General features: G+C 38.8%; 45 protein-coding genes and 3 pseudogenes. 36 read left to right on the forward strand and 12 right to left on the reverse strand.

Translation table 11 applies throughout. The features are described from left to right. Window positions 1–216: 216 nt before the first annotated feature. A complete protein-coding gene (locus tag ACH8E3_RS13120; RefSeq protein ID WP_458633090.1) occupies window positions 217–1056 on the forward strand; it encodes a divergent polysaccharide deacetylase family protein in 840 nt (279 codons plus the stop codon). Here ACH8E3_RS13120 and ACH8E3_RS13125 read toward each other — a convergent pair. Further along, on the reverse strand, window positions 1034–1747 hold the full coding sequence (locus tag ACH8E3_RS13125; RefSeq protein WP_458633091.1) for an N-acetylmuramoyl-L-alanine amidase family protein: 714 nt from the start codon (window positions 1745–1747) through the stop codon (window positions 1034–1036). The two genes, ACH8E3_RS13120 and ACH8E3_RS13125, sit on opposite strands and share 23 nt — an antisense overlap. 178 nt (window positions 1748–1925) lie before the next feature. Between ACH8E3_RS13125 and hflK the strand changes: the two genes are divergently transcribed. The 3 genes from hflK to ACH8E3_RS13140 all read left to right on the forward strand — a co-directional run bounded on the left by hflK (window position 1926) and on the right by ACH8E3_RS13140 (window position 4196). Beyond that, window positions 1926–2978, forward strand: a complete 1053-nt coding sequence (hflK, locus tag ACH8E3_RS13130; protein ID WP_458633092.1) for an FtsH protease activity modulator HflK — start codon at window positions 1926–1928, stop codon at window positions 2976–2978. Continuing rightward, entirely contained in the window at window positions 2975–3838 is an 864-nt protein-coding gene (gene hflC, locus ACH8E3_RS13135) for a protease modulator HflC (protein ID WP_458633093.1), read from the forward strand. The genes hflK and hflC overlap by 4 nt, the downstream gene beginning before the upstream one ends. 148 nt (window positions 3839–3986) lie before the next feature. Further along, window positions 3987–4196, forward strand: a complete 210-nt coding sequence (locus ACH8E3_RS13140) for a YqzE family protein (protein WP_458633094.1) — start codon at window positions 3987–3989, stop codon at window positions 4194–4196. A 1-nt stretch (window position 4197) separates the two neighbouring features. Here ACH8E3_RS13140 and ACH8E3_RS13145 read toward each other — a convergent pair whose 3' ends face one another. From ACH8E3_RS13145 to ACH8E3_RS13155, 3 genes are all read right to left on the reverse strand, one after another. Next, window positions 4198–5154 (reverse strand): hypothetical protein, encoded by a 957-nt coding sequence (locus ACH8E3_RS13145; protein ID WP_458633095.1) that lies wholly within the window; start codon window positions 5152–5154, stop codon window positions 4198–4200. A 137-nt stretch (window positions 5155–5291) separates the two neighbouring features. Next, window positions 5292–6227, reverse strand: a complete 936-nt coding sequence (locus ACH8E3_RS13150) for a YqhG family protein (protein ID WP_458633096.1) — start codon at window positions 6225–6227, stop codon at window positions 5292–5294. Between the two features lies 1 nt (window position 6228). Further along, window positions 6229–7986: a DEAD/DEAH box helicase gene (locus ACH8E3_RS13155; RefSeq protein ID WP_458633097.1), complete on the reverse strand. Its 1758-nt coding sequence runs from the start codon at window positions 7984–7986 to the stop codon at window positions 6229–6231. 272 nt (window positions 7987–8258) lie between these two features. On the opposite strand from ACH8E3_RS13155, the gene ACH8E3_RS13160 reads away from it, so the two are divergent. The 6 genes from ACH8E3_RS13160 (at window position 8259) to ACH8E3_RS13185 (ending at window position 15322) form a co-directional block, all read left to right on the forward strand. Beyond that, window positions 8259–10826, forward strand: a complete 2568-nt coding sequence (locus ACH8E3_RS13160; RefSeq protein ID WP_458633098.1) for an adenosylcobalamin-dependent ribonucleoside-diphosphate reductase — start codon at window positions 8259–8261, stop codon at window positions 10824–10826. Between the two features lie 306 nt (window positions 10827–11132). Then, complete coding sequence (locus tag ACH8E3_RS13165) at window positions 11133–11756, forward strand: PspA/IM30 family protein (RefSeq protein WP_458633099.1); 624 nt, start codon at window positions 11133–11135, stop codon at window positions 11754–11756. A gap of 34 nt (window positions 11757–11790) precedes the next feature. Next, a complete protein-coding gene (locus tag ACH8E3_RS13170) occupies window positions 11791–12822 on the forward strand; it encodes a TFIIB-type zinc ribbon-containing protein (protein WP_458633100.1) in 1032 nt (343 codons plus the stop codon). A 2-nt stretch (window positions 12823–12824) separates the two neighbouring features. Then, on the forward strand, window positions 12825–13604 hold the full coding sequence (locus ACH8E3_RS13175) for a TPM domain-containing protein (protein ID WP_458633101.1): 780 nt from the start codon (window positions 12825–12827) through the stop codon (window positions 13602–13604). An 18-nt stretch (window positions 13605–13622) separates the two neighbouring features. After that, window positions 13623–14615, forward strand: coding sequence for an SPFH domain-containing protein (locus tag ACH8E3_RS13180; protein WP_458633102.1), 993 nt, complete (start codon window positions 13623–13625; stop codon window positions 14613–14615). Continuing rightward, window positions 14612–15322: a hypothetical protein gene (locus ACH8E3_RS13185; protein WP_458633103.1), complete on the forward strand. Its 711-nt coding sequence runs from the start codon at window positions 14612–14614 to the stop codon at window positions 15320–15322. The genes ACH8E3_RS13180 and ACH8E3_RS13185 overlap by 4 nt, the downstream gene beginning before the upstream one ends. Window positions 15323–15423: 101 nt before the next feature. Here the strand turns inward: ACH8E3_RS13185 and thiD are convergent, their stop codons facing one another. Further along, entirely contained in the window at window positions 15424–16236 is an 813-nt protein-coding gene (gene thiD / locus ACH8E3_RS13190) for a bifunctional hydroxymethylpyrimidine kinase/phosphomethylpyrimidine kinase (protein WP_458633104.1), read from the reverse strand. Between the two features lie 103 nt (window positions 16237–16339). On the opposite strand from thiD, the gene ACH8E3_RS13195 reads away from it, so the two are divergent. The 6 genes from ACH8E3_RS13195 (at window position 16340) to ACH8E3_RS13220 (ending at window position 20665) form a co-directional block, all read left to right on the forward strand. Then, complete coding sequence (locus tag ACH8E3_RS13195) at window positions 16340–16738, forward strand: CidA/LrgA family protein (RefSeq protein WP_458633105.1); 399 nt, start codon at window positions 16340–16342, stop codon at window positions 16736–16738. Beyond that, window positions 16735–17421: an LrgB family protein gene (locus ACH8E3_RS13200; protein WP_458633106.1), complete on the forward strand. Its 687-nt coding sequence runs from the start codon at window positions 16735–16737 to the stop codon at window positions 17419–17421. Before ACH8E3_RS13195 ends, ACH8E3_RS13200 begins: the two co-directional genes overlap by 4 nt. Before the next feature lie 93 nt (window positions 17422–17514). Further along, the gene (locus tag ACH8E3_RS13205) at window positions 17515–18543 is read left to right on the forward strand and encodes a TIR domain-containing protein (RefSeq protein WP_458633107.1); all 1029 of its coding nucleotides are present in this window, start codon (window positions 17515–17517) and stop codon (window positions 18541–18543) included. Then, entirely contained in the window at window positions 18536–18799 is a 264-nt protein-coding gene (locus ACH8E3_RS13210) for a hypothetical protein (RefSeq protein ID WP_458633108.1), read from the forward strand. Before ACH8E3_RS13205 ends, ACH8E3_RS13210 begins: the two co-directional genes overlap by 8 nt. 163 nt (window positions 18800–18962) lie before the next feature. After that, a complete protein-coding gene (locus tag ACH8E3_RS13215; RefSeq protein WP_458633109.1) occupies window positions 18963–19589 on the forward strand; it encodes an SGNH/GDSL hydrolase family protein in 627 nt (208 codons plus the stop codon). 47 nt (window positions 19590–19636) lie between these two features. Further along, window positions 19637–20665 carry a Gfo/Idh/MocA family protein gene (locus ACH8E3_RS13220; RefSeq protein WP_458633110.1) on the forward strand — a complete coding sequence of 343 codons (1029 nt, stop codon included), beginning with the start codon at window positions 19637–19639 and terminating at the stop codon, window positions 20663–20665. 107 nt (window positions 20666–20772) lie between these two features. Here ACH8E3_RS13220 and ACH8E3_RS13225 read toward each other — a convergent pair whose 3' ends face one another. Then, window positions 20773–21606: an AraC family transcriptional regulator gene (locus ACH8E3_RS13225; RefSeq protein ID WP_458633111.1), complete on the reverse strand. Its 834-nt coding sequence runs from the start codon at window positions 21604–21606 to the stop codon at window positions 20773–20775. A gap of 125 nt (window positions 21607–21731) precedes the next feature. Here ACH8E3_RS13225 and lacZ point away from each other — a divergent pair, with 125 nt between their 5' ends. Continuing rightward, window positions 21732–24851: a beta-galactosidase, LacZ type gene (gene lacZ, locus ACH8E3_RS13230; protein ID WP_458633112.1), complete on the forward strand. Its 3120-nt coding sequence runs from the start codon at window positions 21732–21734 to the stop codon at window positions 24849–24851. 163 nt (window positions 24852–25014) lie between these two features. Here the strand turns inward: lacZ and ACH8E3_RS13235 are convergent. After that, a pseudogene (locus ACH8E3_RS13235) lies at window positions 25015–25219 on the reverse strand (helix-turn-helix domain-containing protein); the annotation flags it as partial. Between the two features lie 260 nt (window positions 25220–25479). Between ACH8E3_RS13235 and ACH8E3_RS13240 the strand changes: the two are divergent. The 14 genes from ACH8E3_RS13240 to tdh all read left to right on the forward strand — a co-directional run bounded on the left by ACH8E3_RS13240 (window position 25480) and on the right by tdh (window position 43189). Beyond that, window positions 25480–26226: a YveK family protein gene (locus ACH8E3_RS13240; RefSeq protein WP_458633113.1), complete on the forward strand. Its 747-nt coding sequence runs from the start codon at window positions 25480–25482 to the stop codon at window positions 26224–26226. After that, window positions 26210–26899 (forward strand): CpsD/CapB family tyrosine-protein kinase, encoded by a 690-nt coding sequence (locus ACH8E3_RS13245; protein WP_458633114.1) that lies wholly within the window; start codon window positions 26210–26212, stop codon window positions 26897–26899. The genes ACH8E3_RS13240 and ACH8E3_RS13245 overlap by 17 nt, the downstream gene beginning before the upstream one ends. Before the next feature lie 189 nt (window positions 26900–27088). Beyond that, complete coding sequence (gene wecC / locus ACH8E3_RS13250) at window positions 27089–28333, forward strand: UDP-N-acetyl-D-mannosamine dehydrogenase (protein WP_458633115.1); 1245 nt, start codon at window positions 27089–27091, stop codon at window positions 28331–28333. Between the two features lie 30 nt (window positions 28334–28363). After that, window positions 28364–30406: a heparinase II/III family protein gene (locus ACH8E3_RS13255; RefSeq protein WP_458633116.1), complete on the forward strand. Its 2043-nt coding sequence runs from the start codon at window positions 28364–28366 to the stop codon at window positions 30404–30406. Window positions 30407–30424: 18 nt separating this feature from the next. Beyond that, window positions 30425–31771 carry a hypothetical protein gene (locus tag ACH8E3_RS13260; RefSeq protein WP_458633117.1) on the forward strand — a complete coding sequence of 449 codons (1347 nt, stop codon included), beginning with the start codon at window positions 30425–30427 and terminating at the stop codon, window positions 31769–31771. Then, window positions 31768–32886: a glycosyltransferase family 4 protein gene (locus tag ACH8E3_RS13265; RefSeq protein WP_458633118.1), complete on the forward strand. Its 1119-nt coding sequence runs from the start codon at window positions 31768–31770 to the stop codon at window positions 32884–32886. The genes ACH8E3_RS13260 and ACH8E3_RS13265 overlap by 4 nt, the downstream gene beginning before the upstream one ends. Next, complete coding sequence (locus ACH8E3_RS13270; protein ID WP_458633119.1) at window positions 32870–34375, forward strand: lipopolysaccharide biosynthesis protein; 1506 nt, start codon at window positions 32870–32872, stop codon at window positions 34373–34375. Before ACH8E3_RS13265 ends, ACH8E3_RS13270 begins: the two co-directional genes overlap by 17 nt. Before the next feature lie 46 nt (window positions 34376–34421). After that, complete coding sequence (locus ACH8E3_RS13275; RefSeq protein WP_458633120.1) at window positions 34422–35546, forward strand: GNAT family N-acetyltransferase; 1125 nt, start codon at window positions 34422–34424, stop codon at window positions 35544–35546. Then, complete coding sequence (locus ACH8E3_RS13280; RefSeq protein ID WP_458633121.1) at window positions 35536–36741, forward strand: polysaccharide deacetylase family protein; 1206 nt, start codon at window positions 35536–35538, stop codon at window positions 36739–36741. The genes ACH8E3_RS13275 and ACH8E3_RS13280 overlap by 11 nt, the downstream gene beginning before the upstream one ends. 9 nt (window positions 36742–36750) lie before the next feature. After that, window positions 36751–37998 carry a glycosyltransferase family protein gene (locus ACH8E3_RS13285; protein ID WP_458633122.1) on the forward strand — a complete coding sequence of 416 codons (1248 nt, stop codon included), beginning with the start codon at window positions 36751–36753 and terminating at the stop codon, window positions 37996–37998. A gap of 2 nt (window positions 37999–38000) precedes the next feature. Further along, a complete protein-coding gene (locus tag ACH8E3_RS13290; RefSeq protein WP_458633123.1) occupies window positions 38001–39323 on the forward strand; it encodes an O-antigen ligase family protein in 1323 nt (440 codons plus the stop codon). A 50-nt stretch (window positions 39324–39373) separates the two neighbouring features. Further along, window positions 39374–40894 (forward strand): glycosyl hydrolase family 28-related protein, encoded by a 1521-nt coding sequence (locus ACH8E3_RS13295; protein WP_458633124.1) that lies wholly within the window; start codon window positions 39374–39376, stop codon window positions 40892–40894. Window positions 40895–40968: 74 nt separating this feature from the next. Then, window positions 40969–42057 (forward strand): GNAT family N-acetyltransferase, encoded by a 1089-nt coding sequence (locus ACH8E3_RS13300; RefSeq protein WP_458633125.1) that lies wholly within the window; start codon window positions 40969–40971, stop codon window positions 42055–42057. A 31-nt stretch (window positions 42058–42088) separates the two neighbouring features. Continuing rightward, window positions 42089–43189: an L-threonine 3-dehydrogenase gene (gene tdh, locus ACH8E3_RS13305; RefSeq protein WP_458633126.1), complete on the forward strand. Its 1101-nt coding sequence runs from the start codon at window positions 42089–42091 to the stop codon at window positions 43187–43189. 68 nt (window positions 43190–43257) lie between these two features. Here tdh and ACH8E3_RS13310 read toward each other — a convergent pair whose 3' ends face one another. The 3 genes from ACH8E3_RS13310 to ACH8E3_RS13320 form a co-directional block, all read right to left on the reverse strand. Next, window positions 43258–44241 (reverse strand): aldo/keto reductase, encoded by a 984-nt coding sequence (locus ACH8E3_RS13310; RefSeq protein WP_458633127.1) that lies wholly within the window; start codon window positions 44239–44241, stop codon window positions 43258–43260. 56 nt (window positions 44242–44297) lie between these two features. Next, a complete protein-coding gene (locus tag ACH8E3_RS13315) occupies window positions 44298–44945 on the reverse strand; it encodes a metal-dependent hydrolase (RefSeq protein WP_458633128.1) in 648 nt (215 codons plus the stop codon). 198 nt (window positions 44946–45143) lie between these two features. Next, window positions 45144–46394 (reverse strand): methyl-accepting chemotaxis protein, encoded by a 1251-nt coding sequence (locus ACH8E3_RS13320; RefSeq protein ID WP_458633129.1) that lies wholly within the window; start codon window positions 46392–46394, stop codon window positions 45144–45146. Window positions 46395–46614: 220 nt separating this feature from the next. On the opposite strand from ACH8E3_RS13320, the gene ACH8E3_RS13325 reads away from it, so the two are divergent. Both ACH8E3_RS13325 and ACH8E3_RS13330 read left to right on the forward strand, forming a co-directional pair. After that, window positions 46615–48153 (forward strand): gluconokinase, encoded by a 1539-nt coding sequence (locus ACH8E3_RS13325; RefSeq protein WP_458633130.1) that lies wholly within the window; start codon window positions 46615–46617, stop codon window positions 48151–48153. A gap of 153 nt (window positions 48154–48306) precedes the next feature. After that, window positions 48307–49902: an IS1634 family transposase gene (locus ACH8E3_RS13330; RefSeq protein WP_458633131.1), complete on the forward strand. Its 1596-nt coding sequence runs from the start codon at window positions 48307–48309 to the stop codon at window positions 49900–49902. A 167-nt stretch (window positions 49903–50069) separates the two neighbouring features. Here the strand turns inward: ACH8E3_RS13330 and ACH8E3_RS13335 are convergent, their stop codons facing one another. Continuing rightward, window positions 50070–50270: a hypothetical protein gene (locus tag ACH8E3_RS13335; protein WP_458633132.1), complete on the reverse strand. Its 201-nt coding sequence runs from the start codon at window positions 50268–50270 to the stop codon at window positions 50070–50072. A 371-nt stretch (window positions 50271–50641) separates the two neighbouring features. Here ACH8E3_RS13335 and ACH8E3_RS13340 point away from each other — a divergent pair. The 3 genes and pseudogenes from ACH8E3_RS13340 to ACH8E3_RS13350 all read left to right on the forward strand — a co-directional run. Continuing rightward, window positions 50642–51440 (forward strand): annotated as a pseudogene (locus ACH8E3_RS13340) (IS1595 family transposase); the annotation flags it as partial. A gap of 16 nt (window positions 51441–51456) precedes the next feature. After that, the gene (locus ACH8E3_RS13345; RefSeq protein ID WP_458633133.1) at window positions 51457–52602 is read left to right on the forward strand and encodes a hypothetical protein; all 1146 of its coding nucleotides are present in this window, start codon (window positions 51457–51459) and stop codon (window positions 52600–52602) included. Between the two features lie 69 nt (window positions 52603–52671). Next, entirely contained in the window at window positions 52672–53526 is an 855-nt protein-coding gene (locus tag ACH8E3_RS13350) for a copper amine oxidase N-terminal domain-containing protein (RefSeq protein ID WP_458633134.1), read from the forward strand. Between the two features lie 115 nt (window positions 53527–53641). Here ACH8E3_RS13350 and ACH8E3_RS13355 read toward each other — a convergent pair. Then, a pseudogene (locus tag ACH8E3_RS13355) lies at window positions 53642–54253 on the reverse strand (IS66 family transposase); the annotation flags it as partial.

Here is a 54253-nt window from a genome sequence, read left to right on the forward strand (position 1 = left end):
TGATCAAAAACGCAGAACAGCGATCCTCCAATAACAGGAGAATCGCTGCTCTTTTGACTTTTATTGTTTTGAGAATGAAGAGAATCCATCATCGCTTGTAGATAATCTACTTATGGGACAGCCCCATAAGTAGAAATACACCATTTTTAGTTCTTGATACATAATTAAGCTTCCTTATTCAAACAATGATAGCAGAAATAAGAAGGGGTGAACTTAATGTGTCTTATCAGTTGTCGGATTGTTCAAAATTGTAATTGGGTAATTATTTGTCTTGGCTTAAGCTTGGTTATAAACATTGGAAGTGCAAAAGCAGAGGGTGAGGGTGCTGTACAAAATCAAAGTAAGCCGAAGGTAGCTATAATCATTGATGATTTCGGTAATGGACAAAATGGAACAGAAGAGATCTTCAATATGCCCATTAAATTAACAATAGCTATCATGCCATTTCTACCGACAAGTCGGCGGGATGCAGAATTAGCACATCAGAAGGGCTTCGATGTGATTGTTCATATGCCAATGCAGCCCAAGCATGGCAAGGCTAGCTGGCTCGGTCCAGGAGCTATTACATCAGAACTTAGCGATACAGAGGTTCGTAAACGGGTGAATGCTGCGATCGATGACATTCCGTATGCCATTGGAATGAATAATCACATGGGTTCACTAATAACTGGTGATGAAAGAATTATGTCTGTTGTGATGCAGGTCTGTCTAGAGAGAGGATTATTCTATGTTGATAGCAGTACCAATTATCGTTCAATTGTTGGTAAACTTGCAAGACAGATGGGCATGCCACCTGTAGTAAATCATTTATTCTTAGATGATATTCATACCAACAGTCATATTAACAAGCAATTACAAGCTGTCGAATCATGGGGAAAAGAACATCAGTATTGTGTAACTATTGGTCACGTTAGTTCAAATGGTGACATCACTGCTAAAGTACTTAGAACTCGAATTCCACAAATGAAGAATAATGTGGAATTCGTAGGTATAAGTGATCTAGTGAAAGAAGTATGGGGCTGGGGGCCTTCCTCTATTGCACCATTAAATAACTGATAATACCATCAACAATAGCCTCTGCAATAAAAAGTTGTTTACGTGCGTTACAGAGCATGACTCTGTCCTCAGCATTACTTAAGAAACCCATTTCAACAATAACGGCAGGGTCTTTGACGTAGTTAAGAATATAATAAGGTTTACCATGTACAGGCTGTTGGTGAGTGGCATATAGCGGGTTCAAATGTTGTTGAATCATATTTGCAAGAAGGTAGCTTCTGCCCTCATCCTGGAATAACACAAGCGGCCCTCTCTTATCGGTTTTCTTGCCCCAATTCACATGGAGGCTAACGACGATCTGAGTTGGAATGGATCGGCTTAACTCTTTCCGCTGAGCCAAATCACGAATATGACGTGAAGAATGATGCAGCCAGTGATTATCATCGCTAAGTGCATAATCCCCGGAACGATTCAGCACAGCATTATATCCCTTACTACGAAGGAGTAAGAACACTTTTTTTGCAATGATGAGATTGATGTCCTTCTCTAAAATATCCTGAAAGGATGTCCCACCGTCAATTCCGCCATGACCTGCATCTATCAGAATGACTTTACTTGAAAATGGAATGTTTAAAGGGTCATCAGGGTCTGCATATAATAGGTTAGTGTTGAACAATGAGCTAAATAATAGAACGGAAACGATCATGATAAACACAATCCATTGAGAACGTTTTTTGGTTGTTTTAATCATTATTGTGAAGTACCTCCCAAATTGTGTGATGATCATGTCAAAGTATCTAAAAGTTAGAATGTGCAATTGATGATAGAAAATTCATAAAAATGTTATTTTGCAGAAATAAGCAACCAATGACTACCAGTTACGTACTACTCCCTATAGATACCAATTGTCTAGAAGGGGAGAGATGATATTGAGTTTCACGAATCAAGATCAGAACCAGAATGGAAATCATAGTCCCAAGATGCCAGATATTAAGCCGGCAACCATTAAAAAATTAGTGATTGGTGTTGGTGCTGCACTCATCATTCTATTCGTAGGATCATCTTCGTACTATACGGTACAAGAGCAAGAGCGTGCAGCCATTCTAACATTTGGTAAGTATACGACGGAGACATCAGCAGGATTACATTTCAAATGGCCATATCCTATTCAGCAAGTGATCACTGTTCCTGCGGAATTGACACAACGCATTCATATCGGGTATCGGCAAGAGGATGGTAAATCGATAGAAGTGGAAGATGAAGCAATGATGATTACAGGTGATGAGAATATTGTATCTGCGGACGCTGTTGTACAATGGAAAATAAGCAATATTCGAGATTATTTATTTAATATTGATGATCCTGAGCTGTTTTTACGTAATGCGGCAAGTTCTTCGATTCGAGCAGTCATCGGCTCTGAGAAATTAGATTATGCGATAACGGATGGTAAGACGGTTATTCAAGATAAAGTAAGAGAGAAATTGGTGGAATTACAGAGTAAGTATAATACTGGCATTCAAATTATCGATATTAAATTCCAAGATATAGAACCGCCAAGTGGTCAGGTTGCTGAAGCTTTCCGTGAAGTAACCAATGCACGAGAAGAGAAGAGTACGAAGATTAACAATGCAGCGAAGTACGAGAATGATCTCATTCCAAAAGCACGAGGAGAGGCTCAAGCACTAATCGAGAATGCAGAGGGCGAGAAAAAGTCTAGAATTCTAAATGCAGAAGGAGACGTCGCGCAATTCAATGCTATATTTGCGGAGTATAAGAATAGTTCATCGGTTACAGAGAGTCGATTGATTATTGAGACGTTAGAGAAGATTATGCCTAATGCTCAAATCTTTATTACGAATTCTAACAGTGATACGGTGAATTACTTACCACTTAACGAGCTTATGCGTAATGGGGCTAATAGTTCTGCGACGACAACCAGTCCACAAGCTCCAACTGTTCCACAAGGAGGAGATACACCATGAAGAATAAATGGATATTAATTGTTTCTGCACTTCTTCTAATTATTCTAGCATCAGGATCGATGTATGTCGTAAAGGAAGGAGAATATAAAATCGTTCTTCGATTCGGAGAAGCCGTTCGAGCGGTGCCCGAACCGGGATTGAAATTCAAATTACCTTTTGTTGAGAATGTATCAACACTCCCGAAGTATCAAATGACTTACGATAGTTCTCCAACGACGATATTAACGAAGGATCAGAAGCCGATTGTCGTTGATAACTACACCGTATGGCGTATTAATAACGCATCGAAGTTCTTGAGAACCGTTCAATCTGTTAGTGGTGGTGTTCAACGAATAGATGAGGCAGTCTATAACTCTGTTCGTCGTAAGCTATCCGAAGTGAACTATGAGAATATTATTAGTGAGAATACGGAACGTGGTAATATCAATGATGAGATCACGAAAGATGTGATTGCTGCTTTAACAAGAGATGATTATGGGATTGAGATTATCGATGTTCGCATCAAGCGTACAGATTTGCCAGAGGAGAATAAACAAAGTGTATATAATCGGATGATTTCAGATCGTCAGTCCATTGCAGCACGATATTTATCTGAAGGTGATGAACAATCAAGAAAAATCACGTCAAAAGCAGACCGTACATCTACAGAATTGCTTGCCCAAGCACAGGCCGACGCGAAGAAGATCATTGCGGAGGGTGAAGGAGAAGCGGCCAAAATCTATAACCTTGCCTATGGTAAAGATCCAAAGTTCTATAATTTCTATCGAACATTACAGAGTTACGTTACAACATTAAAGAATGAACCCGTCATTATGCTACCTATCGATTCACCTTATGCCCAAATATTATTAGGTAAATAATTAGAATAGACCGTATTCATACCGAGATATCGGATGGAATACGGTCTTTTAACTTCAATTGAAGTTTAATATAGATACATTATGCACAACCTAGTAGTGAAGTGATTTAACGATTCACTTGACTATAATGTAAAGGAGTTGCGTAGTGATGGGAGACGAATTGAAATTAGTGAAATACATCACGGAGCAAGTAGTAACATATATCGAAACACCCAAGGAAGAGCGGAAGATTAAGCAAAAAGAACCTTGGTCCATGAAATGGTTCGGTATGATTCCTATTGGTGTGACGCTATGGGGGAAGAATACACTTACATCATCGAAAAAGTCTATTCAGAAAGTCTTGAAAGATTCGCAGTAGACTAAGGGAGCGAGTGGAATTGTCCTTTGCTTCTCAAAAGGGTTAAAGGAAGATATCGGTGCCCGATAGATCCAGTATCGACATAATAGATATGTTGTTGGGGGTCTAGATTGGCAGTCCATTTATGAAAGCCCGATAATATAAATGGCGCACCCAAATCATCATTGTGATATGGTGCTGAGAATATCAATGGTTTATGCTTATGGATATAAGAGACGACCTCTTGATCCGAGAACAAGGCTAGACGAGGTTGTGTGATCCATTGGAGATTAGCCATTGGGTCTCTTTGCTTTTGTTGAGATACACCAGACTTAGATATGAATGCTTTTTCTTTTATTAAAAATTGCTTTGGTTGTAGTGTAGACGATTGTGATTTAAGTTGATTCCAATGCGTATCATCCCATGGAAGAACATCCATCGTTATGGCATTTAGATACAATGTGGTCTGCTCCCCAAATGATAATCTCCATATGGGAAGCATGGGTGAATAGAGTGACTGAATGCTAGTAGGGTATAGATATTTGGGATTTGTCGATATGAATGCTGGATCTTCTAAAAACTCACTTAATGCGGACGATTGATAAGGTAAGGAAGGACTAAGCCCATATTCACTAAGAACATATTTTGTTGACTTTTGATCTTCGGCTGTGAAGATTAGATAGCCAATCTCTTCTTGATCCATGGTTACCGTAACAAGCCAGCTATGTGTACCAGGTCCTAAAGGAAAGTATTCGAGTGTGGATTTCTTCCAAGACGTAAATATAGGTTGTTCAGATAGTTCTTGGACAATCATCTTTGTGTAGGATTGTAACGCTAATGGTGCCGGAATAGAAGTGTGAACGGTAGATCTATTGTCAGCAAATATCGAGGTTGAGGGTTGGTTCAGAGATATCAACATGACCAAGCTGAACAGTCCGATCATGAATTTAAGTGTGGGAATTTTCGGCATAGATTTCATATAATCCACCTTTCTTGAATGGGAGCTTACACCAGTGTATAGGACAAGCTGTAAAAAGGGTGTTAGAAACTGTCAGTAGTTAAAAAGAAAAAGAGGGTCTTTTTTTGCCCTCTTTTAGCGATGGGAGTCATACTTACCTATTGCATAGGTCGAAGGTGAAATAGACCGCATGTTATGGCAGATATCTTAACTTTGGGCTCATACTGCCAAGCCATTTCGCTACGTCTAGCTTCATATTGCACTTGAATGGCATTGTTCTTCTCTTCATCCGTATCATTCATCATATGTTCATAATAGGAATCGATAATCATAAGTTCATCCTTTAGACGTTCCTGTGCCTGATCCGCCCATTGATAATCAAGTTCACCTAAGGAGGATATCAGATTAGATTGTAACTTTTCCGCAGCTTCACGTATGGATAGTTCGGCAGGATTAATGTGGACATTCTCAGGAAGTCTTGGACTTAGTGTCTTATTCGCTAATTGTTGACGGAAGTCTTGTGATATTGTGCCACTTAACATAGATATTCCCATGAAATGAAGCTGTTCTCTCTTTACATCACAAGTCATTTCAACTTTGAAACAGACAGCTAACCAAGGTTCATATGCAGCGGAGAATAGAGCTCGTCGCTGCATATTCCCAGGATGTTCAAATAGATAGACCGATGATCCTTCACGTCTAGCCACATCCCAGATTTGTTGTAGTCTTTGACTTCCATAAGGAACATCTTCACGAAGAATTCGTCCAGGACCGATGCGTGGCATCGTTGGTGAAACGTCGAAATAGCGAGATAATATACTATCTTGTCCAGTTCCATTATTTATAGGTACAGGTTTAACATCGGGTATATTGTAGTTCTCCGGGTCAAATACAAAGGTATAAGATAATGTCTCTGGGTCTACACCTGTTCGTTCAACGAATCCCCAATAATACGGCCGATTGGTAAGTTGTTTATCAGCTTCGGGCGAGAGCTTTACGGTGACATGATAGGGCGATTTCTCAATAATTTGACATTCGGTTGCCTCTAAATAAGTCATCATATGCTGTTGTACTTGTTCGGAAGACATCTTCATGTCATGCTTCTTCCCTTCTTAAGTCATTTACAGAACGAACGGATTCATCCTCAACCTGTCGCTTCACATCATCTAATGTTTGACCAAGAGAGCTGAATTTTTGGCGAATTTCCTCATCGGATTGGGATTCTAATACGATTTTATAGAGGCTTTTCTCAAGAGATTCCTTTTTCTCAAAACGTTCAAGTATAACATCAAGTCCTCCAATAACAGATTCGAACATATTAATTTTCTCATGGAGCAGACTTAATATATGTTCTTCAATCGTTCCTGTCGTTGCTAAATTATATATTTTCACATCATTAAGTTGACCTAATCGGTGTATTCTTCCAATCCGTTGCTCTACACGCATAGGGTTCCATGGTAGATCAAAGTTAATCATATGATGGCAGAATTGGAGGTTGATTCCTTCACCACCTGCTTCCGTAGCGATCATGACTTGTGCCCGACCTCGGAATAAATCCATCATCCAATCTTTCTTACCTCGATTCATGCCCCCTCGATAAGGAACACAATTCAGTCCATGTGCGCGGAAATACTGTAATAGATACTCTTGTGTAGCACGATATTCTGTAAATACAATGACTTTTTCATTCATGTCGCGGATGAGTTCAATCGTTTTCTCAGCCTTAGTATTAGACTTTATCTCTTTGATCATATAGACGAGGTCCCAGATCTTAGCGCGAAGAGGGGAGTCCTCTGGTAGTTTCTTCGTCATATTCACTAACGTGATAAACACAGCATCTCGACTACTACACACTTCGCGTTGAAGTGTCACTAGCGACAGCATACTGCTTAAGTTACCGCCAGCAGCATGATACTGGTCTTTCACATAGGAGGTCACGCCGTCATATAAAGCTTGCTCATCAGAAGAAAGCTCAAGATTGATATTGCGAACGGTTCTCGTCGTGAAATTGGAAGGACTTTCACCTCTACGATTACGGATCATGACTTTAGCAAGCTCTTCTTTCAACATGTCTTCATTCTTAGCAATGCGCTTGTCGACCACATAATTGCTAGAGAATTCACCTTGTTTACCTAATTGTCCGGGCTTCAATAAAGTAATCAAATTAAATAATTCTCCAAGATCGTTCTGAACGGGGGTTGCTGTGAGCAGTAAGCAATACTTCTTTCTAATCTTCTGAATGAACTGGTAATTCGTTGTTTTCTTATTCTTAAGTTTATGTGCTTCATCTATAATGAGCATGTCATATTCTTGATTTAATAGAATGTCCTTATGTGGTTCTCTCTTAGCCGTATCCATTGAGGCTACAACGATATTTGATTCCCAAGAATAAGATTTCTTCTGGGCTATGGCTGGTATTCCGAATTTGCTGTTCAATTCACGCACCCATTGTAGAACTAAGGATGCAGGAACAAGAATAAGAACCTTCGACACTAAACCTCGAATCATATATTCTTTTAGAATAAGTCCAGCTTCAATGGTCTTACCAAGACCAACTTCATCAGCAAGAATAGCTCGGCCAGACATGTTGAATAATACTTTACGAGCTGTATCAATTTGATGAGGTAGAGGGACCAGATTCTGAATGTATTGGAGACATTGTAACTGATCGAAACTGGTTACTAATCTAGATTCTTCACCTTGCATGGCTAATTGGAACAATCGCCAGTCTCCCCAAGGCCCACCTTTATCCATGCGATTCTCTAGTTCTTCAAGCCAACGATTATCCATAAGCAGTGGAACAGGTAAATCTTGAGTTGTCATGATGTGAGGATGAGTGCTCTGCATATCCATGATTACCCTCCCTTTTAGAATGAATAGAATGGACTGTAACGTGTAGTATGCACTGAAGTAGGCTAGTTCATAACTTATGATGAAAGAAATAGATATATATAGAAATACAAAGGTGGTTCGTTGAAATAAATATTTACATCAAATTTCACGAATTTGGCATAGTCTTACAATATGTAGTGTAGTATAATGTCGTAAGTACAATATATTGTGGAAAATAGAAGTGGAATCTTGGATTTCAGATTATGAATTATCATCATTAGGAGGTTATTGTAGTGAATGAATTACAGCATACAAGCCGTTTGGAAGGCTTAAGTGAGAAGATATTTCTGGATCGATATGCGTGGAAAGACGCTGATACGAATAAAGCGAAGGTAGGAGATGTTGTCCTTGTTCTAACGAAGGATGATCCCAAATTTCCTACCAAAGAAGTGGGTGAGATTATGGCTCGCGAAGGTGCAACGGTGACGGTGAAGACTCGCAGTGGCGAGTTAGTGCAATCTGATGTGGAGAAGCTGACTTTAAATATTGAAAAAACACCTGAAGAGATGTGGGATCGATTAGCGAACGCGATGTCATCTGTGGAAGAAACGCCTGAGCTTCAAGAAGAGTGGAAGGGAAAGTTCCGTTACCTATTAGATGATTGGAAGCTTGTGCCTGGTGGACGGATTGCAGCTGGCGCTGGTGCAAGTGAGGAACTGACGTTGTTTAACTGTTATGTTATCCCTTCTCCTAAAGATAGTCGTGGTGGAATTATGAATACCCTCTCGGAAATGACAGAGATTATGGCTCGTGGTGGTGGTGTGGGAATTAACTTATCCTCTTTGCGTCCCAAAAGATCGATCGTTAAAGGTGTGAATGGTTCGTCTAGTGGTGCTGTGTCATGGGGAGGATTATTTAGCTATACAACAGGATTAATTGAACAGGGCGGAAGCAGACGTGGTGCCCTTATGTTAATGATGAATGATTGGCATCCTGACATATTGGAATTCATTACCGTGAAACAGACGATGGGTCAAGTTACGAATGCCAATCTATCCGTGTGTGTGAGTAATGGATTTATGAAGGCTGTCAAAGAAGATTTAGATTGGGAATTGGTATTTCCAGATACAACCACACCTGATTACAATGAAGTATGGGATGGCGATCTAGACAAATGGAAGCAAGCGGGGCGTAAAGTAATTCCTTATCGTACGGTGAAAGCACGTGAGATCTGGAATACGATTACCGAAGCAGCATGGAAATCTGCTGAACCGGGTATCGTATTCATGGAACGTTATAACGACATGTCGAATAGCTGGTATTTCAATCCAATTATATGTACGAACCCTTGTGGTGAACAAGGATTACCGGCTTGGGGAGTATGTAATCTATCAGCGATTAATTTGTCTAAGTTCTATGATGAGCAGAATCATGATGTGAATTGGGATGAATTAGCCACAACTACTCGTTATTCCGTTAGATTCTTAGATAATGTCATTAACAAGACACCGTATCATTTCGATGAGAACGAGGCGAATCAGAAGAATGAACGCCGAGTGGGACTCGGTACTATGGGACTTGCTGAACTCATGATTAAACTGAATATTCGTTATGGTAGTCCAGAATCACTAGAATTCCTTGATAAAATATTTGGCTTCATTGCTCGTGAATCTTATCTAGCATCAGCGGACATTGCAGGTGAGAAAGGTTCATTCATCGCATTTGATGCTGAGAAATACTTACAAAGTGGATTCATGCGTAACATGACGGATGTGTTCCCAGAAGTTGGACAAGCGATACAAGAAAAAGGAATGCGTAATGTCACCGTCATTACCCAAGCACCAACGGGTAGTACGGGCACGATGGTTGGAACATCCACGGGAATTGAACCTTATTTCGCATTCAAATATTATCGTCAAAGTCGTCTAGGGTATGACGAGCAATTCGTACCGATTGCACAAGAATGGCTCGAAGCTCATCCGGGTGAGAATTTACCTGATTACTTCGTAACATCCATGGATCTGTCTGCGAAAGAACATATATATGTACAAGCAGCCATTCAACGTTGGGTAGATAGTTCCATATCGAAGACAGCCAACTGTCCTTCTGACTTTACAGTTGAAGAGACGGCAGAATTGTATGAACTAGCATTCGACCTAGGATGTAAAGGGGTAACCATCTATCGTGATGGTAGCCGTGATGTCCAAGTGCTCAATACGGAGAAGAAGGACTCTACAAATAGTGAGTCGCCAGTAGTTGTAGAAGAAGCGCCTGTTGCTGAATTAATGGTTGCTCTAGATGATTCAGAATCTAACGGTACGAAAGTCGTTGACAATAAGTATAAGAGACGTCCACAAGTTCTTCGTGGTGCGACATATAAAGTGAATACACCATTTGGTATGGCCTATATCACGATCAATGATCTAAATGGTATCCCTAGCGAAATCTTCTTAAATGTTGGTAAAGCAGGATCAGATGTATTCGCTATGGCTGAAGCATTGGGCCGTGTATGTTCCTTATTCCTACGGTACGGGGATCATGGGCAGAAGGTCGAACTTCTTATCAAGCATCTAAAAGGAATTGGTGGATCCGGTGCGATTGGGTTTGGTGTAAACCGTGTAGAATCGATCGCAGATGCAGTGGCCAAAGCATTAGAATCTCATGTACACCATGAAGAAGATCACGTTCCCGCATCTGTAGCAGTAACAAGTGAAATGGAATCAACGGATGGCGGCAACAATCACCATCACAGCATGAATCCATCTTCTCGTGACCTATGTCCAAGTTGCGGTTCCGCTGCACTGATTAATGTTGAAGGATGTAAGACCTGCAGTAACTGTGGATATAGTAAGTGTTCGTAGGACAGACAGACTGTAATTAAATATATATACAGAATAAATGATATGTTTAACTACAAAGAATCCCGAGACAGAAATTCTGAATCGGGATTCTTTGTGTAGCAAGGAGAGTACTACAAGTTGAACCAACCCTAATCTTCAACGAAAAAGGCGTAATCCCGTCGTATGAATGATTGGTGATCAAGGATTTTTGAATGGAAGTAATGGTCTTATATGCACTTTATCTGGTTATTCTCCCGTGAAATGAAACCAATTCGCCTTGATTGGTGTATTATATATATAATGTAACTCTTGTTAAGGAGGTTCATCATGGGAATCTTGGTAAGATTTAAAGATGTTATGGCAAGTAATGTGAATGCTTTATTGGATAAGGCACAAGATCCAGAGAAGATGATTGATGATTATATGCGTAATTTGAATAGTGATTTGGGTAAGATCAGAGCAGAGACTGCTTCTGTGCTATCGGATGAGAGAAGAGCGAAGCGAGTACTGGATGAATGTCAGGCAGAGATTAGAAAACTTCAGAAATACGCGGAGAAGTCTGTACAATCTGGAGATGATGACGATGCACGGAAGTTTCTTGATCGTAAGATGATCCAAATGGAGAAAGAGAACCAATTGCAGGCTAATTATGACTCCATCATGGACAATGCAGTAAAAATGAAACAAATGCGTGATAAAATGTTGACGGATGTAAGTCAACTTGAGGAACGCCGTGCCAACCTAAAAGGTAAAATAGCTGCAACAAAAGCACAACAGAAATTAAACGAAAATAGCTATACCGATGGTGCGGGGACATCACTGCTTGATGCTGCGGAGGATAAGGTGAATCTAGCATACGATGAGGCTATGGCTCTAGCTGAGTTAAGAGCAGAACCGAAAGATGACCTAGATGAACTCATCGCACAGTTAGAGAAGGGTAGCAGAGAATAAGGAATGACAGATTCCTAGTTATCGAGGTGAATAAATGCCAGTTATTGAATACAAATGTCCAAATTGCGGTAGTGGAATGGTCTTTGATAGTGAGACGAGCATGTTATCGTGCCATAGTTGTGGGAGACAAGATAATATTGAACAACTGCAAGATCCTTTGACTACAAATGTATTCTCTGAGGATGAGGTGAAGGAATATCATTGTACTAGCTGTGGAGCAGTAGTTATAACAGAACCTGAAACAACGGCAACGGTCTGTCACTTTTGTGGATCAGCTGTTGTCCTAGGTGATCGCTTGACAGGTACATTGGCACCCGCGAAGGTAATACCATTCTCGATCAGTAAGGACGAAGCCATGACCGCTTTTCGCAAATGGTGTAAGAATGGTCGCTTAACGCCAAATGGCTTCATGACTGCGGATCGAGTCCAAGGAATAACCGGATTATATGTACCTTTTTGGCTATATGAATTACATAATAAAGTGGAAGTTCATGGTCAGGGTACAAAGGTGCGAAGTTATACGAGCGGAGACTATCAGATTACGGAGACACAGCACTTCGATGTATACAGGAACATGCGACTCAATTATGTAAAGGTACCGATTGATGCGGCAGAGAAAATGAATGATGAACTGATGGATAAATTAGAACCATTTCCATACGATCAGCTAAAAGAATTCAAAACACCTTATCTTGCAGGATACATTGCAGAGAAATATAGTTATAACGACGAGGATCTTTATCCGCGTGCAAAAGATAAGATTGCTGGATTCATTAATTCATATATTCAGTCGGCGACTTCGGGATATACTACGATGAGTTTCACAAACAAGCAGATTGATACGACATTGAAAGATGCGCAATATGTTCTGCTTCCCGTATGGGTGGTTCACTATGACTATAATAAGTCGCAGTATACGTTTGCGATGAATGGGCAGACAGGCAAAGTGGTTGGTAAGCCACCAATCAGTAAATCCAAAGTGGCAACGTGGTTCGCAGGTGTTGCGGGTATCTCCTTCATTTCACTGAAGTTGATATCTTTGATGATGGGGGGAGGATTATGGTGAGAATGAATAGAATGGTCCTAGCCATCCTTATTATCTTGGGCATATCTCTAGCGATTCCCGTACCTACAACGATGGCTGCACCTGAAATAAAAACATTGATATTTGATGAGGCTGGGCTTCTGACTAAGGAAGAATCTGACGAGCTGAATCTATTGGCTAATGAATTGGGAGCCGAAAGAGAAACGGATATAATCATCTATACATCTAATAACGACGACAATATAGATGTTATGAAAATGACTCAGGATTTCTACGATGAACAAGCACCTGGGTATGATAAGCGTCATGGAAATGCCGTAATTCTAACAATGGATATGAGAAATCGAGATATTTATTTGGCTGGTTTCTATAAAGGCAAGGAATACCTCGATGACAGACGACTGGATAAGATTAGGGATAAGATTACACCTTCACTAACAAGTGGTGATTATGATCTTGCTTTTCACACGTATACTCAAACCGCTCACAAATATATGGGGTATAGCCCGGGGGTGAATCCGGACAACATCTTGTTTAAGCTCTGGTTCCAATTGGCTGTTTCTCTGGGACTCGGGGGAATCGTCGTTGGGTTGATGGCTTATCGTTCGGGTGGTCAAGTTACGGTGAATCGGCAGACCTATGAGGATGCTAGTACTTCAGGAATATTGGACCATCGAGATCAGTATCTTCGAACAACAACAACGAGACGCAAGATCGAAAAGAACAATGGCAGTGGTTCAGGTGGTGGCGGAGGAACTACAGGTGGTGGTCATTCGCATAGCGGCAGTAGGGGATCATTTTAAGAGAAGGGATGATATACAATGGGATTCTTTAAAAATCAATTTGCTAATGTAGTGGAATGGGAAGAGTTTAGAGATGATATGATTTTTTGGAAGTGGAGCAATCGAGAAATTAAAAAAGGAAGTAAGTTAATCATTCGTTCAGGGCAAGATGCCATCTTTATAAATAATGGCAAGATCGAGGGTGTATTTGAGGATGAAGGAGAATTCAACATTGATTCAGACATCGTCCCATTCCTTTCTACCTTAAAAGGCTTTAAATTTGGGTTTAACAGTGGCATGCGGGTAGAAGTCTTATTCGTGAACACGAAGGAATTCACCGTCAAATGGGGTACCCAGAATCCAATCATGATTCCAACATCGCAACTTCCGGGTGGTATGCCTATACGTGCGAACGGTACATTTAACTTCAAAGTAAATGATTATGTGACGCTGATTGATAAGATTGCGGGAATAAGAAATAGTTATCTCGTTGAGGATATCAAAATACGAATTACTTCTGTTTTGGATCAATTATTAATGAAGTGGATCAGCAGAGAAGGCAAGGACATGTTTAACTTGCAGGCGAACGCTTCGGATATTGCCAAAGGTATTCAGGAAGATTTAGATATGCAGATTATGGACAATGGGATGACGATTACTGGATTTCAGGTAATGAGCTTTAATTATCCTAAAGAAATTCAAGATATGATTACGAAGAGCGCTTCACATGAAATGATTGGAAATCTACAGAAGTATCAACAGGTAAGCATGACGGATGGTATTTCCTCAGGGAAAGTCCAAGGTGGGGGTGCTGCTTCAGATATGGCAGGAATGATGATGGGCATGAACATGGCGAATGAAATGATGAAGAATATCAATCAGACTCCAAGTCAACCATCGCCATCTGGAAACCAACCATCCACTCCTACATCATCTTCTTCGGAGAACGCAACGAAACCCAATTTCTGTCCGAATTGCGGGTCGAAAACCGAAGGGGCGAATTTCTGTCCGAATTGTGGTCAGAAACTGTGAATTTGAAGAAATCTGGGTCTGCTTTAATTGCGCTTATCCTACTCATTACAATCCTCTCAGGCTGTGCTAAAGGTGCAGCAGGGATCAAGGTGAATAAGGATGGGAGCATAGACGTATCTATAAATCTAGAAATGGATGCCCGCATTGAAAGAATGGTAGGTAAGTCGTTAGATCAAGCTATTGCCAACATGAAAAGTGAAGTCGGTGTTGAAATAAGTAAAAAGCAATCGGATGAGAAAACGACGTATCAACTGTTGAAAACGTATGCCTCCTATCGAGAGATAAGAGAAATGGCTACAGATACGAATATCAAGCCAATCCAGATTGATCTGAACGAAACGCATAAGTTGTTGTATACGAAATACGATATTTCTGCACAACTTCAATCAACAGAATATGATTCTCAGATCTTGCAAGGTCTTCAATCTTTAAATGTATCCCAAACGTTAAGCAAACTTATTATTAGACAACTTGCTTTTGATTTCTCATTGACCTTACCTATGGATGTGTACGGGGATCATAATGCTAATCTCCAAGATGGAAATACATTAACCTGGCATATATCATTAGCAGATCCACAACCAATACAAGTGCAGATCTATGCACCCAATGTTAAGAATATTATTATTCTAGCCATTTCAATATTGATAGTTGCCATATTGGTTGTCGTCGCTGTTGTAAGGAGAAGAAAGAATACAAAGGCATAAACTATGACTAAATGAATCACATAAAACAAACAATAACAGTTCAGAGGTGGATAATCACCTTCTGAACTGTTATTGTTTGCAATAGAATATGTGGTTGCTCTTTAATTCCCTAAACGATAACCACCATGAAAGACTGGGCCTACATAGTCATTGAATGCGAACCCATTACGAATGGCTGCTGAGACAAATTCTTTGGCTTTTGCTACGGCTTTATCTACAGGCATTCCATTTGCAAGACCACCGGTGATTGCAGCCGCAAAGGTACAGCCAGCTCCGTGGTTATAAGCGGGTTCAATTTTCACAGCTTCAAAAATCGTATAGTCAGTTCCATTAAAAAACACATCAATAGCCAAATTTCCACTAAGCGCTTTACCACCTTTAACAACAACATTACGGCTACCAAGTTGATGAATAAGACGTGCAGCTTCCTTCATGTCCTCAATGGTAGTTAATTTGCCTAGACCAGACAACACACCTGCCTCGAAAAGGTTAGGCGTAGTTACCGTTGCTAATGGTAGTAGTAGATCACGAATCGCATTTGCACTCTGTGGATTCAGAACTTCATCTTCACCTTTACATACCATGACAGGATCAATGACAACATTGGTCTGACGATTAGCTAGGATCGTCTGCTCGACGACGCGAACAATGTCTACACTTCCTAACATACCTGTCTTCATGGCATCTACAGGGCCACCCGAGAACACGGTCTTTAGCTGTTCAGCCACAAGTGGTGCATCAATAGGATAGACCTGATGATGCCAATCTTTGTCGGGGTCCATGGTTACAATGGTCGTTAATGCACTGAATCCAAAGGTGCCATACTCTTCAAATGTTTTGAGATCTGCTTGAATGCCGGCGCCTCCACTAGAATCACTTCCAGCGACTGTTAATGTTTTTACTATTTTCGACAATTGAAACGTCCCCTTTTGCTATATCTAGATTCAAAATATGTGATTGTAATTGATTATAACAAACATTTTAGAAACATTCATAATTGAAAGGAATTTGTCCAACATGAAGATCATTATAATGATTAGCCAGGTCGGTTTATTATACTTATTTTATATGGCTGGAGACTACATACAAAAGTTATTACATTTACCCATACCAGGAAGTATTGTCGGGTTACTTCTTCTCTTTGGTCTACTATTGTGTAAGGTTATTCCTGTGAGTTGGATTGAATTGGGATCGAATACCATTCTGAAGTTTCTTCCATTATTCTTTATTCCGGCCACTGCTGGTATTGTAAATCATATGGATATTTTTAATGGGAAAGGTCTTCTGTTAATAGCAGTTCTTATTGTAAGTTCGGTGTTAACCATTGGAGCGGCAGCACATGCTAGTCAGTGGTTGGCAAGATGGAGTGGTACAAGAATGAATGATAATCATGAGAAGGGAGAAGAAATAGGATGAGTATAACTGCAATCGTTATCGTGTTGATCACAGTAAGTATTTACATCATCATGTCTATGATTTATAGACGATTTCATCTCCCTGTACTTATGCCTGCTCTAACAGCAACCGTTGCTGTTGTACTCTTACTACTATATTTTCGAATTCCTTATGAAACGTATATGATCGGTGGTCAATGGATTAATCAACTTCTTGGACCAGCTGTCGTCTCACTGGCGTATCCTTTATATAAGCAACGGCATGTGCTTCGTCGTAATCTATTTGCTATTCTAGGGGGAACACTTACAGGTCTATTAGTTGGCATGTTTAGTGGGATATTCTTAGCTATTCTATTAGGGTTCTCTAAATTATATATACTGTCTTTGTTACCTAAATCAATAACGACACCTGTGGCGATTCAAATATCACATAACTTAGGTGGAGATTATTCTTTAACATCCGTATTTGTTATGATTGCTGGATTTACAGGTGCCATTGGGGGACCTTATATATTAAGAATGTTCAGAGTGAAAGATGCCGTTGGTATTGGGATCGGACTTGGAACGGCTTCCCATGCGCTTGGTACCGCTAAAGCTTTAGAGTATGGAGAAGAGTCTGTCTCGATGAGCTCGGTAGCCATGACGGTATGTGCCATAGCAGGTTCATTCGTTGCGCCTGTCGTCGTATGGATTGTGTATCACTAATGATTGAATATGAAATATGCTTCACTAAAAAATGGTAATAATGTATAATTGGTGGTATTGGTTTTTCAATTTTTCAAAAGAGGAGACCTGCCATTGTCTAACCTAAATATAAAGCCGAATTTATTTATTGGATCAGCAAGGGAATCTATTAAATACGCTAGTGCAATTCAATCTCAGATTGGTAGATCTGTGCAAGTGACACCTTGGTTTGCAGGAACCTTTGGTGTGAATGAATATACGATGGAATCACTGGAACGTATTCTTGATCAAAGTGATTACGGAATTTTTGTGTTTTCTCCGGATGATGTTGTTCTTATGCGTGGCAAATATGTCTTTATTACGCGAGATAATACGATCTTTGAAATGGGTTTGTTTTGGGGTAAACTAAGGCGAAATCGAGTTTTCTGTATTCTTCCTCAGGAAGTATCTCATAGAGACGATTTGGTTACTGGGGTTGATGTAACGAAGTTTCATTTGCTCTCCGACCTTTCAGGTTTAACGATTTTGGAATATGAATGCCGTAATGATAATAATTATGAAGCAGCGGTTACTACAGCTTGCATGAAGATGTTAGATATTATTGATCGCGAGAAGTATTATTTGGATCCACTAGTTCTACTCAAACAGAAGGAGGAAGAATTACAAAAAAAGCAGAGTATTCTTCAATTCTTCTGGGAGTTTAATCGCAATGTGACCGTCGCAGAAGTTGAGAAATACCATGCATTAAGTGAAGCTGTTCGTAATTCTTTCATACCTCCGATAAATTGTCGGGTAACGGGTGTTGCCTTTTGGCAGTCCATTGGCTCTGATGGAATTCGACAGGTGGGTGGAAATGTTGGAAGGGGTAAATTCTATCCATTTAATGCTAAAGATACGAATGAAAAGTCACAATCTATTTATGTCCTAGATGTATATAATAGTGGTAAGTGGACCTTCTTCAAACGCAAGGAGATTGAGGACGTTTATGTCTTATGTTATCCTTTAGGTATGGAACATGTTCTATCAGTGCATATTTCGGGTGTTAAAATGATATCGGAGAATAATCTTGAGGACATTGTATCCTATAATGATGAATTACTTCGTACCATAAGGCACTTAGTTGGAGGGAAATCAAATGAATAACAACGACAAAGCTCAGCAATCGCAACTTCATTTAACCAACAAAGGGCCTTGGGTAGTGAACAATGAGACACATATTTCTAAGAAGAGAGCTGTATCAAGAGGAAGAACATCGTCTAGAAGCAAACGATTGAAGACAGATATGATTCGCAACCAAGGTAAAGTATTGTTTGTTGGACCTTCTGTTGAAGGAAGCGATAAAGAGTATGTTAAAGTTCTTAGTGGGACGGTTTATGAACATAAACCATCGTTTGCATAATTGTATAATGTGTCATCATTTACTGAACAGGGTGCTTGTAGCAATACAGGGCCTTGTTTTTCTTTTTATCATGTACTGAGACATCTTTAATAGATTGTATTGTTGTAGTAGAATAGAGTTGATATTCAGGTATATAAATTTAAGCGAAGGAGTTGGCACTTGAATGATTTCGATTAATGATAATGAGACTATTCTTTTTATAGGGGATAGTATTACAGATTGTGGCAGGGATTATGCGAATAATAGTAGCTTAGGAACTGGCTATGCATTTCTTGCAGCTGCAGAATGGGGACGTAAATACCCACAGAAGAACACGAATTTTATAAATCGTGGTATTAGCGGTAATCGAGTAATTGATCTACAGCGTAGATGGGAAGAAGACTGTCTGCGGATAAATCCGGCATGGGTATCTATCTATGTAGGCGTTAATGATGTAGGGTTTCGCTACAATCATCAAGAAGAAACAACACTAGAGGAGTTCTACGCAGGCTATCGAAGCTTAATTGAAAGAACTCAAGAACATACCGATGCTAAACTTATTCTAGTGGAGCCATTTCTCTTACCAATACCTGACGATCGTAAGTTATGGAGAGAAGATTTAGATCCTAAGATTCAAGCTATTCGTGATTTAGCACGCGAGTTCCAGACACTTTATGTCCCACTCGACGGGCTATTTACGGCAGCAAGTACACAGAGTGGTCTAGCCTATTGGGCATCAGATGGATTACATCCATCGCCAGCAGGTCATTCTCTCATTGCAAAGGCATGGTTGGATACAGTCCAAGGGTAATAGTTCGAATTCGGAATAATATCGATTACTAAGGAGAGATCTATTTCATGGGTAAATTCAAAGTAGCTATTATTGGTTGTGGGAATATATTCCCAATGCATGCCATTTCAATTCAATTATCTGAAGTTGCTGAACTAGTTGCAGTATGTGATAACAAGGAAGACCGTGCTAAGGAAGCAGCTGAGAAATTTAATTGTAAACCGTATACAAGTTATGAAGAAATGTTAGAGCATGAAGAAATTGATGTCGTTCATATTTGTACACCACACTACTTACACGCACCTATGACTGCTTATGTTGCGAGTAAAGGTAAACACATCCTTACAGAGAAGCCTATGAGCATTACAACAGAAGATGGACAAAATATGGTGGATGTATGTGAAGTTAACGGTGTTACATTGGGAGTCATCTTCCAAAATCGTTACAATCCAGGATCACAGTTGATTAAAGATGCTATTGTAGATGGTAGTCTTGGCCGTGTGCTTGGTGCAAAGTGTTCTGTAACATGGGATCGTTCTGACGAATATTATAGTAAGAGCGACTGGAAAGGAACTTGGGAAAAAGAAGGTGGCGGCGTACTGATTGACCAAGCGATTCATACGATGGACTTAATGCGTTGGTTCGTTGGCGAGGAAGTAGAGTATGTAGATGCTCAGATTGGTAACCGTGCACATGAAATTATAGAAGTGGAAGACAGTGTTGAAGGTGTAGTGAAGTTCAAAAGTGGTATTTTTGGCGGATTCTATGCGATCAATTACTACAGCTATGATGCTCCAGTAGAAATTGAGATTCACTGTGAGAATGGTATTGCCAAAATGGTTGGCGAAAAGGCTACTCTTATCTATAACGATGGCACAGAAATCACAAGAGATAAGAATCCGAATGAAGAGATTGATTACGGTGAAGGTGTGAAGATGTACTGGGGGGTTAGTCACCTGAAGCAAATCTCTGATTACTACAATTCCCTGAAGAATGGTGCAAGCCTTTACATTGATGGTAAGGAAGCGTTAAAAACACAGAAGATGATTGCGGGAATTTACCAATCGGGTAAAGAAAATAAAAGAATTTATATGTAATTCATCTATCATTTAGTACGAGTAGAACTATAATATCGTTACGAGCACAAGGATCCATCGAGTTATGTGATGGATCCTTATTTGTAATGACTGGTTAGCGATCTTTTTTATGGTGAATGGAGTCTATGTGACTTTTTGAATTGTTCTGGTGTGATCCCCTCTAATCTTTTGAAGACGGTGCAGAAATAACTAGGGTGTTCATAGCCTGATTCTTTGGCGATTTGTTGTATTCTTTTACTTGGACTGAGAAACATTAACTCTTTACTTCTAGTAATTCTTTCTCGATTAATATATTCCATGGGACGAATCATTAATGTCTTCTTAAATAAAGAGCATAAATATTGCGGAGAAATACCCGCATACGCTGCAATCTCATCGATCGTTATGGACTCATGACAGTGTTGTTTCATGTATTGCATCACAGGTTGTAAACGAAGTACATTCTGTTGCATATTATCGGTGTTCGTAAAGACGTATTTAGATAAGTCTAGTAACAGTGTATACAGAATTTTGGAGCATTCGACATGGAGGTAAGAACGCTCTGAGCTTGTAATGGTAAGTAAATGAGTGGTATGAGCTAAGATTGCATCACTATCGGTAAGTGAGAATACACCAGATTGATGAACACCAACTTGATCTAATAAAGTACTACATAAATGCCCATCAAAGGATATAAAGTTTAATGCCCAAGGTTCTGATATGGGTTGATACGAATGTGGAATATTAGGATACAAGCAAATGGCCTGACCTGTTGAAACGGTATAGGTCTGTCCATCTAGATTTAGTATGCCTTCACCTGATATTACTTGGAGCCATTGGTAGCAATAGAAGCCTTCAAGACGAGATGTGGGGACTTGATTATCCCAATGTCCCACACTAGTCAAATAGATAGGAAGATTAGAATCAGCTTCACTTATAATTGGAAATGCGATAGAATCCATAGCGTCCTCCAGTTTCATATAGTTATATGAATGTGAAAATCGTTAAATAGAAATAAAACGTTGTCAGTATTATAATGTGAATATAGTGATAGTATAACCTAAATATATAGTAAGGAGTGATTTGTATGACGAAACAGAAATTAATATATACATCACCAGCGAATGGATACCCAGAATGGAATAATAACCCCGAAATATTCCAAATCAATCGAATGGATGCTCACGCTACATTAATTACATATCCTACTTTGACAGAAGCATTAGCCGGCAAATTCGAGGAATCTGCTAATATACATTCATTAAATGGAACTTGGAAATTTGCTTGGGCTAGCAATTCAGAGAAGCGTATTGCAGACTTCTATAAAAAGGATATGGATTGTAGTAGATGGGATGATATCGTCGTTCCATCCCATTGGCAACTTCAAGGGTATGATTATCCGCAGTATACGAATGTTAAATATCCATGGTCTGAGCATGAAGATATCAAGGCACCTTTTGCTCCAACGAAGTATAACCCTGTGGGGTCGTATGTACGAACTTTTACAGTTCCTGAAGCATGGGGGGATAACCCAGTATATATTAGCTTTCAAGGGGTTGAATCCGCTTTCTACATATGGTTGAATGGTGAATTGGTTGGTTATAGTGAAGATTCTTTCACACCTGCAGAATTTGATCTAACGCCATACTTAATAGCTGGTGAGAATAAATTAGCTGTGGAGGTCTATCGCTGGTGTGACGCTAGTTGGTTAGAGGATCAAGATTTCTGGCGTATGAGCGGAATCTTTCGGGATGTCTATTTATATACGAGTCCGAAGATTCATATCTTTGACTTCTTTGCAAAAGCTGACCTAGAGGACGATTTGCAGAATGGACAGCTATCGTTATCAGCAACTGTTCATAATTATAATGAATTAAATGTTGGGCAAATCAGCATCGAAGCAGCATTATATGATGACTCTAATCAAGCTATATTGGCACAACCGCTGAGTATGACGACTTCCCTTGATGATAAACCATCCACTCAACTTGAAGGAAAGATTACTGTCCAACAACCTGAGAAATGGAGTGCTGAGAAGCCATATCTCTATACACTTGTACTTGAGTTGAAGGATGCGAAAGGGAATACGCTTCAATTCATTAGTTGTAAAGTAGGATTTCGTAAATTTGGTATTGAAGATGGATTAATGAAAATCAATGGTGAGACGATCATGTTCAAAGGTGTAAATCGCCATGAGTTCTCACAACTTACAGGTCGTGCGATCAGTGTAAAGGATATGATTACAGATATTGTTCTGATGAAATCACATAATATCAATTCAGTACGTACATCTCATTATCCGAATCATCCGAAATGGTATGAACTGTGTAATGAATATGGACTATATGTTATTGATGAAATGAATTTAGAGACACATGGTACTTGGTATTATGGTCAAAAGGAACTTGAAGATACTCTTCCTGGTAGTAAGGTAGAATGGAAGGCGAACGTTCTAGATCGTTGTAATACGATGTTCCAAAGAGATAAGAATCATCCATCGATTGTCATTTGGTCACTAGGTAATGAATCATTTGGTGGAGATAACTTCATTGCGATGTATGACTTTTTGAAAGAAGCAGATCCTTCTCGACTTGTGCATTATGAAGGGGTATTCCATTATCGTGGATCCAATGCTGCTTCGGATATCGAGAGCCAAATGTATACGCATATTGATAAGGTTGAAGAATATGCACGTAACAATCCCGAAAAGCCGTATATCATTTGTGAATATAGTCATGCGATGGGGAATTCCTGTGGTGGACTTAATGAATATTGGAAGTTGTTTGATCGTTACCCTATTCTACAAGGGGGATTCATTTGGGATTGGATTGATCAATCGATTCTGACGAAGACAGACGATGGTGTATCTTATTTAGCATATGGTGGTGATTTCGGTGAGTCTCCTCATGATGGAACATTCTGTGGAAATGGTCTGATATTTGCTGATCGATCCGTAAGTCCGAAGTTACTGGAAACGAAGAGATGCTATCAGAATGTGAAGTTCGTAAATGAGGATATACAGCAAGGTAAGGTTAAGATAACGAACCAACATTTATTTACCAATTTATCAGATTATGATTTAGTATGGATATTAACAAAAGACGGTGTGTTGGAACAAGGAGGAAGCCTGACGATTTCGATTGCACCGAATGCGACCGAAGTTATTGATTTGAAAGAAGCTATCCCTGTCTTAGGTCAACGTGGCGCAGAGTATATTCTAACGTTACGTGTGGTTCTGAGAGAAGATACACAGTGGGCTAACAAGGGCCATGAAATAGCCTATGATCAATTTATAGTAATGCCTTTGTCGTGGGAAGAAATCACATCGGATTCAACAACAGATGAACTTCCATCATTAAACGTTGAGAATGAAGAGGATGTACTTCGCATTAGTGGAGAGAGATTCCTTGTACAATTCAATAAGCATTCAGGCGAGATGTTCTCCTATCAATGGGATGGCGTAGAATTGATTCAACAAGCGCCTAGGCCTAACTTCTGGCGTGCCATGACAGATAACGATAGAGAGAATGGACATGAAGAACGAAGTGGAACGTGGAGAGAAGCGGGTATGAACAGAACACTGGTTCAGTTCACACATGAGATGCAAGATCAAAGCGTGAAGTTGACCACTGTGTATTCACTACCAACGGCTACCTCATCACAATGCACGATTACTTACATGGTTCGTGGAGATGGGGAGGTAATCCTAGATATGGATCTTCTTCCAGGGGAAGGATTGCCTGAGCTTCCAGAGATCGGGTTACTATTAACGATGGATGGTTCTTTTGATCAATTGGAATGGTATGGTAAAGGACCGCATGAGAATCAGTGGGATCGTAATTCAGGTGCACCAGTGGGTCTATATTCTGGTAAAGTTAGTGAGCAATGGACACCGTATTTACGTCCACAAGAATGTGGGAATAAGACAGATGTACGACATGCATCGATTATCAACGATCAAAAGGTAGGGCTCTTCATTCAAGGATCTCCATGGTTCGAACTGAATGTTCAATCCTACACGCCAACGGAAATCGAAGCAGCCGACCATGCCTATAAGTTACCGAAGTCTGATACAACAGTCGTACGGATCAATTACAAACAAATGGGTGTCGGTGGTGATGACAGCTGGGGTTCAAGACCACATCCAGAATATAGATTGTTTGGAAACCGCCCATACAGCTTCCGATTCCATCTTAAAGGTTATTAACTGTAATGAATTAAATAGATAGATAGGACTGATCTCAAAGGTTGCAGTATAGACCTTTGAGATCAGTCCTTTTTTTGTATTGTATTCTACATTACTTAAATTTTTTGCTGCACTGTATCTATTGCAAGACTGATCTCATCCTGGTTAGGATGAAGTCCTTCTTTTGGTATCAGCGTTCTGCCGATTAAATAATCAATAGAGACTTGGAATAAATCAGCTAGTTGGGATAATGTCTCGAAATCTGGTCTTCGTCGACTCTTTTCATAATGGGATAATGCTGCACGTGTAATGCCAATGGTGGAAGATACCTCTTCTTGTGTCCAACCTTTCTGCTCCCGCAATTCTGCAATACGATTCTCAATCTTCATTCATGTTCCTCCCTATACTTCATGACCATATATAAAAAAAACGTAGAAACAACTTGACATGATACATAATGTATCGTAAGTTAACAACATACCAATTGATACGTTATGTATCATTATAACGTCAAACCGTAAAAAAACACAACTTAGTTCTCATTAGAAATGTATTAGGAAGTCATGATAAAAATAAATCAGTCAACATAAAATGAATGGTTAGGAGCAATCTAGCTAGAAACTAATAAGTATCTATGAAGGAGATTACGATGGAACTGAAATTATTGATGAATATGATAAGAAAGCGTCTATGGTTAATGGTTAGCTTCATCCTATTGTGTACGTTGAGTACGGGATATTACAGTCTATATCACATAACGCCTATGTATGAAGCAACTAGCACCGTCATTGTGAATAAGGAGAACCAGAATGGTGAGGGCAAATCTGCATTAGATATGAATGTCATCAGCTCGAATATTATGCTTATTAATTCATATAAAGAGATTGTCAAATCAGCCACCATTATGGATAAAGTCGTACAAAAAAACCCTGAATTTAAGGTGTCATCAAAAGACTTAATGGAGCGTTTAAAAGTGACAACGACACAAAATTCACAAATCATTACATTGACAATTAAAGATACCTCTTATAATCGTGCTATGAATATCGTGAATGCTATTTCACAAAATTTAAAAAGTGAGATCCCCATCATTATGAAGGTAGATAACATTTCTATACTCGATGTGGCACAGCCGCAGCTCGTAGCAGAACCAGTTAGCCCCAATATCATATTAAATATTGTCATAGCACTGGTCGTTTCCTTCATGATAGCCATTGGGTTCGTTCTAGTGAAAGAGTATCTGAATGATACGGTAGAGAATGAAGAGGATGTTGAACGTTATTTAGGATTAACAACGTTAGGAACAATACAGCCGATGAAGATAAAGAATATGAAAATACGCACAAAACGTAAATCCAAAGAGAAGATTGGAGAACATTATGCGTCGATCAGCTAATCATACGAAGTTAATCATGAACTCTAATCGTAGATCATCCATCTCGGAAGGATACAGGAATCTACGAGCTAACATTCAGTTCTCAAGTTGGGATTATAAACTTCAAGTTATGGCAGTTACCTCTACACAAGCAGGTGAGGGTAAAACGACAACCATTAGTAACCTAGCTGTAGCTTACGCACAAGATGGCAAACGAGTATTACTCATCGATGCAGATTTAAGACATCCTTCCATTCATGAAGCTTTTGGTGTGAGCAATCAAATAGGGCTATCCAATCTATTAGCTAATCAATGTTCTAGTGATGAAATCCTAAGAATTACGGAAATAGAGAATGTAACGCTTGTAACTGCAGGCGCAATTCCTCCCAATCCTACGGAGTTACTCTCATCTGGTAGATTAAATGAGATCATTGAGGTATGGAAGGAATCATTCGACATCATCTTATTGGATACTTCACCAATCATGGCAGTGGCGGACGGGTTAATTGTGGCTTCGATCAGTGACGGCGTTATCCTTGTTGTGAACGCAGCGGGGAAAGTGAAACGGCAGTATATTCTGAGGTCAAAAGAAAGATTAGAGAGTGTGAAAGCACGCATCCTAGGTGTCGTTCTGAATAATAAAAAGTTCAGTAAATTAGAAGCACAACAATACAATTATTATGGAATGCAGTAATTCGAAGAGTGATTTGTAAGATCTAAAGGTCATGCCTATGACACCTTTATCAGAATAGGCACTCGAGCACGCTGTGGGTATGAGAAGTACCTTAGACGTACATCGTCGATAGTGTGTTGTGAGGATGGGTTTAATGCCCTCTTTTTTATAATGCTACAACATTCTATTGAGGATAAGGTAGGAGCGTAAATGGATAAAAAAATATGTGTGATGGGTCTCGGTTACATTGGTTTGCCAACGGCAAGTCTACTTGCGGTTAAAGGATATGAGGTACACGGGGTAGATATTAATCAATATGCTGTGGATTTAATTAATCAGGGTGAAGTTCATATCTATGAACCTGACTTAGATATTATGGTGAAAGCTGCTATACAAAGTGGTCAACTACATGTCTCTTCAGAAGCAGAAGAAGCTGATATCTTCATTATCGCGGTACCGACACCATTCCAAGAGGATCATATACCTAATATCTCCTATGTGCATAATGCAACTGTAGCCATTGCTCCTTATTTAAAGCCAGGGAATATCGTCATATTGGAATCAACAAGTCCTGTTGGAACAACGGAGAAGATCTCCAATTGGATATTAGAGGCAAGGTCAGATCTAAGTATATCGGATTCAACACATTCGGTATGCAATCGTATTTATGTTGCACATTGTCCGGAAAGAGTCATGCCAGGTCAAATATTACGAGAACTAGTTGAGAATGATCGAATCATTGGTGGGATCGATGGTGTATCTACGAAAAAGACAGTTGAATTCTACAAGCAATTTGTGAGTGGAAAAATATTAGAGACCAATGCCAGAACGGCAGAAATGGCTAAATTAACGGAGAATTCCTTCCGTGATGTCAATGTTGCATTCGCTAATGAACTTTCTCTAATATGTGATCATTTAGATATCAATGTCTGGGAATTGATCCAACTTGCCAATCATCATCCCCGTGTTCAAATCTTACAGCCTGGTCCAGGTGTTGGCGGACATTGTATTGCCGTTGATCCGTGGTTCCTTATTGATGCAGCGCCAGAACAGGCAAAGCTTATTCGTACAGCAAGAAATGTTAATGATTATAAACCAGGATATATTGTGGACCGTGTTTGCGATCGAGCAGAACGTTTCAAATCACCTGTTATCGCTTGTCTTGGTCTATCCTTCAAAGCAAATATTGATGATCTACGCGAGAGTCCTGCGGTTCAGATTGTAGCATATTTATCACAAAGACAAGTAGGTACAATTTATATCGCTGAACCCCATATCCATGAATTGCCGGAATCTCTCCAACTCGAACATGTTAATCTACTAGCCAATACAGAAGAAGCTATCCGCAAATCTGATATCGTACTATTACTTGTTAATCATGAAGTATTTCAAGAAATCGACAGAAATCTATTGAAAGAGAAAATAGTAATTGATACAAGAGGTTTCTTTAACTAAAGTATTGAGATTAAGGTTGGTGTAAGAAATATGAATACTTTGTTAGCAAAGGTTAGAAGATTAAGGAACATGCCTCTAGATCAAGCTGTCCAGAAGATATTGTTCATAACGGGCATGAAATTTGTCTATCGAATAAGGAAATACCGAAATATGATTAGACCGATACAAATTAATCTAGGTCAATTCAGAGGGTTTCATAGTGAAGCTAATTATTTCTTTCGTGTGGAAGATCGCAATACGTACATAGAACAACTAAGAACATTGAAGCTAGTGGATTCGATTGTTTATGATGCAGATCGAATCTGTGATCATCAATTTGATTTGTTAGGTTCTGGAGATGTACATGTGGGAGATAAATGTCCGTGGAATGTGGATTTCAAGACGAACTATAGATGGAAGAATACCTTTTATAAACACATTGCTATTGTTGACCTTACCAATAAGGCAGACGTGAAAGTACCCTGGGAATTATCTAGATTCCAACATGTATTTACATTGGGGAAAGCCTATTGGCTAACGAATGATGAGAAGTATGCCATAGAATTCCAGGAACAAATAGAAGATTGGATCACTCACAATCCAATCGAAATGTCTGTCAATTGGACGTGTACGATGGATGTTGCTATTCGAGCTGTGAATTGGATTTCCGGTTGTTACTTTTTTCGAGAGAGTCCATCCATTTCAGCAACATGCTGGGAAAGAATACATGCTTCATTATATTTACATGGTCCATTTATCTTGAGGAATTTGGAGAATACAGGAGAACATACTGGCAATCATTATCTATCTAATCTAGTTGGTTTAGCAAGTCTGGGTATTTACTTCGGCGAGTTTAGAATAACGGAAAATGAAGAACCAACAAATCATCCGAAACAATGGCTTGAATATGCCCATTCAGAATTAGAACGTGAGATGTTCGTACAAGTCAATACCGATGGAACGAATTATGAGGCATCAACCTCATATCATCGGCTTGTGACGGAATGCTTTTTACTTACGACGGTATTATGTGCTCATAATGAGATTTACTTCTCTGTGGAGTATGCCAATCGATTGGAAAAGATGTGCGAATTCATATGTCAGACATTGAAGCCGAATGGCTTAACACCTGTGGTTGGCGATGCCGATGATGGGCGTTTGCTGATTGTATCCCAATATGGGTCATGGGTCCGAAATGATTATCGTCATTTATTAATGGTAGCGGGTGAATTCTTCGATCGAGATGATTTTAGATTCTATGCTCAAGGAGAAGAAGAGAATTCCTTATGGATTACGGGGTCTTTCAGTACGGAGTTCAATTCACCATCAGAACAGTTAAGATCGATTGCATTCCCAGATGGTGGTTATTATGTGTTGCGTAATGATTATGTCTACTGTCTTATTCGGTGTGGTGAGCTATCCTTCCGTGGACATGGTGCACATAGCCATAATGATCAATTGAGTTTTGAATTGCAGATCAACGGAATAGATTTCTTCATCGATCCCGGATCATATGTATACACTGCAGACTATCGAATGAGGAACTTATTTCGAAGTACAGCGATGCACAATACGATTGAAGTAGCGGGTAAAGAACAGAATGATTTCGAAGAGGACAACTTATTCTTGATGCGTGAGCAGTCTTTTTCTCAATGTGAGATGTTTACGGATTCACTATTTGTTGGTCATCACCATGGATACAGGGATAAGTTAGGTATCACACATCGTCGAGCATTATCAATTAGCGAGAATAAACTTGTGATACTCGATGTCTTGGCTTATGAAGATACTTCGAAAGAACAAGAATTAATGTACATAGCCTCATATATATTATCTCCAGGGGTGATCGTAACACAGTTCGAGCACCTACTAACACTTAAGAGAGATGGGATTATTGTTGAGATCTCATATGAAGGCCAAGAAGAAATAGAAGTAATAGAATGTTGGGTGTCTAGTCGATATGGCGTTCGCGAAGCTAGCCAATGTATTCAAGTAAGAGGTACCTCACTTACAATGAAAACAAAAGTTCAATGGTCTAGTAGAGCAATAACAGATGATAGAATCCATCATTGCGGAGATAAAGTATATATTTGAAGAAATGAGGTGGTTGATATGAATGTTGCTAAATCCATGGCGAAACAAGTCTTAGCCTATCTTCCATATCGTTATGTGAATGTGGGGAAAGAATTTTTTGAATGGCAGCAGAAGTTGGAAAGGTTGAAGGAGATGAGTGAGCAACAGATTCTTGAAGCTCAATTCCAATCTTTCAATAATATAGTGAATCTAGCATATCATGAGACAACATTTTATCGTGAATTGTATGATAATCATGGGTTCCATCCTTCTCAACTGAAGGATCCTTCAGATATCCAACGCATTCCAACGGTTACTAAATTAATGGCTAAAGAACGTGGTCTTGATTTTATCGTATCTCGATATGATCCTAAGAAGTTATCTATAGGTACAACAAGTGGAACAACAGGAAGTTCATTAACCATATATTCAAATCGTCGTATTGAGCAACGAGAGTGGGCAGCAACTTGTTATTTATGGTCGAGTGTTGGATACCAACCTGGCGATGGACGAATTGAATTTAGAGGTTATTTCCCAGGTGGTGAGGATTACACTTTTGATCGATATCATCGCGTTCTTCGAATTAATGTGACTAAGCTAACAGGAGGTAATATTCATAGTATCTGGAAGGTTATTCATGACAGTGGATATGAGTTCATGCATGGATACCCATCATCATTAAGTCAAGTGTCCAAATTAGTCTTAGAGCACAATATGATGGGACAATATCTGCCTACGGCAATTCTCATGGCTTCTGAAAATATATATGAGCATCAGGTTGCCACCATATCTGCAGCTTTCCCCACGTCGAAGTTACATGGTCACTATGGTCAGTCTGAACGTACTATCATGGCAGGATGGACAGATGATACTAAAGTCTATAGCTTCGTCCCGTTATATGGATATGTTGAGAAGGATGAACATAGTAATGGCTTGATTGGAACATCATTTATTAATGATGTGATGCCATTTATACGTTATGAACTTATGGATATGACATCAGATTTCATCCCTTCACCACATCATGCCAGACATTTGTTCCCTTCGATTTCTTCTATTGATGGCCGTAGTGGTGAAATGATGTATAAGCCCAATGGAGACATGGTGTCATCAAGTTTAGTTGCCATTGCAGTTCGTGGGACGAAAACAGTGACTGCATGTAAGTTAATTCAGCATCAATATAATGAAGTCGATATTTTAGTGGAGACATTCGCATCCAAGGATCAGGTGATAGAAGAACTTCAAATGGTTTTACAAAGACTAAAGACTATCTTTACAGAATCGATGAACTTTAATGTCCAGATCGTGGATAACATCCCAAGACAAATCTCTGGGAAGTTAAAGACAGTCGAAGTAATGATCGGACAAGAAGGATACACACCATGAAGATCATCATGGTTGGCCCTATGCCGCCACCTATAGGTGGCATATCTGTTCATATCAAGCGGTTGCAAGAGCGATTGCAGACCGAAGGAATCCATTGTGATATATATAATGAAATGAATGAGAGTCGGATAGAGGAGAATATCTACTCTTTACATGGATACAAAAGATTCCTATTTAAGATTCCCTTTATACGCGGGGATCTTTTTCATTTTCATAGCATTAACCGCACTGTGAGAATATTGTTAGGGTGTTATTCAATGTTGGGTAAGAAGGTCATCCTAACGGTACATGGTGAAAGTCTCATGCAACAGATTAACCATTCAAAGCCATTCATTCGATTTCTATTATTAAAAAGTCTGCAACGAATAGATCAGATTATTTGCGTGAATGACAAAAATACATTAGAACTGATCCGTCTTGGTATAAGTGAACATAAAGTGAGTACGATTCCTGCTTATATCCAACCTGTGGAGCGTGAGTCAGATGATCTTAAGATCCCTGATACAGTATTAACTTTTATGAAAGATACTAAGTTTGTCATTACCGCGAATGGGTTTATCCGGTTTCATGAGAAGAAGGACTTATATGGCGTGGATATACTAATTGATCTTCTGGAGGAATTAAGACAGGGGAAGGTAGATGTTAGGATTCTTTTTGCAACCTTAGGAGTCGCAAACCAAAGTATAGAAGAACAACATTATTATAATGCATTGCGAAATAGACTAAGAACGCTTCATCTTGAAGATCACTTTTTATTTCACGAGGTTACCAATACAGAACTTTTCCCTATTGTGAAAAAGAGCCATCTATTTATTCGTCCTACCATTATCGATGGTTATGGCGTATCCATTGCAGAATCACTGCATTTCTCGATACCTGCTATTGCTAGTGATGTTTGTCTTCGACCAAACGGTACGATTCTATTTCAATCGGGTAACGTTCAAGATTTAACACAGCGAGTGCAGGACATCATTAATAATTACACGGTATATAAACAGAGTGCGAGCTTAATTAGACCAAAGGATTATTCTTCGAATGTGATAGAGCTCTATAGAAAAATAGGTGGACAAAGGAGTCTAGAAAGTAAAGTGATCCTTGATGAATGTCGTAAATAAAAGAATGTTCTCGAATGGCTTAATCTATTTATTCTCATCCATCTTCACGCAATTAATGAATCTTATCCTGATTCCCTTGTACACTAGGAACCTGTCCCAAGAAGATTATGGACATTATGATCTGATTATTAGTGTTCAACAGTTATTAGCTATTGCAATTACACTTGGCGTATATTCGGGTATGATACGATTCTTTCATGACTATGAGAATAAGAATGACCTCAAAAATGCAGCCATGTCATTCTCCATAATTTGGGGGGGCTGTTGTACTGGGTTGGCATGGTTAGCTAATCCATGGCTGTATCCCCTATTGTTCGGCGATGACAACCATGGCAATCTATTTATCCCACTTATTGTCATGAGTTCAGTGTTAGTCTGTTTCAACAAGACATATTCAAGTTATCACGCTATGAAATTTAATGCTCTAAAATCTAGCAGTATTCAGCTCTCAACGATTCTAAGCACACTATTATTTGTATATATCTTCTTTATTACATTTAACATGGGTATTGTTGGTATATTATTAGCGCAACTATGTGGGAATTTAGTTATATTTCTTTTTGTATTTGTGGTGGATTTACGGCATTTCAAATGGCGCTTGGATGTAGGACAACTCAAGAATATGCTGCGTTATGGATCGGGGCTTATGCTAGGCGATGTGTCTTCTTGGGTGCTAACTTTAAGTGATCGATTCTTAATTAAAGGATATATGAATCTCTCTTCCGTTGCTGTCTATTCAGTTGGATACAAAATTGGGATGCTGATTAATCCACTATTTATTAACCCGTTCTCATCGATGTTCACACCGTTTAAATTCTCAGTATATAAAGAAGAGAACGGAAGGGAACAAATCGGTAGTATGTTTCGACTCTATAATTTTATAGGTTGGTTTGGCGTGTTGGGACTTTCCTTATTTGCTAATGTTGCCATTGATTTGATTGCGCCTAAGGAATATGCAACAGCGTCCAATCTAGTGCCTATTATTGCTCTTTCCTATTTTTTATCAGGTGCCATATCTTTTTATTCATTAGGGCTCCACATTGCAAATAAGATGCGTACGAATTCTATGATAACGATTCTAGCTGCACTTATTAATATTGTTGCTAATATGTTATTAATTCCTTGGTTAGGGATATACGGTTCTGCACTATCTACCGTTATTGCTTATATGATAGCTAACGGTGTCTTTTATCATTATGGATCGAAATATTATCAGCTTGGTTTCGGTTTGTTATATCCGTATAAATTCCTGTCCATTATCGTTCCGATATATGGGGTTTATTATTATTTAACACATATCTTCAATTACATATTTATTGATTACTTTGTTATGGAACTACTCCTTAACACGGTTTTGTGTGCATTTTTTGTGTGGTTCAGTATGAAATGTAAATTTATCTCTAAAGAAGAAGTCGTAGGCGTCTTACAGAACTTTCGAAAGCGTAAACTACCGGATTCAGTAGTAAATGAAGCGAGTTCTAACACATGAATTGTCAATTTGTTCGAAAATTATGGAATAAAGGGGTTCGTATGTTTTGACTACTAAATTGATCACGGATATTGAAGGTTTACTTGGTATAAAAGAAGATTGGGAACGATTGGAGCAATGTGATCAAGCCTTGACGTATTACAATACTTTTCAATTCAATTATTATTGGTGGCTTACTTATGGGAAATGTAAGCATCTTTCCTTGTTTATTATTTGCTCTTATAGGGATAACCAGATGGTAGGTATAGCCCCACTTATGATTACACGGATAGATCAGACAATTATGAAATATGACAAACTATGTTTTTTAGGAAAAGGGGACTATTTCAACTTCATTATAAATGATAGTCAATTCTCAGCAGTCGCTATTATGAAGGACATCTTTCAATGTATTGAAGAGAATTCGCAGCGATGGGATAGAATCGAACTCACCCATGTAAAGATGGACACTCCTTTGCTGCGGTATCTATTAAGACATGATCAATACAACCCATATGTACAGTATTTAACTTCTTGTCTAAGAATGAGAATGAATGAATTTGCAGGGTATGAACAATTTGACAAGGAAATATTGAACACCAAATTAAGAAGGAAAAGAGTTAGATTACTTAGTGAAACTCGTTATCAATTCAAAGTGGTCACAGGACAAGATTGTGATGATATCTATGATCGTATTTCCTATGTTCACAAAATGGAGAAACAATATTTACACCATGAGAAAGGAAGATCACAGAGAAGAAGTCTATTCGAAGATAAGAATAATGAACTTTTCTTGAAACAACTCTTTCAGGATAATGATAAGCTCATAACATTTATGCTGGAGACAGAAGATCAACAGATCATGATCTATATGACTTGTTATTTATATAACGGTGTTCTTTACGGTTGGAATATGGCATGTTCTCCTGAGTATGCTAGATATCATGGTGTTGTAGATGTACTATTAACTGAAATTATTCATTATTTATTCGAAGACGGTAAGAAAATGGCTGATCAAATTGATTTTGGAGCGGGAAGTTATTCGTGGAAATTTCGTTGGTCGAATCAATTCTCAGTTAATTATTCCTTCTCTATGTGGAATAGATCTCGCCGAAGTAGCAAGGTGTATCAGTTTCTAATGAAGACCAAAGGGATCGTAAGGTCGATAAGAGGTATAGCGAATGAACATTAGCATATGTAAATGGTATAACAACGCTGCATCACCTGTTCTTCTAATGATTGATGATCTAGCCAATACGTGGGTAGATACTACCCATCATGGCATATTACGCTCGGGGGATGACTGGGGCTATCATAAGCATGAGAAGGATTCCTCCTTTCGTTTTTTGTGTGAGCAAATTCTACAAGTGTTCCCGAAAGTGAAAGTAACCTTTTTCGTTCCTGTTGGTATTAGAGTGGGGATGCTCCTATCGCCTATGCACCCACAAATATCCTTGCCGATTAATGCGGATGAGAACAGTAAGACATTCTTCAAATCCATTCATGAACACCCTAATTATGAGTTAGCCTACCACGGAACAACACATGGCCAGGTTGGTGAACATGCGATTGATTTCATTCAGGAATGGGCTACTTTTAAGACACTAGACGAAGCTATGGATACGATTGAAGAAGGAATTGAAATCTATCAAGACGCTATTGGAGTTAGACCGCAAGGTGGCAAGTACTGTGGTTATACCAGCAACTCGTTCTCTGATGATAGTATCGATCATTCTGGATTTGCATGGTGGTGCCGGTATTGGAATAGGGGGATTACTGATGATGCAATCGATGGTGATATCTGTGGTAAGGATCCGAATCCGATAACGAATCTTGACGTGAAAAGATTTGGAAAACATCAGGTGATCGATATTCCATCGACGCTTAATGGAGCTTTACTCAACGGTGTATATCAAAAAGGTATGACATTAAAAGGTTGTGTAAAAAGAATACTCAAAAGACCATATATACGCTGGAAGTTACGTGAAGTGAAGTATTTATTAACACATCAATTGGTCATCAGCATTCAGGAACATATAGCGCCTTCAAGAAATGATGGGAAAAGACAAAGTCCAAATATCTTCGATGATCGAGATAGTCTGATTGGGATTCTCCAATATCTAAAGGATAAGGACGTCTGGTATTGCACAGGGAGTGAGCTTGCACAATATGTGAATGTTCGAGATCGTGTGAAAGTGCAATTGATCAAAGAAGACGTGTTTATTCTAGAACATTCGGTCTTGTACAGTGAACAAGTCATTACGCTAAAGATGAGTGTACATAAGATTCTTCACATTATATGCCCGAATGAAGTCATCGTTGATGTTCGGGATGGCATAGTGAACATACCAGTCATGGAAGGGCAATATTCGATAATTAAAGGGTGATTTAAAAAGATGAAGAAGAATATTATTGTCATTACTGATTATATTGAAGGACAGCCGGTTGTAGCATCTGTTCGATATGAAGGAATTATGGGGTATTTGAAAGATCAATATCATTTGATTACAATCAATGATTCGAAATGGGGTTCTTTTCAAAGTCGATTCTCATCATGGAATTATAAGTTCCAAACACCAAATAGTGTATTTACACAGCCTTTACAACAAGGTGAACCAAGAAAAAAGGGGAATAAAATCAAACGAATGGAGAAGATACTTCGTCATAAGTGGATCGTAGCTGCATGGCGGAACTATAAATTCAGCAAATTCATGTTTAATAGAATGAATACTTCATTATTTCATGATTTAGATGCATTCTTAAGTAAGCATAATGTGGCGGCTATACTGGTGACAGTACCCGATGTATATGGTTTATATGTACTTGACTACATTAAACAACACAAGCCTGATATTCCAGTAATCATCGAAATACGAGATATCATTAATAATCATATTGGAGAAGGAAATCCGAAGATGATATTCAAACGTGCAGAAAAGATGATCGCTAAACACGCCGATGGTATCGTGGCTGTATCTTATGGTATTTATGAATATTATCACCATCAAGATCAAACGTTAGATATTCAAATCATTAAGAATGGTTACGATGAGCAGTGTTTCACAGACAGTGAATACCAACCAATTGACGTAAATAATTCGCATTTGGAAGTAACACATTTGGGATCAATATATAAAGGGCGGAATATAACAGAATTCATCAAAGGATTAATGAGGTTTCATAAGCTTAGCGGAATTCAATTGACATTCAATGTTGTAGGCGTGTTAGACCAGCAAGCAATGGATGAAATTCAATCTTTCGATCATGGTATATCAGGCGTTTCAATTCGGGTGATAGGTAGCGTTTCTCATGATGAAGCAGTGATATGGTTAAAAAGAGCGGATATTGCAGTCATTCTTACGCATACGAAAGGCAGTGACTACGCTATTCCAGGCAAAACGTTTGAGTATATTGGCGCGTGTAAACCTATAATAGCTGTGACTGAAGATCCAGAACTCGTAGGATTGGTACATGGGAACTATGGCGAATGTGCTAAGCATGACCAACACGATATTGCCAATGGATTGTTAGAACTCATCAAGAACAAATACGACTATTCAGATCGTACGAAATTTTCCAGGAAATCACAGGCAACACAATGGATACAATGTATAGAAAATAAAATGAATCTCGAAGAGGAATAGGTATGTCTATAGCGCTATTACTGCTCAGTCTGCCGTTACTTATTTGTGGACTTATGATGGTAATCCATGTGTTCGAACGAAGTTATATTCAATATATCACCATTGGACTTGTTATTGTCACCATGATTAGTGGTATTCGATTTAATATAGGTTATCTGAATATATATATAGATCTACCCTTTGTAATATTATTGGTTATCAATGCTACATTGTTAATACATATTTTTCTGCGAAGTAGAATTAATCCACTAGAGATTCCTATTCATCTAAAATCAAAGTTAAATATAATTACAGTCATCATTAGTGGAGTTATCTGTATATTGATGTTTCAATGTTATATGGTTGAACTTTACGATATCAGTCTCTACGTATATCATGTGAATATTTCTATTAATCTATTGTTATTAACGCTTATGTTCTACTTACTATCTCTAATTGAATTTAAGAAAGAACCATTTTTAATTGGAATCGCCGTGTATTCGTTAGTTAATTCTATATTGGGTATCTTACAATTTATATTTAACAAATCATTCTTACCCTTTGCTGCGGAAGAGAGCATTAATTATTATGAAGGTGTGGTTGTAACGAAAAGAGTTATGGGATTTGTAGGAGCTAGTAATGGAGCAGGCAATCTAGGGACCATTCTATTTCCGATATTATTATATTGTTTCTATAAAAAGAAGTCACTGGGTAGTCTCATTATATTACTTCTTAATGTCTTGTTTCTATTCTTAACATTTACAAGGATCGGTTATTTATCTGTCTGTTTGCAATTTCTAATATTTATTATGATGTCTAGTATTGTGGATCATCGGCAATGGATTAGAAGATATGTGATAGGTATAGTATGTATTGCTATCGCGGTGACAGTCTATCAGATATTTGGACATGATTTGTATCAGTCATTAATCGTAAATAGAGGGGATACGCAATCCAGTCGGTTTGTTCAATTCGCTTTAGCGTTTAACTTGTTGAAAGACCATGTATGGTTCGGAGTGGGAGCAGGTCAATACATACCATATCTGCAATCTAACTTAGGAATCAGTGATATTGTAGTACATTCTCAATTTCTCAACGTTCTTGTTGAGCAAGGACTGGTAAGTTTCATCTTATATGTAATGTTATACTTATTTTTGTTTGTTTGGAGTTTAAGAAGATTTAAAGATGAATTATGGTTGCCCGTCTCGTTGTTCGTGGGAAATCTTACTGTCGTAAATTTCAACCCCAATCAATATTATAGTATTTGTATTTATACTTTCTTTATTATCGTATTGGGTCTTCTATTTACTAGGTCGAATGCTAGTACCATTACCTCCGAAGATTAATATAATACTATAGAACTAGGAGTTGATCATTAGATTGGAGGGATCATGATATGTCACAAATAAGTGCTAATATTAGAGACTTTGGGGCCAAGGGTGATGGAAAGACAGATGATTCATCGGCAATTCAGCAAGCAGTTCGTAGCATTGGAGAATCAGGTGGCGTAATTCTTGTTCCTGAAGGTATTTATAAAGCGAGTTTTACCATTAACGCCTCTAATATTATTATTACGGGAACAGGCACAGTCAAAGGAACGATTCATTTATCTGGTAAAGTCACAAGTAATACGGATCGATTCTCAGGTACGGGAAATATTAGAATTGAAGGAATAACGATAGATGGTGAGAAGTCTAGGAATGGGATAAATTGCAAATGGGTGTTCGGTGTTTGTATTAAAAACGTTAGATTTATCCATTGTGTAAAAGCAATCAACTTCCTGCCCGTAGATAAGACACAGCATTGTTCACGGTTCTCTATTACGGATAATCACTTGATTGATTGTAATTATGGACTCTACGTTGATTATATTCCACCAACAGATGGAGGCAATTGTGGTGTGGGGGATGTTAGCTTCATCAATAATATGTATGAATCTAGATCGAATAGTCGAGGAGCCTTTGGTAACAAGTTTCATATATGGGCGAAAGGTCTCGATGGTTTGATATGCAAAGGGAATGTATTGTTCTTTGCCCACACTGGATCGGAACAGTCCAACATTTATATTGAAATATTTAATTGGGTTGTTATTGAAGGGAATAATTTATTCGAAGCAACGGACAGTGCAATCATTTGTAAAGATGGATTTAACGTTGTGATTTCAAATAATAATATGGCTTGGCCAATGAAATATGGAGTGTATTTGTCTAATGTTGTAGGAGGAATTGTAAATGCTAACAATATCACTTGGAAGTCTGGTGTTGATAATGTAGGCACGGGGGTGTGTATTAACAATAGTCCTTATTTCATAGGGAATGTATCAAGTAATAATATGTTTTTTCCAGGACTATATGCTATTCATATTAAGAAAAGTTCATTCGTAAATATTACTGGAAACAATGCCAGAAGTCAGTATGGTAACAATCAAGCTGTCAAAATAGATAGTTCAACAACTTGCGCATCGATCAGCTTAACATCAAACCAGTTCACGAATTATATACAGTCATTGCAGGAGTTCTACATCAATAGTCCCGTAACAACAACGAACTATCTTAGTGGTAATAGTGAAGGGGTTACTAGCACTAGTATAAAAGGGTTGCTCTCACAAGAATTCAATGCGTTTACGAATAATTCGACAGAAATTGATATCTCGAATCTTTCACTAGCCGTATTTGCTTATAATAAAAAAACAATAATCAAAAAGGTAACAAATGAGGACTTGACGAAATCTTTACCTAGAATTGTGACCATTTATTCCTATACAAATAATATGGAAATTTCAAGGGAAATCCCTAACCTTCAATTGAAGGGGAAAGACAAGACCGTGAAGTTTCCAGCAGATTCTAGTATGACACTTTTAGTGTATGGTTCTAGAATTATGGAGATATCTCGTAATTTTTCTTTGGATGATGAATAGTCATTTTAGCAAAGGGTCCCTAATGAGGACCTTTTTTTCTTATCTAATAATAGAAAGGAGCCCGAGCTAAAGATATGAAAACTACTATTATTCGAAGTATAGATGAGTTGTTAAAGTTAGAAGAACATTGGCGCGAGTTAATTCATCACATAGAACAGCCAGAGATATTTGATACATGGGAGTGGTTGCAATCCTATGTGAATAATATATTTGATGATCACAAGCAATTATTTATCATCGTAGTCACAGATCAATCGCAATGTGTTGCGATCGCACCTTTATGTATACATACATGCAAAGTCAAATGGCGAACAGTCAAATCATTACAATCTATTATTTCAGGTACGGGGGAATCCAATTCATTCTATTTACATAAGCACTATCATAATATCGAATTAATGAAACAGATTTCGGATACGTTAGTTGTGCATCAAGACGAATGGGATTGGATGGATCTGATTAGCTTTCAGTCCAATAATGCAACAACAACCTTGGTTCAACAATGCTTCTTAGGACAGTTCGAAGTATTCACTAGGCAACTATCTTCATCACCTTATGTAGACATGGAAATTTACAATGACCATAAGCGCAACAAGAATAGGATTAAAGCCATTGAACGTAAAGAAAAGAAGCTATGTCGTGAGCATCAAGTTCATATGAAGTTAAATGAGGTATGTGATGACAGGATTTGGGACTCCTTTACAGCATTACATAAAAAAAGATGGAAACGAAGTCTATTTAACGAACAGCGTGTATGCTCCTTTTATCAAGAGATCATTTCTCACTTCGGTGTAAATAACAGTGCTCAATTTTCTTACATTGAGATTAATGGGAGCATCGCATCAGCTATGTTAACTTTCTTATATAGAGATAAGGTTTATTTGTATCTCACTTCATTCTCAAGCGAATTTGCGCAATATGGTGTGGGTGTCGTCCTCTTGAATCGAGTGATGGAGCATTATTTACACAGCGGCGTGAAAGAGATTGATTTCATGAGTGGCAATCAGGAATATAAGTTCTTCTGGTCGGATAGGGTTAAGATCAATTATCAGATTCGAATTATTAATCATACGAAGAGAACTAGATTATTGAAGGCTTATACGTTTTTACAGATGAACAAAAAATCGATTGCGTCTTTTATAAAAAGTAGCAGTTCAAAATGATATCGCAAAAGCGATTAAGGGTGGGAATGGGATGGAGAGTACCATGATGGGGCTAGTAAAAGATAAACGTGAACCAGGCGCAGTTTTTAAAGAGGTTCCTGTACCTGATATTGGTCCAGATGAAGTGTTGGTTCTCGTCAAAGCGAGTTCTATATGTGGTACGGACGTACACATTTATAATTGGGATACCTGGGCTGAGAAAACTGTGGTGACCCCAAATGTATTCGGACATGAATTTGCTGGAATCGTCGAGGCTGTTGGAAGTCATGTTATGAACGTGAACATTGGGGATCATGTATCTGCTGAGGGACATATGGTGTGTGGGAATTGTAAGCCGTGTAGAACGGGGAATTCACATGTATGTTTGAATACACGAAGCTTCGGTATTACAGCCCCGGGATGTTTCGCGAAATATGCTGTAGTTAAAGCAAGCAATGTCATTCATAATCGATCGGATATGCCATTTGAATTGGCTTGTCTACAGGATCCGCTTGGTAATGCAGTTCAGACGGTATTATCTGGTGATATTGTTGGTAAGTCTGTGGCAGTTATTGGTACAGGTCTAATTGGATTGATGTCTATAGCTGTTGCCAAGGCTTGTGGAGCCGGGAAGATTATTGCGGCGGATATTAATCCCTATCGATTAGATATGGCTTATAAAATGGGCGCGGATGTACTGATCAATTGTGCGACGACTAAGCTTTCCAACGGAATCAGAGAACATACGGATGGTGAAGGTGCGGAAGTTGTTCTAGAAATGTCTGGGGATCCTGATGCTATTCGTGAAGGATTTGAAGGCGCAGCGAATGCAGCACGCGTCTCGTTATTGGGTATTCCAACGAAGGATGTTTTATTAGATATGGGTAATATTATATTTAAAGGTATTCGGGTGGAAGGGATTACAGGTCGTCGCATGTATCAGACATGGTATCAAATGAGGGGGCTTCTAGATAATAATCTTATTCGACTAGATGGTCTAGTTACACATACCTTTACATTGGACCGATATGAGGAAGCTTTCGAATTAATGAAGACCGGCCGATGTGGAAAGATCGTTTTTCTACATGAGACGAGTACTGACCTAGTTCAAGCATCTAAATTCAATTATCCAACTTATCAAGTCATATCATAAGTTGAATGATGATATAAATAAGAGCCGTCATCTTCTTAAGAGGATGACAGCCCTTCCTATGTTAAATCCTAATAAACGCCTCGAATATATTCCTTGACTGATGAATCATAAAATAAACGTAGTCGATTCAAATCCTCTTGGCTATAAGCTGGAGCATCGACCGTGCCAAGATTATCCTCTATTTGTTGAACGTTCTTAAATCCAGGAATCACACACGTCACGTTTGGATTCTCAAGAATCCAGCGCATCGAAGCTTGTGTCATATTACCACGTCCTTCAGCAATCCATGCAAGCTCTCTTGCAAGTTCCACACCTTTATTAAATGGCAATCCCCCGAAAGTTTCACCAACATTGAATTTTTCACCATTGGCGTTGAAATTACGATGATCATCTGCTGCAAATGTACTGTTCTCATTGAATTTACCTGTTAATAGGCCACTAGCAAGTGGCAATCTAACGAGAATTCCTACACCCGCATCATGTGCTTTAGGGAATAATTGTTCTGCTGGTTTTTGACGGAGCAGGTTAAAGATGACTTGAAGTGATTTCAGACCAGGAACGTCAAGACAGAATAGACCTTCATCAATCGTCTCTACACTAACACCGAAATGTCGTATCTTTCCTTCTTGTTGTAGTTTCTCTAATACTTCAAAGACAGAACCATCCTGAAGGATAGCTAGCGGAGGGCAGTGGATTTGATATAAATCAATTCTCTCTCGTTGTAAACGCTTGAGACTATTCTCGCAATATTGTCTAACGACTTCTTCTGAGTAATTGACGGGATCATGAATATCACCTGCACGACAAAATTTTGTGGCAATATGTACATGATCTTCTTTGCCTTTTGTCGCTTTAGCTAGTAATTCTTCTGAATGTCCTGAACCATACACATCCGCTGTATCAAAAAAGTTAACACCTTCATCCATAGCACGTTGAAGACCAAGTAGTGCTTCTTGATCGTTAGAATCCCCCCAATCGCCACCAATGGCCCAAGTTCCAAAGCTAACTTCACTGACCTTCAAGTCAGTATCACCTAATAATCGATATTTCATTTTCATTCCTCCTCATTGTCATCATTATTATGGAAAACGTTCGAAAGTAAGTAGTTCTATTTAAGCCGAAGCTTGATAGATCCTTTATATAAGGGATATAACCATTTCACACCTTGAGGTGTTAATGTGTCAAGGAGTAGGTGTGAGAGATAGCTAGTCGTCGCAACACTCATTAACCCATCCACCTGTAGTTGTTGTTCCATACCATAACTTATGAATCCCCAGAAGCATAAAGCCCATAATGTGTGTGTTATACCTCGATGTTTCAACCAAGGTGCCGAAGTGATGAATATCCCTAAACCAACGAGCCAATGCATATTGAAATGCCAAGCACAAAGAACGATGAATACACCTATCATACTAATGAGCGCGTTGCGTATTATTCCTTCTTTGGATACGAAGCTAAACAGAATTACAATGACACAGATGATGGAATATACCGGGTAAAAGGACTGATTATACAGAAATAAGAATACGAGTGCCAAAGTGAATAAAAGGCTAACCCAGATCAGTATTTGACGTATCTGTTTAGAGAGTACACCCATTTTAGAACTAAGAATACTGTTGCCATCAAGATCAGCACTTAAGGATGAAAATGCGGCAACACCAATATAAAGAGCGATGTGATTAAGATTAGTCGGATGATACGCAGCTGCAACAACGCCGATTATTGTTCCAACGGCGAGATGCGTCGAACCTTTCATAAGAACCTCCTGTGACTGACAAAGTTGTTGATACAAGTATGTGTATTGAAACAAACATATGTTTGTATAACTATTATACATAAATAACATAAATGCAGACAATAAAGAATTTCATTATGATCAACGTTGTTAAGTTGCAGGATAAATAAAGAGACCCATTTAGGATAGGGGTCTCTTGGCGTTCAGATAGTCTGATGTTTAGAATTTGAAAATATGAATCGTCTTCTGGAGTTGAAAGACAGCCTTATTCATACTCTCGGCTTCTTCAACAACTGCTTGGATGGAAGAGATCTGCTCATTCATTGATGCAGATACCTGCTGTGTACCTGCTGCAGACTGTTCAGTGATCGCTGATATGTTCTGAATTGCTGAAGATATTTTGTGTGCGCTATCCAACATAATATCGCTTTCATGTGAGAATGAAGAAATCTGTTCAGTAATATATTGTACACTCTGTACGATTTGTTCAAATATTTGTTCAGCCTCATGGATCATTACATTTTGTTGAGTAACGATTTCTTCATTGAGATGTATATGTTGGATCGCTTGTTGTACATCTTGTTCAATGCTCTTCACTAAGCTGAACACGCCTTTCGTAGATTCGGCTGATTCCTCAGCTAATTTGCGAACTTCTGAGGCAACGACAGCAAATCCTCTACCATGTTCCCCAGCCCGAGCAGCTTCAATGGAAGCATTCAAAGATAATAAATTCGTCTGTTCTGCTAATTCAGATATTGACTTGGTAATCTTAGATATTCCCTGTGCATTGATAGACAGCGCCTGTATCGTACTTGCAACTTGTTGTGTGGCTTGAATGTTTTTTTTCATACCTTCTGCCTGTTTCTCAACGGATTGACGGCCACTTTCCACCAGCTTGAGCGTATGTATTGATCTTTGATTCATTTCTTTGGTTGAATTTGTATAATTAGAGACCTTGTCTTCAATATCTTGTATGGATTGCGTCATGCCAGATATATCTTGAGAAATTTCATTTGCACCAATGGCTAATTCATTGGAAGATAGAGCAACTTGTGTCATCACCTGTTTAAGTTCTTGGTTCTTATCCGTAATCCCACGACTTGTTCCCATAACTTGTTTCGTAATAGAGGAAGCTTCATGAAGTATCTTTGTAAGCTTATCAATCATGTTATTAAAAGAACGATTCAGTTCGCTCATGGCACCCTTCTCACTAGCGCGTTCACTAAAGTCGCCTTGGGAAATTCGTGTAGTTACGATAGAGATCTCATCAAATGAAGATGTAAGCGTTCTCTCAATGAAGCGAGATAAAGGATAGGTTAGACCAAGTAGTAATAAGATAAGTATGATTCCAATAAGAACTTTACCAATGACAATGAAAGTCACAAAGACTGGAACTGAGAATAACGCTGCAACGAGATAACAACCAGCGATAACCTTTTTGGATAGTGGAAGCTCATTGAACCATGACATATTATGTATCCTCCTTAATATATGGAAACTTCTAACACACATAATACCACTATTTAGGAGTAATAGTCTATATATATAGTCCCAATAAATATATTAATTAGTGAAAAAGAACTATTTTCTGACAAGGATTATGGATGTCAATTACTTCTGTTACAATAATAAAGGATAGCATTCTCCATTTTATGATGAATGTCAGATTAGACGGGAGGTATCTGTAGCATTGAGCACTGAACTTAGTTTTGTAGTTGCAGTTGATATAGGTACGACAAGTACGAAAGTCATGTTAATTGATCATACAGAGCAGGTGATAAGAACAAAGTCTATTCCTTATCCAATACATAGTCCACGCTCAGACATGGCAGAACAAGAACCGCAACAGATTCTTGAAGCTGTCATGGATGGAATCAATTCGGTGATGGAGACATCTGGCATTGATCCGAATCTAGTCCTATGTGTGACATTTAGTTCAGCGATGCACAGCATCATTGTTATGAACGCACAACATCAGACATTGACCAAGAGTATCATTTGGGCCGATCAGAGAAGTGTTGATGAAGCCGAGGAATTAATTCGAAACGGCAATGCGCAATCTATATACCACCACACGGGAACACCGATCCATCCGATGTCACCTTTGACCAAATTAATGTGGTTACGTGATCATGATTCAGAAACATTCCAACAAGCACACAAGTTTATAGGTATAAAAGAATATGTATTCCATCGTTTGTTTGGTGAATATATGATTGATTATTCGATCGCAAGTGGCACGGGTATGTTCAATATTCACAACATGGCTTGGGATGAGCAGGCGCTAACCTTGATAGGGATAAATACGGATCAGCTCTCTGAACCTGTTCCCACTACTTATGTCATCCATGGGTTAACTTGTGATTACGCATCTAAGATGAGCATAAATATGAATACACCATTTGTTATTGGAGCAGCTGACGGTGTGCTTGCGAATCTAGGTATGGGTGTTGTTAATTCGGAAGAGGTCGCAATATCGATTGGAACAAGCAGTGCAGTACGTGCCATGGTTCGTAGACCAACGCTTGATCCACAAGGACGGATGTTCTGTTATGCACTATTAGATGATTATTGGGTCATCGGTGGTGCTTCGAATAATGGCGGAATAGTACTCCAATGGACAATAGATCAGTTGTTCTCAAATGGATTAGAACCCTTAGATGAGCGTAATTTAGAACCATTCACATCCTATTTGGAGTTAGCACAACAATCACCACCAGGAGCGGATGGACTTCTTTTTCTTCCGTTATTGACAGGAGAAAGAGCACCATTCTGGGATGCTAGAGCAAGAGGAGTCTATTTTGGTCTATCTTTAAATCATGGTAAATCTCATATGCTTAGAGCAGCGATGGAGGGAATGATCTTTCAAATTGGTTCTATTATGTCTATGATGCAGGACATTTCAATCTCGCCCCGAAAAATTACAGCTTCTGGTGGTGTCACCCGTTCTGTACTTATCTGCCAGATGCTGGCAGACGTTCTAGGGATCCCTGTAGAAGTGCCTGATGTTATTGAGAGTTCAGGACTTGGAGCTGCTAGATTGGGATTCTATGCTATGGGAATATCGGACCAAATATGTAATCCAATCACATCAACTGTATCTACAACTAACGTTCTTTATTTACCGAACGAAGAGAATCATCAGCTATACCAGCGAATATTACCAATCTATTTGAATGTGTATCATCAATTAAAGGATAGCTACAAGGAGATAGCGGAATTACAATAGACTTTATGGTATCCGGTATCAATAACCTGAATCCCCGCGATATTATAACGTGGATTTCGCAAAAACCGCGTAATATCGCGGTTTTTTGCTATTTAAGTCTTGCTAATCTCACCCATTCCACGTTATAATTATGACGTGGAATGGGGTGATCATATGCCGCTCATCTATTTGAAAAACAAGCACAACGGTGTTACATACGTCTACGAATCCGAAAACTATTGGGATAAGATAAAAAAGCAATCACGCAGCCGGCGAATCTGTATCGGCAAGCTCGATCCGTTATCCGGCGAATTGATTCCCTCACGGCGACTTGCTACATCGCATCAACCGATAAACCCCGGACCAGTTCCTGCGACGGAATCTAAACGATTATATGCTGGCGCAACCTGGTTGCTGAATGCTATAGGCGAGAAACTCGGCATCACGGCTGACTTGAAGCAGTGTTTTCCAAATCAGTATAAGCAACTCTTGTCGATCGCCTATTACTTGATTCTGGAGGATCATAATCCGCTTATTCGCTTTTCGAAATGGTCGGTTACCCACCAGCATCCTTACGGTAAGGACATCCCCTCCCAGCGAAGTAGCGACTTTTTTTCTTCTATTACGGAAGAAACACGGGAACGCTTCTTTCGCTTGCAGGGTAAACGGAGGGCTGAAGAAGAATACTGTGCGTATGACACGACGAGCCTTTCCAGCTACTCGCAAGGTTTGAGGCAAGTCAAATACGGCATGAATAAAGAACACGATCCGCTCCCGCAAATGAATTTGGCGCTGCTGTTCGGCGAGCAGTCGAACTTGCCTTTTTACTACCGTAAGTTGCCGGGCAATATTTCGGATGTTCAAACTGTAAAGAATCTACTTGCCGATATGGATTTCTTCACCTATAAAAAGATCAAACTGGTGATGGACCGCGGGTTTTATAGCGAAGCAAACATCAACGCCCTGTATCAGCACCATCTGAAGTTTTTAATTGGCGCCAAAGTGACACTCAAATACGTGCAAGCTGAACTTATGGCGGCTAAACCGCAGCTTCAAAAGTGGGAGAATTTTGACCCGGATCATAATCTATACGCCTATTCGAAAACAATCGCATGGAAGTATACGCAGACGCGTCCTTATAAGGGTGATGTGCTGGAAGAAGAACGCAGGGCGTATCTGCATCTGTATTTTAACATGGAGAAGGAAGCTGAGGATGCATCCAGGTTGAATCGGCTGCTCACCAAGCTGAAAGCCGAACTAGAGAGCGGGAAACGCGATGCCGCGCACGAGAAATCTTATGCGAAGTATTTCGAAGTAACAACGACGCCTAAGCGTGGAACCGTTGTAAAACCCAAACAGGAAGCCATTGATGCGGCAGTTAGGAACTATGGCTATTTTGCATTGCTCAGCAATGAGATCAAGGATCCGATCGAGGCATTGGGTGTGTATCGAAATAAGGATTTAATCGAAAAGGCGTTCGGAAATCTAAAAGAGCGATTAAATTTCCGACGCATGGAAGTTTCCTCCGAACGCAGTTTGGACGGAAAATTATTCGTAGAATTCGTGGCTCTGATATTTCTGTCGTACATTAAGAAGGTAATGCAAGACAAAAATCTTTTCAAACGCTATACGATGCAAGGGCTGCTTGATGAACTCGACGTGATCGAGTGTTACGAACGGCCAGGCCAAGATTTGCGATTTGGGGAGATCACCAAACGTCAGTTGGAAATCTATGAAGCGCTAGAAATAGATCCCCCGGCCTCATTATAATTTGGCCGGGGATTCAGGCTAAATGGCTTGTAAGATTTTGTTCAAACCCAACTGCACAATTTTATCCTCGTAGGAAGAGATACCGAGCGGTCTTTTGCTCTTTTCATCTTTAGGTATATATGTTCCTCTTACAGGCTGTGGTCGGTAACTTTTCTTCTTTAGCCGCTCTACCAGTTCCCTAATGTTTGATTCCAATTTCCCCCATACAGTGTCTTCGTGACTTGGTCAATTCCTATAGCTTTGCTATCGTCCAGTTCTCGATGGCATTGTGCTATCATTTCCTCATTCAAGAGGTGATACAGCGATGTAAATTGTTCTTTTGGCTTTACTTTTGCAATCTCTGCTATTCTTGCTAGTTTTGTTTGCATTTTAAACCTACCCCTGTGTGTAGAAAGTGTGTCCTTATCATTTTATTGTTATTGGATTATTACTTTCACAATATATGGACACTCATTTTTATTTAATTGGTAAAATAAAACAATAACGTATATACATTCTTTCTGGGTTGTTATATATTTATTAAATAGAGAATGGTAATCCGGAATACTATTCTCAATTATTCATTTTTTTTACATTTTGATATAACATTAATATCAAGTTGACTCAGCAGCTCCTTTGTGCAAGAAAATTTATTTGGTGAAATAACTACAAACGAATGTTCGGGAACAATTGGTATAGCTCAATAAGAAAAGTTTTGATAGGAAATCGTGCCACCAGAATCTGTTTGTTCCAGATCTGATGGACAAAATTTTTCTGTTGTCCTAAATTCGAGTTCAATGCTACTGCTTTCTTGATACGAAAGTTATATCAATTTACAAGTTGCAAGCATCAAGTATTTGTAAGAGATGGGGTGATTATGCATAAACCCCATACTCCGTTACTAACTTGGTTTTGAGAGATTTTTCTTTTGACATACGTTAAACGCGGGTGTTTCCACTGTATATCTTTCATGTTAATTGGAAATATCCGACAGCTTTGTTGTTGTTTTACAAGATTCGCAAAGCAATAGGTGATCACGATACCCACTATCAACTGACCGGTTTGGTCGCTGGATGATGCGTTCTTCGTGGCGCCGACAGAAGGCGGAAAAAGGGAGCGTGGCACGTATCAAACACAAGTGCTTGTGTGGTTTGGCTCAATAATCAAGGAGTACCTCAATACCTATCGATGCAAGTAATTCGGGGTGTCAAAGGCAAGACACTGTTAGAGTTTGCTAACAGAACCTCGATCTAGGTTCCACAATCAATAGCTATAAGTATCGATCGTACAATTTAATCGCTGAAGAATACAAACATCAGCCTATCAAATTCAATGTAAAGGATAATCCAGATCACTAAAGATGGCTTCATACGATGATTTCCAATGCGAAATCTTTATCGGCGGTACTTTTCACGATTTGGATTAAGCATCTTCATTCCTATTTGAACGAATTCTGCGTTCTCGCCAATCGTTGGCATTTCAAAGGGCAATGCTTTAATCATCTGCTATCTGATTGTTTATACACGGATACCATACCCTACAGAGATCTGAAGTCATAAGCCTAGTGGAGCTAAATTGATATTCATATTATATAATTTATTAGGAGGATCACATGAAAAAATATTCGTTGCACTTCTAGCATCCGCACTTATTTTAGGTAGCTTACATACTCCTGTTTCCAATGCCTTAGAAAATGATCAAACTAAAGCTGATAAAATTGGTTATATTGATGAGAGACTTCCAAAAAAGGACAAACTGAAATTAAAAGAAATAATGGAGACACTTGATCCTGAAGACCGTGAAAATGTGTATTATTTTGATATTGATGGTAGTTTTACAGCGAATAAAATGGAGTTATTAGATGAGTACAAACGTATTAATAAAGACATTATCGATAAAGATGGGAAATTGAAAAAAAATGAAGAATTTGCTGCTATCTCCACATCAATCACGGAAAAACCAAAAGATGAACAGGTTGAAGTATTGGCTTACACAAATCCAAGTGCAAGTTGTGTAAGTGCAAATTCCGGACCTTACAGAAAGGTAACTTCTACACAAGGGCTTACTAGATTAACAACAAATCTTTATTTGCCTGTTAAAGGAACTGAGATTGTAATTAATAAATACCCTAATGAGGCTGCATATATGTATTCTGGTGCAATAAATAATTCTAATGGTCAGCAGGTTGATGTTGGACTAATGCTGAACTGGGGAGATGGAGTAAACCCTGTTACATCTACTGAAGAGACTTGGGCAATGACTTCACTTGGGACTACAACTCAAACAGGCACTATTGGGAATTATAAAATGGGTCAAACGGTCTTTATGAAGTTCTATGTGTCGGCAAGTAATCAAGTTGCTTTAAACGTGGAAGGTTACAAAAAAGATAATTCATTTTTAAGTGCAACTGCAGTATATGGTGTCGATCCTTCTAAAGGATTTACAGTTGGAGGCTCAACAATGTCGGTTAAAAGAATAACATCAGTTGCACAGGATTTTACTCCTGGTGCTGGTACTTCTGAAAACCTAACTACCGGTAGCTCTCTATATAACGTAGTATGGAGTAACGTTAAAGTTGGTGTAGCTTCTGGTTCAGAGCAATTACAAAATGCTAGCACAACATCAACAAGTTGTGGTTATAAAACTTCTAATGTACTTGTTGATTTTACTAGCTATTCACAAGAATCTATAAAAGTAAAAGCTGGTACGCTAACACCATAACACTCAGTGCCTGACAATTTACTTACAAGTGAATTGTCAGGCTAATATTATGAAAAGAGGTGTGAAATATTGAATAAATTAATTAAGATTTTATTAATAATAATGGTTACCTTTACTTTTACAACAACTGCATTTGCAGAAGATATAAATGGAAAAACAAATGTATTAATTAGGATAAATGGAGCGTACTTGATTCATTCAAATGGAACTATGCCATATGTGGGTCTAAATAATCGAGTAATGGTACCAGCTCGAATAATTACAGATGCTTTGGGAGGTTCATTAATATGGGACACGAAGCAGAACTTACTAACAATTAATACAACATCACTAAAAATCGTTTCTCAATTAGGAAAGAAGAGCGTTGAGATAAATGGTAAAGTAGTTTCTTCTGATAGTGAAATGGTTATGAAAAATGGAACTATGATGATTCCATTTAACTGGATTGCAAAAGGGTTAGGCGTTACATTAAATACTAATTCTAAGTATAAAGTATTTTCTATTAACCATTCCAACTTTTTCTCGAAAGGAAAATTGGAATTGATGAATGATGAAACAGGCAAAGATTATTCAGCTGAGTTAAATGTTATTCCTTTGAAATTATCATATAAGGATCATAAGAATCTGGGTTTGAAATATTTAAACATTGAGTTTGTCAATGACTCAGATACAACCTATACAACTGGTTTATTACAAGATCATTTAATTGCACCAGTTAATAAAGATAATTTTTATAATACTGGAAGTAAAGGTGAACTTATTAATGACCAATCCACTATCACATCGATTCCAGAAATAAAACCAAATCAACATTATGTACATGAGATTAAGATTCAGGAACTTAGCAAGCTAGTACCAGATAAAGCCCAATATGCTTTTTTGAGGTACTTCAAAAAAATGGATATACAAAAAAATGATCAATGAGTAAAACGGTGAAAGGATTGAGTTAACAGGAAATTATCACCACTTTACTTAATATAATTCAGTAAAGTTTGCGACACCAAATTAGATGATATATGTTTTTTATCCATTTATCAGTTAAGCTATAGCTTGCTGTCGCTCCTCGTGGGGTATTGGCGAACATCCAGTTTTTTCTCCCAATCACGAATGGCTTAATCGATCGCTCACTTCGATTGTTATCGGTCTCAAGCCGTCCGTCATTCATGAACGCCGTCAGCTTTTCCCATTGATTCAGACTGTAAGCAATTGCTTGCCTTGTTAAACTCTTCGGCATAACTTTTAGGTCTTTGTTGTCGTAACCACGCACCAATACGGCACAGCTTTGCTCAGCTCGAACTTTGAGGCGTTCTTCTGGAGTTGCCTCGATCAGATCTTTTTCAATCGCAAAGAATTGATTGCAATATGCTAATCCTTCCTCGCTTCGCAGAATTTCCCGAGCCTGTTCCTGGTACCTCAGTCGTTCCAAACTGACAACCACTTCCCGATTTCCTGTTATCTTCGTACACCGTTCCTTCAGTGGACAGCCCTCACAGTTTTGGCTTCGGTAATGACGTTTTTGAATTTCATATCCACTAGGTTGAGTTTCTTTGTTCGTTTTTCGGAAATGTAACGTTTGTCCAGCGGGGCATTTCCACATATCCTCAGCTTCGTTGTACGTCCAGTTCTCAATCTTTCCGACATTACTTTTCCA

The sequence above is a fragment of the Paenibacillus sp. CMAA1364 genome (assembly GCF_054373195.1).

Bases quoted from the DNA above. Each gene is read 5' to 3' on its own strand.
- ACH8E3_RS13320 (WP_458633129.1), bottom strand. From the start codon at position 46,394: ATGTCATGGTTCAATGAGCTTCCACTATCCAAAAAGGTTATCGCTGGT.
- ACH8E3_RS13285 (WP_458633122.1), top strand. From the start codon at position 36,751: ATGAAGAAGAATATTATTGTCATTACTGATTATATTGAAGGACAGCCG.
- ACH8E3_RS13280 (WP_458633121.1), top strand. From the start codon at position 35,536: ATGAACATTAGCATATGTAAATGGTATAACAACGCTGCATCACCTGTT.
- ACH8E3_RS13150 (WP_458633096.1), bottom strand. From the start codon at position 6,227: ATGAAGATGTCTTCCGAACAAGTACAACAGCATATGATGACTTATTTA.
- ACH8E3_RS13310 (WP_458633127.1), bottom strand. From the start codon at position 44,241: ATGAAATATCGATTATTAGGTGATACTGACTTGAAGGTCAGTGAAGTT.
- ACH8E3_RS13265 (WP_458633118.1), top strand. From the start codon at position 31,768: ATGAAGATCATCATGGTTGGCCCTATGCCGCCACCTATAGGTGGCATA.
- ACH8E3_RS13330 (WP_458633131.1), top strand. From the start codon at position 48,307: ATGCCGCTCATCTATTTGAAAAACAAGCACAACGGTGTTACATACGTC.
- wecC (WP_458633115.1), top strand. From the start codon at position 27,089: ATGGATAAAAAAATATGTGTGATGGGTCTCGGTTACATTGGTTTGCCA.
- ACH8E3_RS13165 (WP_458633099.1), top strand. From the start codon at position 11,133: ATGGGAATCTTGGTAAGATTTAAAGATGTTATGGCAAGTAATGTGAAT.
- ACH8E3_RS13335 (WP_458633132.1), bottom strand. From the start codon at position 50,270: ATGCAAACAAAACTAGCAAGAATAGCAGAGATTGCAAAAGTAAAGCCA.
- ACH8E3_RS13270 (WP_458633119.1), top strand. From the start codon at position 32,870: ATGAATGTCGTAAATAAAAGAATGTTCTCGAATGGCTTAATCTATTTA.
- ACH8E3_RS13125 (WP_458633091.1), bottom strand. From the start codon at position 1,747: ATGATTAAAACAACCAAAAAACGTTCTCAATGGATTGTGTTTATCATG.
- lacZ (WP_458633112.1), top strand. From the start codon at position 21,732: ATGACGAAACAGAAATTAATATATACATCACCAGCGAATGGATACCCA.
- ACH8E3_RS13225 (WP_458633111.1), bottom strand. From the start codon at position 21,606: ATGGATTCTATCGCATTTCCAATTATAAGTGAAGCTGATTCTAATCTT.
- ACH8E3_RS13140 (WP_458633094.1), top strand. From the start codon at position 3,987: ATGGGAGACGAATTGAAATTAGTGAAATACATCACGGAGCAAGTAGTA.
- ACH8E3_RS13170 (WP_458633100.1), top strand. From the start codon at position 11,791: ATGCCAGTTATTGAATACAAATGTCCAAATTGCGGTAGTGGAATGGTC.
- ACH8E3_RS13215 (WP_458633109.1), top strand. From the start codon at position 18,963: ATGATTTCGATTAATGATAATGAGACTATTCTTTTTATAGGGGATAGT.
- ACH8E3_RS13145 (WP_458633095.1), bottom strand. From the start codon at position 5,154: ATGAAATCTATGCCGAAAATTCCCACACTTAAATTCATGATCGGACTG.
- ACH8E3_RS13200 (WP_458633106.1), top strand. From the start codon at position 16,735: ATGAGTATAACTGCAATCGTTATCGTGTTGATCACAGTAAGTATTTAC.
- ACH8E3_RS13315 (WP_458633128.1), bottom strand. From the start codon at position 44,945: ATGAAAGGTTCGACGCATCTCGCCGTTGGAACAATAATCGGCGTTGTT.
- ACH8E3_RS13155 (WP_458633097.1), bottom strand. From the start codon at position 7,986: ATGGATATGCAGAGCACTCATCCTCACATCATGACAACTCAAGATTTA.
- ACH8E3_RS13255 (WP_458633116.1), top strand. From the start codon at position 28,364: ATGAATACTTTGTTAGCAAAGGTTAGAAGATTAAGGAACATGCCTCTA.
- ACH8E3_RS13245 (WP_458633114.1), top strand. From the start codon at position 26,210: ATGCGTCGATCAGCTAATCATACGAAGTTAATCATGAACTCTAATCGT.
- hflC (WP_458633093.1), top strand. From the start codon at position 2,975: ATGAAGAATAAATGGATATTAATTGTTTCTGCACTTCTTCTAATTATT.
- tdh (WP_458633126.1), top strand. From the start codon at position 42,089: ATGGAGAGTACCATGATGGGGCTAGTAAAAGATAAACGTGAACCAGGC.
- ACH8E3_RS13175 (WP_458633101.1), top strand. From the start codon at position 12,825: ATGAATAGAATGGTCCTAGCCATCCTTATTATCTTGGGCATATCTCTA.
- ACH8E3_RS13290 (WP_458633123.1), top strand. From the start codon at position 38,001: ATGTCTATAGCGCTATTACTGCTCAGTCTGCCGTTACTTATTTGTGGA.
- ACH8E3_RS13220 (WP_458633110.1), top strand. From the start codon at position 19,637: ATGGGTAAATTCAAAGTAGCTATTATTGGTTGTGGGAATATATTCCCA.
- ACH8E3_RS13240 (WP_458633113.1), top strand. From the start codon at position 25,480: ATGGAACTGAAATTATTGATGAATATGATAAGAAAGCGTCTATGGTTA.
- ACH8E3_RS13260 (WP_458633117.1), top strand. From the start codon at position 30,425: ATGAATGTTGCTAAATCCATGGCGAAACAAGTCTTAGCCTATCTTCCA.
- ACH8E3_RS13210 (WP_458633108.1), top strand. From the start codon at position 18,536: ATGAATAACAACGACAAAGCTCAGCAATCGCAACTTCATTTAACCAAC.
- ACH8E3_RS13180 (WP_458633102.1), top strand. From the start codon at position 13,623: ATGGGATTCTTTAAAAATCAATTTGCTAATGTAGTGGAATGGGAAGAG.
- ACH8E3_RS13120 (WP_458633090.1), top strand. From the start codon at position 217: ATGTGTCTTATCAGTTGTCGGATTGTTCAAAATTGTAATTGGGTAATT.
- ACH8E3_RS13295 (WP_458633124.1), top strand. From the start codon at position 39,374: ATGTCACAAATAAGTGCTAATATTAGAGACTTTGGGGCCAAGGGTGAT.
- ACH8E3_RS13195 (WP_458633105.1), top strand. From the start codon at position 16,340: ATGAAGATCATTATAATGATTAGCCAGGTCGGTTTATTATACTTATTT.
- ACH8E3_RS13300 (WP_458633125.1), top strand. From the start codon at position 40,969: ATGAAAACTACTATTATTCGAAGTATAGATGAGTTGTTAAAGTTAGAA.